The organism is Dermacoccus sp. 147Ba (assembly GCF_004151355.1).
Taxonomy (GTDB): domain Bacteria; phylum Actinomycetota; class Actinomycetes; order Actinomycetales; family Dermatophilaceae; genus Dermacoccus; species Dermacoccus abyssi.
Genome location: NZ_SEHL01000005.1, coordinates 1 through 57,495 on the forward strand (window position 1 = coordinate 1; position 57,495 = coordinate 57,495).

General features: G+C 68.5%; 50 protein-coding genes, 3 tRNA genes, 1 other RNA gene and 1 pseudogene (1 of these 55 only partly in view). 36 read left to right on the forward strand and 19 right to left on the reverse strand.

Annotation, left to right across the window (positions count from 1 at the left end; translation table 11 throughout):
- Positions 1-545 precede the first annotated feature (545 nt).
- The 3 genes from EVU97_RS07565 to EVU97_RS07575 all read right to left on the reverse strand — a co-directional run bounded on the left by EVU97_RS07565 (position 546) and on the right by EVU97_RS07575 (position 1,522).
- A tRNA-Ser gene (locus EVU97_RS07565) sits at positions 546-635 on the reverse strand.
- Between the two features lie 81 nt (positions 636-716).
- On the reverse strand, positions 717-1,232 hold the full coding sequence (locus tag EVU97_RS07570) for a LytR C-terminal domain-containing protein (RefSeq protein ID WP_129664798.1): 516 nt from the start codon (positions 1,230-1,232) through the stop codon (positions 717-719).
- Complete coding sequence (locus EVU97_RS07575; RefSeq protein WP_047312530.1) at positions 1,229-1,522, reverse strand: type II toxin-antitoxin system VapB family antitoxin; 294 nt, start codon at positions 1,520-1,522, stop codon at positions 1,229-1,231. The genes EVU97_RS07570 and EVU97_RS07575 overlap by 4 nt, the downstream gene beginning before the upstream one ends.
- Positions 1,523-1,583: 61 nt before the next feature.
- Between EVU97_RS07575 and EVU97_RS07580 the strand changes: the two genes are divergently transcribed.
- Positions 1,584-3,128, forward strand: coding sequence for a helicase HerA-like domain-containing protein (locus tag EVU97_RS07580; protein ID WP_129664800.1), 1,545 nt, complete (start codon positions 1,584-1,586; stop codon positions 3,126-3,128).
- Between the two features lie 92 nt (positions 3,129-3,220).
- On the opposite strand, the gene EVU97_RS07585 is transcribed toward EVU97_RS07580, so the two are convergent.
- On the reverse strand, positions 3,221-4,027 hold the full coding sequence (locus EVU97_RS07585; protein WP_165357913.1) for a LytR C-terminal domain-containing protein: 807 nt from the start codon (positions 4,025-4,027) through the stop codon (positions 3,221-3,223).
- A 146-nt stretch (positions 4,028-4,173) separates the two neighbouring features.
- Between EVU97_RS07585 and EVU97_RS07590 the strand changes: the two genes are divergently transcribed.
- Positions 4,174-4,263 (forward strand) — tRNA-Ser (locus EVU97_RS07590).
- Between the two features lie 106 nt (positions 4,264-4,369).
- Positions 4,370-5,707, forward strand: a complete 1,338-nt coding sequence (locus EVU97_RS07595) for an MFS transporter (RefSeq protein ID WP_129664804.1) — start codon at positions 4,370-4,372, stop codon at positions 5,705-5,707.
- A 67-nt stretch (positions 5,708-5,774) separates the two neighbouring features.
- Here EVU97_RS07595 and ffs read toward each other — a convergent pair.
- An RNA gene (gene ffs, locus EVU97_RS07600) (signal recognition particle sRNA small type) lies at positions 5,775-5,873 on the reverse strand.
- A 133-nt stretch (positions 5,874-6,006) separates the two neighbouring features.
- On the opposite strand from ffs, the gene EVU97_RS15110 reads away from it, so the two are divergent.
- The 7 genes from EVU97_RS15110 to EVU97_RS07635 all read left to right on the forward strand — a co-directional run bounded on the left by EVU97_RS15110 (position 6,007) and on the right by EVU97_RS07635 (position 14,697).
- A complete protein-coding gene (locus tag EVU97_RS15110) occupies positions 6,007-8,931 on the forward strand; it encodes a DNA polymerase III subunit gamma and tau (RefSeq protein WP_205744873.1) in 2,925 nt (974 codons plus the stop codon).
- Positions 8,932-9,002: 71 nt separating this feature from the next.
- A complete protein-coding gene (locus tag EVU97_RS07610; protein ID WP_129664805.1) occupies positions 9,003-9,611 on the forward strand; it encodes a hypothetical protein in 609 nt (202 codons plus the stop codon).
- A gap of 11 nt (positions 9,612-9,622) precedes the next feature.
- Positions 9,623-10,219, forward strand: coding sequence for a recombination mediator RecR (recR, locus tag EVU97_RS07615; protein WP_047312527.1), 597 nt, complete (start codon positions 9,623-9,625; stop codon positions 10,217-10,219).
- A 153-nt stretch (positions 10,220-10,372) separates the two neighbouring features.
- Positions 10,373-11,113, forward strand: coding sequence for an MBL fold metallo-hydrolase (locus EVU97_RS07620; RefSeq protein WP_129664807.1), 741 nt, complete (start codon positions 10,373-10,375; stop codon positions 11,111-11,113).
- A 74-nt stretch (positions 11,114-11,187) separates the two neighbouring features.
- Complete coding sequence (locus EVU97_RS07625) at positions 11,188-12,453, forward strand: aspartate kinase (protein ID WP_118914340.1); 1,266 nt, start codon at positions 11,188-11,190, stop codon at positions 12,451-12,453.
- Between the two features lie 53 nt (positions 12,454-12,506).
- Positions 12,507-13,550, forward strand: a complete 1,044-nt coding sequence (locus EVU97_RS07630; RefSeq protein ID WP_129664809.1) for an aspartate-semialdehyde dehydrogenase — start codon at positions 12,507-12,509, stop codon at positions 13,548-13,550.
- Between the two features lie 31 nt (positions 13,551-13,581).
- Complete coding sequence (locus tag EVU97_RS07635) at positions 13,582-14,697, forward strand: aspartate-semialdehyde dehydrogenase (protein WP_205744874.1); 1,116 nt, start codon at positions 13,582-13,584, stop codon at positions 14,695-14,697.
- A gap of 27 nt (positions 14,698-14,724) precedes the next feature.
- Here the strand turns inward: EVU97_RS07635 and EVU97_RS07640 are convergent, their stop codons facing one another.
- Positions 14,725-15,129, reverse strand: coding sequence for a hypothetical protein (locus EVU97_RS07640; protein WP_129664813.1), 405 nt, complete (start codon positions 15,127-15,129; stop codon positions 14,725-14,727).
- Positions 15,126-15,509, reverse strand: coding sequence for a hypothetical protein (locus EVU97_RS07645; RefSeq protein ID WP_129664815.1), 384 nt, complete (start codon positions 15,507-15,509; stop codon positions 15,126-15,128). The genes EVU97_RS07640 and EVU97_RS07645 overlap by 4 nt, the downstream gene beginning before the upstream one ends.
- Positions 15,510-15,651: 142 nt before the next feature.
- Between EVU97_RS07645 and EVU97_RS15215 the strand changes: the two are divergent.
- The 3 genes and pseudogenes from EVU97_RS15215 to EVU97_RS07655 form a co-directional block, all read left to right on the forward strand.
- Positions 15,652-16,425 (forward strand): annotated as a pseudogene (locus tag EVU97_RS15215) (transporter substrate-binding domain-containing protein); the annotation flags it as partial.
- Positions 16,426-16,491: 66 nt separating this feature from the next.
- On the forward strand, positions 16,492-17,115 hold the full coding sequence (locus tag EVU97_RS15220; protein ID WP_047312645.1) for an amino acid ABC transporter permease: 624 nt from the start codon (positions 16,492-16,494) through the stop codon (positions 17,113-17,115).
- Complete coding sequence (locus EVU97_RS07655) at positions 17,112-17,924, forward strand: amino acid ABC transporter ATP-binding protein (RefSeq protein WP_047312520.1); 813 nt, start codon at positions 17,112-17,114, stop codon at positions 17,922-17,924. The genes EVU97_RS15220 and EVU97_RS07655 overlap by 4 nt, the downstream gene beginning before the upstream one ends.
- A gap of 73 nt (positions 17,925-17,997) precedes the next feature.
- Here the strand turns inward: EVU97_RS07655 and EVU97_RS07660 are convergent, their stop codons facing one another.
- Positions 17,998-18,636 (reverse strand): DsbA family protein, encoded by a 639-nt coding sequence (locus EVU97_RS07660; protein WP_047312519.1) that lies wholly within the window; start codon positions 18,634-18,636, stop codon positions 17,998-18,000.
- A gap of 124 nt (positions 18,637-18,760) precedes the next feature.
- Positions 18,761-19,942 (reverse strand): acyl-CoA dehydrogenase family protein, encoded by a 1,182-nt coding sequence (locus tag EVU97_RS07665; protein WP_047312518.1) that lies wholly within the window; start codon positions 19,940-19,942, stop codon positions 18,761-18,763.
- 103 nt (positions 19,943-20,045) lie between these two features.
- On the opposite strand from EVU97_RS07665, the gene EVU97_RS07670 reads away from it, so the two are divergent.
- The 5 genes from EVU97_RS07670 (at position 20,046) to EVU97_RS07690 (ending at position 25,765) form a co-directional block, all read left to right on the forward strand.
- Positions 20,046-20,822 (forward strand): PaaX family transcriptional regulator C-terminal domain-containing protein, encoded by a 777-nt coding sequence (locus tag EVU97_RS07670; protein ID WP_205744875.1) that lies wholly within the window; start codon positions 20,046-20,048, stop codon positions 20,820-20,822.
- A gap of 18 nt (positions 20,823-20,840) precedes the next feature.
- Positions 20,841-22,469, forward strand: coding sequence for an acyl-CoA dehydrogenase family protein (locus tag EVU97_RS07675; protein WP_129664821.1), 1,629 nt, complete (start codon positions 20,841-20,843; stop codon positions 22,467-22,469).
- A gap of 16 nt (positions 22,470-22,485) precedes the next feature.
- Positions 22,486-23,295 (forward strand): nitrilase-related carbon-nitrogen hydrolase, encoded by an 810-nt coding sequence (locus EVU97_RS07680; protein ID WP_129664823.1) that lies wholly within the window; start codon positions 22,486-22,488, stop codon positions 23,293-23,295.
- Positions 23,296-23,422: 127 nt separating this feature from the next.
- Entirely contained in the window at positions 23,423-25,111 is a 1,689-nt protein-coding gene (locus EVU97_RS07685; protein WP_129664825.1) for an NAD(P)/FAD-dependent oxidoreductase, read from the forward strand.
- 81 nt (positions 25,112-25,192) lie between these two features.
- Entirely contained in the window at positions 25,193-25,765 is a 573-nt protein-coding gene (locus EVU97_RS07690; RefSeq protein ID WP_047312513.1) for a helix-turn-helix domain-containing protein, read from the forward strand.
- Between the two features lie 102 nt (positions 25,766-25,867).
- Here the strand turns inward: EVU97_RS07690 and EVU97_RS07695 are convergent, their stop codons facing one another.
- The gene (locus tag EVU97_RS07695; RefSeq protein WP_129664827.1) at positions 25,868-26,317 is read right to left on the reverse strand and encodes a hypothetical protein; all 450 of its coding nucleotides are present in this window, start codon (positions 26,315-26,317) and stop codon (positions 25,868-25,870) included.
- 71 nt (positions 26,318-26,388) lie between these two features.
- Positions 26,389-27,879, reverse strand: a complete 1,491-nt coding sequence (locus EVU97_RS07700) for a sodium:solute symporter (protein ID WP_129665145.1) — start codon at positions 27,877-27,879, stop codon at positions 26,389-26,391.
- A 247-nt stretch (positions 27,880-28,126) separates the two neighbouring features.
- Between EVU97_RS07700 and speB the strand changes: the two genes are divergently transcribed.
- On the forward strand, positions 28,127-29,149 hold the full coding sequence (gene speB, locus EVU97_RS07705; RefSeq protein ID WP_129664829.1) for an agmatinase: 1,023 nt from the start codon (positions 28,127-28,129) through the stop codon (positions 29,147-29,149).
- Entirely contained in the window at positions 29,146-30,882 is a 1,737-nt protein-coding gene (locus tag EVU97_RS07710; RefSeq protein ID WP_129664831.1) for a thiamine pyrophosphate-binding protein, read from the forward strand. Before speB ends, EVU97_RS07710 begins: the two co-directional genes overlap by 4 nt.
- Positions 30,883-31,292: 410 nt before the next feature.
- On the opposite strand, the gene EVU97_RS07715 is transcribed toward EVU97_RS07710, so the two are convergent.
- The 3 genes from EVU97_RS07715 to gabT all read right to left on the reverse strand — a co-directional run bounded on the left by EVU97_RS07715 (position 31,293) and on the right by gabT (position 35,584).
- On the reverse strand, positions 31,293-32,702 hold the full coding sequence (locus EVU97_RS07715; protein ID WP_165357914.1) for an NAD-dependent succinate-semialdehyde dehydrogenase: 1,410 nt from the start codon (positions 32,700-32,702) through the stop codon (positions 31,293-31,295).
- Entirely contained in the window at positions 32,702-34,159 is a 1,458-nt protein-coding gene (locus EVU97_RS07720) for an NAD-dependent succinate-semialdehyde dehydrogenase (protein ID WP_129664835.1), read from the reverse strand. The genes EVU97_RS07715 and EVU97_RS07720 overlap by 1 nt, the downstream gene beginning before the upstream one ends.
- A 78-nt stretch (positions 34,160-34,237) precedes the next feature.
- The gene (gene gabT / locus EVU97_RS07725) at positions 34,238-35,584 is read right to left on the reverse strand and encodes a 4-aminobutyrate--2-oxoglutarate transaminase (protein ID WP_129664837.1); all 1,347 of its coding nucleotides are present in this window, start codon (positions 35,582-35,584) and stop codon (positions 34,238-34,240) included.
- A 172-nt stretch (positions 35,585-35,756) separates the two neighbouring features.
- On the opposite strand from gabT, the gene EVU97_RS07730 reads away from it, so the two are divergent.
- Complete coding sequence (locus EVU97_RS07730) at positions 35,757-36,641, forward strand: LysR family transcriptional regulator (RefSeq protein WP_129664839.1); 885 nt, start codon at positions 35,757-35,759, stop codon at positions 36,639-36,641.
- Here the strand turns inward: EVU97_RS07730 and EVU97_RS07735 are convergent.
- Both EVU97_RS07735 and EVU97_RS07740 read right to left on the reverse strand, forming a co-directional pair.
- Positions 36,610-38,229, reverse strand: a complete 1,620-nt coding sequence (locus EVU97_RS07735; protein WP_129664841.1) for an FAD-dependent oxidoreductase — start codon at positions 38,227-38,229, stop codon at positions 36,610-36,612. The genes EVU97_RS07730 and EVU97_RS07735 overlap by 32 nt on opposite strands.
- A gap of 6 nt (positions 38,230-38,235) precedes the next feature.
- Complete coding sequence (locus tag EVU97_RS07740) at positions 38,236-39,153, reverse strand: diiron oxygenase (protein WP_129664843.1); 918 nt, start codon at positions 39,151-39,153, stop codon at positions 38,236-38,238.
- Between the two features lie 147 nt (positions 39,154-39,300).
- Here EVU97_RS07740 and EVU97_RS07745 point away from each other — a divergent pair.
- The 3 genes from EVU97_RS07745 to EVU97_RS07755 all read left to right on the forward strand — a co-directional run bounded on the left by EVU97_RS07745 (position 39,301) and on the right by EVU97_RS07755 (position 41,230).
- Positions 39,301-39,377, forward strand: a tRNA-Pro gene (locus EVU97_RS07745).
- Positions 39,378-39,447: 70 nt separating this feature from the next.
- On the forward strand, positions 39,448-39,756 hold the full coding sequence (locus EVU97_RS07750) for a hypothetical protein (RefSeq protein ID WP_129664845.1): 309 nt from the start codon (positions 39,448-39,450) through the stop codon (positions 39,754-39,756).
- A 4-nt stretch (positions 39,757-39,760) separates the two neighbouring features.
- Entirely contained in the window at positions 39,761-41,230 is a 1,470-nt protein-coding gene (locus EVU97_RS07755; RefSeq protein ID WP_129664847.1) for a class I SAM-dependent DNA methyltransferase, read from the forward strand.
- Here EVU97_RS07755 and EVU97_RS14965 read toward each other — a convergent pair.
- Positions 41,227-41,391: a hypothetical protein gene (locus EVU97_RS14965; RefSeq protein ID WP_165357915.1), complete on the reverse strand. Its 165-nt coding sequence runs from the start codon at positions 41,389-41,391 to the stop codon at positions 41,227-41,229. The two genes, EVU97_RS07755 and EVU97_RS14965, sit on opposite strands and share 4 nt — an antisense overlap.
- Positions 41,392-41,476: 85 nt before the next feature.
- On the opposite strand from EVU97_RS14965, the gene EVU97_RS07760 reads away from it, so the two are divergent.
- From EVU97_RS07760 to EVU97_RS07775, 4 genes are all read left to right on the forward strand, one after another.
- Positions 41,477-41,671: an AlpA family transcriptional regulator gene (locus tag EVU97_RS07760; RefSeq protein WP_129664849.1), complete on the forward strand. Its 195-nt coding sequence runs from the start codon at positions 41,477-41,479 to the stop codon at positions 41,669-41,671.
- 204 nt (positions 41,672-41,875) lie between these two features.
- Positions 41,876-42,949 (forward strand): ABC-three component system protein, encoded by a 1,074-nt coding sequence (locus EVU97_RS07765; RefSeq protein ID WP_129664851.1) that lies wholly within the window; start codon positions 41,876-41,878, stop codon positions 42,947-42,949.
- The gene (locus tag EVU97_RS07770) at positions 42,946-43,416 is read left to right on the forward strand and encodes an ABC-three component system middle component 2 (RefSeq protein ID WP_129664853.1); all 471 of its coding nucleotides are present in this window, start codon (positions 42,946-42,948) and stop codon (positions 43,414-43,416) included. Before EVU97_RS07765 ends, EVU97_RS07770 begins: the two co-directional genes overlap by 4 nt.
- Positions 43,417-43,418: 2 nt before the next feature.
- Positions 43,419-45,290: a hypothetical protein gene (locus EVU97_RS07775; protein ID WP_129664855.1), complete on the forward strand. Its 1,872-nt coding sequence runs from the start codon at positions 43,419-43,421 to the stop codon at positions 45,288-45,290.
- A gap of 64 nt (positions 45,291-45,354) precedes the next feature.
- Here EVU97_RS07775 and EVU97_RS07780 read toward each other — a convergent pair whose 3' ends face one another.
- Positions 45,355-46,467: a site-specific integrase gene (locus EVU97_RS07780; protein WP_129664857.1), complete on the reverse strand. Its 1,113-nt coding sequence runs from the start codon at positions 46,465-46,467 to the stop codon at positions 45,355-45,357.
- Positions 46,468-46,838: 371 nt separating this feature from the next.
- Here EVU97_RS07780 and EVU97_RS07785 point away from each other — a divergent pair, with 371 nt between their 5' ends.
- The 8 genes from EVU97_RS07785 (at position 46,839) to EVU97_RS07820 (ending at position 56,953) form a co-directional block, all read left to right on the forward strand.
- Complete coding sequence (locus tag EVU97_RS07785; RefSeq protein ID WP_165357916.1) at positions 46,839-47,825, forward strand: cytochrome c oxidase assembly protein; 987 nt, start codon at positions 46,839-46,841, stop codon at positions 47,823-47,825.
- 75 nt (positions 47,826-47,900) lie between these two features.
- A complete protein-coding gene (locus tag EVU97_RS07790) occupies positions 47,901-49,094 on the forward strand; it encodes an esterase family protein (RefSeq protein WP_165357917.1) in 1,194 nt (397 codons plus the stop codon).
- Between the two features lie 171 nt (positions 49,095-49,265).
- Complete coding sequence (kdpF, locus tag EVU97_RS07795; RefSeq protein ID WP_197079011.1) at positions 49,266-49,367, forward strand: K(+)-transporting ATPase subunit F; 102 nt, start codon at positions 49,266-49,268, stop codon at positions 49,365-49,367.
- An 11-nt stretch (positions 49,368-49,378) separates the two neighbouring features.
- Entirely contained in the window at positions 49,379-51,016 is a 1,638-nt protein-coding gene (gene kdpA / locus EVU97_RS07800) for a potassium-transporting ATPase subunit KdpA (RefSeq protein WP_129664863.1), read from the forward strand.
- Positions 51,013-53,028, forward strand: a complete 2,016-nt coding sequence (gene kdpB, locus EVU97_RS07805; protein ID WP_129664865.1) for a potassium-transporting ATPase subunit KdpB — start codon at positions 51,013-51,015, stop codon at positions 53,026-53,028. Before kdpA ends, kdpB begins: the two co-directional genes overlap by 4 nt.
- Before the next feature lies 1 nt (position 53,029).
- Complete coding sequence (kdpC, locus tag EVU97_RS07810; RefSeq protein WP_129664867.1) at positions 53,030-53,602, forward strand: potassium-transporting ATPase subunit KdpC; 573 nt, start codon at positions 53,030-53,032, stop codon at positions 53,600-53,602.
- A 37-nt stretch (positions 53,603-53,639) separates the two neighbouring features.
- On the forward strand, positions 53,640-56,279 hold the full coding sequence (locus tag EVU97_RS07815; protein ID WP_129664869.1) for an ATP-binding protein: 2,640 nt from the start codon (positions 53,640-53,642) through the stop codon (positions 56,277-56,279).
- Entirely contained in the window at positions 56,276-56,953 is a 678-nt protein-coding gene (locus EVU97_RS07820) for a response regulator (protein WP_129664871.1), read from the forward strand. Before EVU97_RS07815 ends, EVU97_RS07820 begins: the two co-directional genes overlap by 4 nt.
- An 18-nt stretch (positions 56,954-56,971) precedes the next feature.
- Here EVU97_RS07820 and EVU97_RS07830 read toward each other — a convergent pair whose 3' ends face one another.
- Positions 56,972-57,495: the 3' portion of a metallophosphoesterase gene (locus tag EVU97_RS07830; RefSeq protein WP_240730159.1), read on the reverse strand. It continues 622 nt past the right edge of the window; only the last 524 of its 1,146 coding nucleotides appear in the window; its start codon lies off the right edge, out of view — the gene reads right to left on this strand; the stop codon is at positions 56,972-56,974.

The window sequence follows — 57,495 nt, forward strand, 5'->3', positions numbered from 1 at the left end:
GAAGAGAGTACAGTGACTTCTTACTGAGATCGCCCCGATGCGCTGCGAAACGGGTTCCGTTTCGCGGAGTTGGAAAATCGTCCAACTGTGGTGAGGTGGCCCGTTTTGCCCGTCACGTCGGGGGATTGTCGGCCCCGAGTGCGCGCAAAGCGGCGTGACGGGACCTTGGCCCCCACTTTTCGATCTGGTGGAAATGAGGGGCACTTTGGGGTGTGTGGCCCCTCCCTGTGGGTGGAGGGTGCGTCCCCAGTGGCTGGAGTGGGCGTCATCGGTTCGTCGAGTGGTCCGACCGACAGGCGGTGGGCCTTCTCCCCCATGCTTCATCAGATACGAATGGACCCCCACCCAGGGCGACTTCGTCGCTGGTCCCGGGCGGGGGTCCATTCGTATCTGGCGGTGGCGGTGGGAGCCGTCGTGACGCGCGGGGCTCGCTGTCGCTCGCTCGCGCGTCACTCCTCCCAAATCCCCCGTGCTTCATCAGATACGAATGGACCCCCACCCAGGGCGACTTCGTCGCTGGTCCTGGGCGGGGGTCCATTCGTATCTGGCGGTGGCGGTGGGATTTGAACCCACGGTGGAGTCACCCCCACACACGCTTTCGAGGCGTGCTCCTTAGGCCGCTCGGACACGCCACCGCCAGAAAGATTACAACAGTGGGTCACTGAGTCAAAAACGGGATGACCGGGGCGTGAGGAATGTCGGAAGCCGGCTGGTGATCAGGAGCAGCTGGGTGAGGCGGACGGCTTCTCCGCGGCCTTCTCGAGCGTCGGGAACTGCGGGCCGACGACAACATCGACACCAGCGCCGTCGCGCCCGTCCTGGACGAGCTTCGCGCCCGGGACGCGTGGCTCGACGTACTTCTTGGCGTTCTGGGCTCCGCCCGGACCGAACCGAATCTCGCCCACGTTGGAGATCTTCTTCTTGTACGGGTCGTTGCTCACCGTGCCGACATTGAAATCGTACGTGCGCAAGGCGTCGGCGGCGTCACCGGCAGCGCCCTTCGGCCCGCCCGCGTTGTAGACGTTGACGGGGAACGTGGCCTGAGGCGGCAGCGATGTCGTCGTGCCGCTGGGGCACTCGCCGGCCTTCGGCTTGCTCGGCTGGGACATGAACGTGGCGGCGAAGACGACGGAGCCGATGACCAGGAGGGCGCAGAGCGTCAGGATCGCCAACGAGCGCCGCTCGCGCCGACGGCGGGCACGCTCGAGACCGTTGTCGCGGACGTAGCTCACAGCGAAAGCACCCTGGCGTGGAACGTGGAACGCTGCTGCAACGCGGCGCGCAGGGCGCGGTGCAGGCCGTCCTCGAGGTACAGCTCGCCGCTGTAGGCGACGACGTGCGCGAAGATGTCCCCGTAGAAGGTCGAATCCTGCGAAAGCAGCGCCGAGAGATCGAGCGTGGCGCGGGTGGTCGTCAGATCTGCGAGGCGGACGACACGCGGCGTGATCGGCGACCAGTCCTTGGGCGTCACGAGGCCGTGGTCGGGGTAGGGGCGCGAGTCGCCGACGGCCTTGAAGATCACGGCCTCATTTTATGCGCGTCGTCTACTGCGCGTGCACACACGCGCCGGATATTGTCGCCGCGTGAGCGAAAACAATCAGCTTGAAGCCATCCGCACGGGTTACGCCTTCGAGGGCGGCTCGCTCGACCTCGGCGCTGCCGTCGACGCAGGCACGGCAGCACCAGACGTCCAGGTGCGTCTGCCGCTCGCGATGATGAACCGTCACGGACTCATCGCGGGAGCCACCGGTACCGGTAAGACCAAGACCCTCCAGCTCATGGCCGAGCAGCTCGCCACGAACGGCGTGCCCGTCTTCATGGCCGACATCAAGGGCGACCTCTCGGGTCTGGCCGAGCCAGGCGAGTCGAACGACAAGGTCGCGCAGCGTGCGTCCGACGTGGGTCAGACGTGGGAGGCGAAGGGCTTCGAGGTCGAGTACCTCGCGCTGGGCGGTCAGGGCAAGGGCGTGCCGGTTCGTGCCACGGTCACATCGTTCGGCCCGACGCTGCTGTCGAAGGTGCTGGGCCTCAACTCGACCCAGGAGTCGAGCCTCGGGCTGATCTTCCACTATGCCGACAGCCAGGGTCTCGCACTGCTCGACCTCAAGGATCTGCGCGCCGTCATCACTCACCTCACGTCCGACGAGGGGAAGGCCGACCTCAAGGAACTGGGCGGTCTCTCGTCAGCCACGGCCGGAGTCATCCTGCGCAATCTCATCGCTTTCGCCGACGGCGGCGCCGAGGCGTTCTTCGGTGAGCCGGAGTTCGAGACCTCGGACCTGCTGCGTACTGGCGCCGACGGTCGCGGCATCATCACCTGCCTCGAACTGCCGAGCGTCCAGGAGCAGCCGACGCTGTTCTCCACGTTCCTCATGTGGATGCTCGCCGACCTGTTCCAGGAGCTCCCGGAAGCCGGCGACCTCGACAAGCCGAAGCTCGTCTTCTTCTTCGACGAGGCGCACCTGCTCTTCGACGAGGCGAGCAAGGCGTTCGTCGACCAGATCGAGCAGACCGTTCGTCTCATCCGCTCCAAGGGCGTCGGTGTCTTCTTCGTCACGCAGACCCCGAAGGATGTCCCCGCCGGCGTTCTCGGTCAGCTCGGTAACCGGGTGCAGCACGCGCTGCGCGCGTTCACGCCGGACGATCAGAAGGCGCTCAACGCCACCGTACGTACCTTCCCGAAGAGTGGGTACGACCTCGAGGAGCTCCTCACGACGCTCGGCACCGGCGAGGCCGTCGTCACGGTGCTCTCCGAGAAGGGCGCGCCGACGCCCGTCGCGTGGACCCGCATGCTCGCACCGACGTCGAAGATGGCCCCGGCGAGCGAGGAGACGATGGACCGCGTCATCGGCGCCTCCGCCATCGCCTCGAAGTACTCCGAGGCCGTCGACCGCGAATCCGCGTACGAGCGTCTTCAGAACAAGTTCGCCCAGGCTCCCGCCGAGGGTGACAACGCCGAGGAGAAGCCCAAGGCCGCTCCGAAGGAAGCAGCGAAGCCGAAGGAGGAGCCCGGCATGGTGAGCCAGGTCGTGCGCTCCAGCGCGTTCAAGTCGTTCATGCGCTCCGCGGGCACACAGATCGGCCGCGAGATCACCCGCAGTCTGTTCGGTACGGGCCGCCGTCGCTGACGCGCCTTCCCCACGGACGAAGCGGGCCGCACCTTCGGGGGTGCGGCCCGCTTCGTTCGTTGAACCGTCGAGGTGAGGCGTGAACTGCGACGTCAGCAGCTCGGTGTCGGTGAGGAGCCCGGGGCCTTCGTCGCCTGCGAGAGCGGGGCCACCTTGCCGCCCTTGAGCCACTTCGACCCGAGGTAGAGGCGTACGTCGCGTCCCGTCATGCTGACGTTCGCCTTCTCGTCCTGCAGAAGTCGCGAGCCGGGGATGCTCATCTGGACGCGCTGGGCGTCGGGCAGGCCCTCCTCGTCGTAGACGATGACGGCCGTGTCGTCTGGGTAGTAGGCGCGATCGTTGGCCTTCGCCTCGCTGTGGAAGCCCTGCTTGGCCAGCTGGTTGCTCACCGTCGCAGCGAGTCCGCTCTGGAAGGTCGTGTTGAACACGGCCACCTTGACGTCCTTGATGGGGCGCGGCGGCTGCGGCGTAAGCGTGAAGTCGTTGCCGATGACGACGTCGACCGTCGGGTCGGCCCGTTCGTCCTGGTACAGGTTGGCGTGCGGGATCTGAGTGGCCAGGTTGAGGGCGATCGTGCGCCCGGACTTGCCGTACCGGATCTCCGCGTACTTCGGTGTCGGCCGGTCGTCGGCGAGCGGGTCGTTCGCCACCTCGAGCAGATTGAGTCCTCGCCATCCGAGGCGCCTGGCGACTGTGGCCGCCTCACCCTTGGAGTCACTCGCGTTGTACACGTTGGCGTACATCGTCGGCCAGGCGACGGTGCGAGACGGCTTCGGGTTGCCGGCCGGGCAGGTGGGCGCAGCCTTCTTCTTCGGCTCTTCCTTGCTGCTGCAGGCCCCCAACGTCACCGTGAGCGCCATGGCGAGGCAGGCGGCGCCCGCAGCGCGGTAACGAGGCATCGGCAGGCTCCTGTTCGACCTTGGAGGGGCGGGTGTCATCGCACGCGCGATGCGTCGTCAGTCTACCGGCCCCAGGAGCGCTTCCCCGGGTGCGCCACGGCGGCACGATTGGGAGTTGAACGCAGGTTTGCAGTAAGGTTTCCGGCGGAGGATTCGCATAGTGGCCTAGTGCGCACGATTGGAAATCGTGTTGGGGATGAAACCCCTCATGGGTTCAAATCCCATATCCTCCGCCACACAGCGATTGGCCCCGATACTTCAGAGTCTCGGGGCCTTCGCGTGTCTTGGGGCGACGTGGGAGCCGGGTGTCGCCAGAGGTCGCGGGGCTGGCACCATTGGTCGGTGCCCTCCGCTTCGATGTTCCGCGACTTGCCACGCCCCGCGAAGTGGATGCTCACCAGTCTCGTGTTCGACTTCGTCGGCACCGGCCTCATCATGCCGTTCGCCGTCGTCTACCTCCACGAGGTGCGCGACTTCTCACTCCAGACGGCCGGTGTTCTCCTCGCGCTACCCGCCATCGTGGGGTTGCTCGCTGTCGGACCGGGCGGTGTGCTCATCGACCGCTTCGGTGCGCGCCGCGTCGTCATCGCCGCGGTGTCGCTCGAGATCGTGGCGCAGGTGCTCATGGCCAACGCGCTCACCGTGCCCGTGGCCGCGACGTCGCTCGTCTGCTCCGGTTTGGCTACAGGTGTCATCTTCCCGGCGGTGCAGGCGATGGTCGCCACCGTCATGCCCACCCACCAACGTCAGCACTACTTCGGGCTCAGCTTCACGCTGCTCAACCTCGGCCTCGGCATCGGCGGGATGCTGGGCGGTGCCGTCGTCGACGTGGAGCGTCCCGGGACGTTCGAGCGCATCTACTACATCGACGCGGTCACGTTCCTCATTCCGCTGATGCTCTACCTCGGCCCGCTGCGGCGCTACGGCGGCCCGGTGGCGCACGGCGCTTCGTCGGGCGACGACGGCGCGATGCCGGTCAGCGGCGGGTACCGACTCGTGCTGCGCGACCCGGCGATGCGGCTGCTCGTCGTGCTCGGGTTCGTCACGGCGTTCATCGGTTACGCCCAGTTCGGCGTCGGGTTCCAGGCGTTCTCGCGGACGGTTGCGCACATCTCCACCCAGGTGCTCGGGTGGGCGTACGCCGCCAACACGGCCGTCATCGTCGTGGCGCAGCTGTTCGTGCTGAAGTTCGTCGCCGGACGCCGACGCACGCGCGCGCTGCTCGTCATGTGTGTGCTGTGGGCGATCTCGTGGAGCGTGCTCGGCGTTGCCGGCCTGGCGGGGGAGTCGAACGTCGTGCTCGCCTCGGTGCTCGTGTGCGCGTCGGCCGCGATCTTCGGCGTCGGTGAGACCTTTCTGCAGCCGACGCTTCCCGCGATGGTCAACGACCTCGCCCCCGACCACCTGCGCGGCCGCTACAACTCGGCCTCTGCCGGTGCCTTCCACATCGCGGAGATCGTCGGTCCGCCGTTCGCCGGCCTGCTCATCGGGCACGCACTCGCCGGGTGGTACGCCGTCGCGCTCGTCGCGGGATGCGCCGTGGCTGCGTGGGTGACGATCGTCGTCGAGCGACAGCTGTCGCCGAAGGTCAACGGCGTCGGCGTGAGCGCGCCGGAAGAGATCGACGTCGAGGGCGAGATGGCGCTCGAGGTGCAGCGCGCGAAGCTCTCGACGGAGTGACGCTCGGCGTTGCCGTAGTGCGATGGCCCGGGCGGCGGTGTGCGCTCGCGCGCGGAGTCTGCCGGGGCATGTAAGCGCCCCCCACGTACCTGGAAGAGCTCTCCTACCCTTGCTGCATTCCTGCCCTGGGGGAGTTCGGAGGGGTACCACCACGTGGGGGGCTTGCTCGTACTCTACCGGGCACCCGGCGGCGTCCGCGAATCGCATTCCCCGCCCCGATGATGAGCGGTCGCCGCGGCCCCTGTGCCCGCATGTCCAGGAAACATCGGGTTGTCGGTGGCCACTACTAGGCTGACGCCATGACAACGGCCCTCTACCGCCGCTACCGCCCCGAGACGTTCGCCGACGTCATCGGCCAGGAGCACGTCACCGAACCGCTGATGCAGGCACTGCGCACCGGGCGGGTCAATCACGCCTACCTGTTCTCCGGCCCGCGCGGGTGCGGAAAGACGACGTCCGCGCGCATCCTCGCGCGCTGCCTCAACTGCGAGCAGGGCCCCACGCCCACGCCGTGCGGGGTGTGCGATTCGTGTAAGGCGCTGGCGCGCGGAGGTGCGGGTTCGGTCGACGTCATCGAGATCGACGCCGCGTCGCACGGTGGTGTCGACGACGCCCGTGACCTGCGTGAGCGCGCGTCGTTCGGTCCGGCGAGCAGCCGTTTCAAGATCTACATCATCGACGAGGCGCACATGGTGACGCCGCAGGGCTTCAACGCCCTGCTCAAGATCGTCGAGGAGCCGCCGGAGCACGTGAAGTTCGTCTTCGCGACCACGGAGCCGGAGAAGGTCATCGGCACCATCCGTTCGCGCACGCACCACTACCCGTTCCGGCTCGTGCCGCCGAAGAAGCTCACCGATTACATGGAGCAGCTTCTCGACGCCGAGGGCGTGGCTACGGAGCCGGGCGTGCTGTCGTTCGTCACGCGCGCGGGCGGCGGTTCGGTGCGTGACTCGTTGTCGGTGCTCGACCAGCTCATCGCGGGCTCCGGGCCCGAGGGCCTCACGTACTCGGGTGCTGCGGGCCTGCTGGGTTTCACCGACGACGAGCTGCTCGACGGCATCATCGAAGCCTTCGCTGCGGGCGATTCCGCGGCCGTGTTCCGTCAGATCGACCGCGTCATCGAGTCGGGTGCCGACCCGCGTCGGTTCGTCGAGGATCTTCTCGAGCGCCTGCGTGACCTCATCGTCGTGCGGGCCGTGGCCGAGGGGGCGGGCGCCGTTCTGCGTGCCGTCCCGGAGGACCAACTCGAGCGGATGCGCAGCCAGGCGGCGTCCTTCGGCGACGGCGCGCTCTCGCGGGCGGCCGACGTCATCAACGCGGGGCTGAGCGAGATGACGGGTGCCACCTCGCCGCGTCTGCAGCTCGAACTCATGTGTGCGCGTGTTCTGTTGCCGGGCATCGCGGGGCTCGACGGTTACGCGGCGCGCCTCGACCGCATGGAACGACGCCTCGACATGGGCGAACTGCCGCCGCGCTCGCCGGCCGGCCCGGTGCAGCACGCGCCGGCTGTTTCGCCAGGTGGCCCGGCTCCTGTGCGTCCGCCGAGTGGTGCTGCCGCTGAGGCACCGTCGGCTGTGCCGAGCGAAGAGCCACGCGCTCAAGCCGACCAGGCCGATCGGAGTGCTGCGGCGCGTGACGACGGTCCGCGCGGTTCGGGTGCCGAACGCGGGGGTGAGGCCGAGCGTCAGGGCCAGCGGGCCCAGGCCGCTGCGCGCGACGACGAGGCCGCGGGTGCTCCGTCGGGCACGAGCGGCGGTGTCGACGAGACCGAGCGCGAGCAGGTGCAGCGTCAGTTCGAGCAGTCCCAGCGGGCCGGTGGCCCGGGGTGGCAGGGCGAACAGGCGCAGCAGGCATCGCAGTCCCAGCAGTCGCAGGCGCCGCAGCAGCCGACGTCGGCATCCGGCGGCGGGCGCGGTGGCATGTCCACCGACGACATCCGTCGCGCATGGCCGGACGTACTCGATCGCATCTTCCGCATCAAGCGCGTCACGTGGACACTGCTGAGCCAGAACGCGCAGGTGCTCGAGTTCGACGGCGCTCGCCTCGTGCTCGGAGCGTCGAGCAGTGGCCTTGCGGCCACCATGTCGCGCGGGCAGCACCCCGAGGTCGTGCGTCAGGCCCTCATCGAGGCCATCGGTGTCGACGTCACGGTCGAAGCGCGCGCGATGAACGGCGGTGCGCCACAGGCGCAACCGCAGAGTGAGCAGCCCGCCGAGCCGTGGCAGTCGCCGTCACAGGGCGGGGGCTCGCAGGCACAGCGGGGGGCCGCCCAGTGGAACTCGCCGTCGGCGGGCTCCGACCAGGGCGGCCAGTGGAACTCCCCTTCGCAGGGCGAGCATTGGATTTCGCCGAGCGACGGCGCTCAGGCACGTGGGCAGCAGCCTGCTCCGGCCGAGCCGCCCTCGAGCGCCCCGGCGCAGTCGCAGGGCAAACCCGGCGGTTGGCGCGAACGGACGGGCTACCAGGGTTCGGGCACGACAGGTCACGTTCCTGTCGATCCCGCGCAGGCCGGTGACCCGCCCGCGCACGGCACACCGCGTGAGGCGGCCACGCCGTCACAGGACGCCGGTCTCGCCACGGCGGCCGCGCGCAGCAGCGCGTGGGGCTCCGACTCCGACGGCGACTGGTCGTCGCAGGCCGCGCCCGCACCGGAATGGGCAACCGGTAACGACGGGCCGGCGCAGCCGTCATCGACTGCCTCTGCCACGCCCTCACCGGCGCCCGAGGTCGACGTGGGCCCCGCTGACGCCGACGAGCCGACTCCTGACTGGATGGAGGAGGAGCCCGAAACCGACGTCGAGGCGGTCTACGACCCGCTGCCGCCCAAGTCGGAGCTCGGGGCCGGAGCCGCGCATGAGACTGCCGGCGTCGAACCCTCCGGTGACTCCGCGTCCGACGAGGCGACCCCCGACGGTCAGGCGGCTGCCGCAGCCGACCCTCAGGCCACCGGGCACCTCGCGTCTCCCACGCCCCAGCCCACGCAGGGCGCGGTCGACGACGGACGAACTCTCACGCCGCGTCAGCGCGCTGAGAAGGCAGCCCGGGAGGCAGCGCAGAAGCAGGAGGATGCGCGTCGCGTCAACGGCGGCTCGGCGTACGACGACACGTCGGCGAGCATCGACGACGAAGACATCGAGAACTCCGATGCGGTCGGCCTGCCCGTCATCAAGTCGGTGCTCGGCGGCACGGTCATCAAGGAGGAAGGCCCCGACCAGGGCTCGTGATGATGATGTCCGGGCGGCTCGGCACGCGGTTGATCGGAAGTCGGCGCAATCGTTCGCGCCGAACTGACCCTGTGAGGGGCAGAACCGATGCTCTGCTGCGCGACCGGGATGACGGCAGCGGCCCGCACGCGTGTTTTCTCAAAGCGGCTTTCACGTTCACGCTCGAGTGCGACCTCCCCGCGCCGGAGGCGTGGAGCCGTGTGGCCGACAGCGAACGTCACGGTGTGGCGGTGCCGTTCACGAACGTGAGCGGCCCGAAACCTGAGAACCTGCGCGTCGGTTCGCGGCTCGTGGCACGAACGGCGCTCGGTCCGTGCGGCTTCGACGACGTCATGATCGTGCGCGCCGCCGAACCCGGGCGCCTGCTCGTGTTCGAGAAGGTCGGCCGAGTCATCGGGGGAGTGGTCGACGTCCGTTTCACGCCGCTTCCCGCCCTTACCGATGCCCGCGGCATGACCCGTCCGATTTCCACGGGCGGTGTTCGCCCGGACGCTCCGAGCGCTGACGGCGGGAACGAGCTCACCCGCGTCGAGTGGCGGCAGACGATCGCTGTGCCGTGGCTGCGAGGTCCGCTCACCCCACTCGGCACGTTCGCGGCCACCCTGGCTTCCCCTCTCGCACGGCGGGGTTACGAGCGCGTCGTCGCGCGGGTGCTCACGGGTGTCGGTGGCGGCGCGTAACCTTTCTCCTTGTGTACGAAGGCGTTGTTCAAGACCTCATCGACGAGCTCGGTCGTCTGCCCGGCGTCGGCCCGAAGTCGGCTCAGCGCATCGCGTTCCACCTGCTCGAGGCCGACGAGGACGACGTGCGGCGCCTCGCCGAGGTGCTGCTACGCGTCAAGGAGACGGTGCACTTCTGCGAGATCTGCTTCAACGTGGCCGAGAGCAACCTGTGCCGCGTGTGCGCTGATCCGCAGCGCGACACGACGATGATCTGCGTCGTCGAGGAGAGCAAGGACGTCGTCGCCATCGAGCGCACCCGAGAGTTCCGTGGGCGCTACCACGTGCTCGGCGGCGCACTGAACCCGATCGAAGGCATCGGGCCGGGCGACCTCCACGTCACCGAACTCATGGCGCGACTCGGCGACAGCACGCTCACCGAGATCATCATCGCGACCAACCCGAACCACACCGGCGAAGCGACGGCGAGCTACCTCGCGCGCCAGATCGGGCCCATGGGCATCAAGGTGAGCAGGCTCGCGTCCGGCCTGCCGGTCGGCGGCGACCTCGAGTACGCCGACGAGGTGACGCTCGGCCGCGCTTTCGAGGGCCGACGCGTCTTTGCCTGACGCTCTCCGAACCGTCCGTTCGCGGACTTCCGCCGAGGTCGGCATCCGCCTCTCGAGCGACCGGTCGCTTACGCCCCTTGACGCATCGTGAACTCGTAGGTTGAGGTCAGGCGCGTCCGATCGGAGTGACGCATCGCGCACCCGAGGGTCGTCGTGGAACAAGTTGCCGACGGTATGTGGCTGGGGCGCGGTACCGATGTCAACTGGATGATCGTGCGCGACGGCTCCGATCTCACCCTCGTCGACGCCGGGTACCCCGCAGACATCGCGCGCCTCGAAGCGGACCTCCGCAGCATCGGCCGCGGCCTCGGAGACATCCGGGCCGTCCTCGTCACGCACGCGCACATCGACCACATCGGTGGGCTCCAGGGTTTGCTGAGCCGGCACGACGTTCCCGTCCTCATGGCCGCGCAGGAGCTACCGCTGGCCACCGGCGAGCAGGAGAAACCCGGCTCGGGCTCGGAGCTCGTGCGGATGGCGTGGCGCCCCAACGTCGCCATGTGGCTGGGGCGTGTCATCCGAAGCGGCGCGCTGCACGACGAACCCCTGCGGGGCCCGCAGACGTGGAGTGACGGCGGCCCGCTCGACCTGCCCGGACGGCCGGTACCCGTGGCGTCACCCGGGCACACGCCTGGTCACACGGCGTACTTCTTCCCCGAGCACGGCGTCCTCGCGACGGGTGACGCCCTCGTCACGGCGCACCCGCTCACCGCGGCGCACACCCCGCACCTCCTGCCGTCGGTCTTCAACGCCTCCGACGCCGGAGCTCTGGCCGCGCTGGACGCCCTCGCAGCCGTCGACGCGGACGTCATCGTCCCGGGCCACGGCGACGTGTGGCGCGGCCCGGTCGCCCGTACCGTCGACCTGGCGCGTTCCGTACCAACCAGCATCTGAGCGTCGAAAAAACGCGCGGGGCGCCATCACTACACTCGAAAGCGCCCGAAGCAGTCGACCCCCGGAGCAGCACTGTGAGCCTCGTCGTCCAGAAGTACGGCGGTTCGTCTTTGGCGGACGCCGAGAGCATCAAGCGCGTCGCCCGCCGCATCGTCGACACGAAGAAGGCCGGCAACGACGTCGTCGTGGTCGTCTCGGCCATGGGTGACACGACGGACGAACTGCTCGACCTCGCCGCCGAGGTCAGCCCGGCCCCGCCGAGCCGCGAGATGGACATGCTCCTCACCGCCGGCGAGCGGATGTCGATGGCGCTCGTGTCGATGGCCATTTCCAACCTCGGCCACAGCGCACGCAGCTACACCGGTAGCCAGGCCGGCGTCATCACCGACGCGCAGCACGGCAAGGCCCGCATCATCGACGTCACGCCGGGCCGCATCACCGAGGCCATCGGCGAGGGCCACATCGTCATCGTCGCGGGCTTCCAGGGCGTCAGCCAGGCCACGAACGAGATCACCACCCTCGGCCGTGGCGGCTCCGACACCACCGCCGTCGCGCTCGCCGCCGGCATCAAGGCCGACGTGTGCGAGATCTACACGGACGTCGACGGCATCTTCACCGCCGACCCGCGCATCGTGCCGACGGCCCACAAGATCGACCGCATCACCAACGAGGAGATGCAGGAACTCGCCGCGTCCGGCGCGAAGGTGCTCATGCTCCGCTGCGTCGAGTACGCCCGCCGCTTCGACCTTCCCATCCACGTGCGCAGCTCGTTCAGTCATCACGAGGGCACGTGGGTCGTGAACCAGAAAGAAGGAGACTCCGTGGAAGACCCGATCATCGCCGGTGTGGCTCACGATCGCAGCGAAGGCAAGATCACGATCGTCGGCATCCCGGACAGCCCCGGCCGCGCCGCCGCCGTGTTCAAGGCGATCGCCGGTGTCGGCATCAACGTCGACATGATCGTCCAGAACGTCTCGGCCGGTACGGAGAAGAAGACCGACATCTCCTTCACGGTGCCCAAGGAGGACGCCGGGCGCGGCGTCGAGGTGCTCAAGGCGATGCAGGACGAGCTCGGTTTCGAGCAGCTGCAGTACGACGACCAGGTCGGCAAGCTCTCGCTCGTCGGCTCCGGCATGCGCAGCAACCCGGGCGTCTCGGCCACGCTGTTCCAGTCGCTCGCCGACGCCGGCATCAACATCGAGATGATCTCCACGTCCGAGATCCGCGTCTCCGTCGTCACGAGTGACGACGAACTGGACGAGGCCGTGCGCGTCGTCCACAGCGCCTTCGGCCTCGACGCCGACGGCGAAGCGGTCGTCTACGGCGGCACCGGCCGCTGAGGCGCCCACCCCAAGACTTGTGTGAGGGCGCGTCGCGCCCGGAGGAGAACGAAATGGCGAAGGAACTCAACATCGGCGTCGTCGGTGCCACCGGCCAGGTGGGCGGCGTCGTGCTCGAACTGCTCGAGGAACGAAACTTCCCGATCAAGAGCCTGCGCCTGTTCGCGTCGGCGCGCAGTGCGGGCAAGCACGTCACCTTCCGCGGCGAGGCCGTGACGATCGAGGACGCCGCCACGGCCGACCCGAGCGGCCTCGACATCGCCATCTTCTCCGCAGGTGGCGGTACGTCGAAGGAACTCGCGCCGAAGTTCGCGGCGGCGGGCGTCACCGTCATCGACAACAGCTCGGCGTGGCGCCTCGACCCCGACGTTCCGCTCGTCGTCTCCGAGGTCAACGGCGAGGAGATCGCGAACGCGACGAAGGGCATCATCGCCAACCCGAACTGCACGACGATGGCCGCGATGCCCGTGCTCAAGCCGCTGGCCGACGCCGCCGGCCTCAAGCGCCTCGTCGTCTCGACCTACCAGGCCGTCTCCGGCTCCGGTGTCGCGGGCGTGCGCGAGCTCGCCGAGCAGATCCGCAAGGGCGCGGAGGCCGACCTCGAGAGGCTCGCTCTCGACGGTGAGGCCGTCGACCTCGGCGCGCCGAACAAGTACGTCGCCAACATCGCCTACAACGTTCTTGCGATGGCCGGCTCGGTCGTCGACGACGGCACGAACGAGACGGACGAGGAGCAGAAGCTGCGCAACGAGTCGCGCAAGATCCTCGGGCTGCCCGACCTCGCGGTCGCCGGCACCTGCGTGCGTGTGCCCGTGTTCAGCGGCCACTCGCTGTCGGTCAACGCCGAGTTCGAGCGCGACATCACGCCCGAGCAGGCGCGCGAACTTCTCGCCGACGCCCCCGGCGTCGAGCTCACCGAGGTGCCGATGCCGCTCGTCGCCGCCGGCAAGGACGCGAGCTACGTCGGGCGCATCCGCCAGGACGGTTCGGTTGACGGCAACAAGGGCCTCGTGCTGTTCATCAGCAACGACAACCTGCGCAAGGGTGCCGCGCTCAACACGGTGCAGATCGCAGAACTCATCGCTGCCGGAGAGTAGTTTCCCAGGCTGCGCGCCTATGCTCGAAGGCGTGAACTCGACTCAGTCGCAACGTCCCACCCTGGCCGTCGTCGGCCCCACGGGGCTGGTCGGTCAGGCCGTGCTCGAGATCCTGTCGACCCGCGTCGACGCCTGGGAGGACGTGCGTCTGCTCGGCTCCGACAAGGACGCCGGGCGTCGCCTGCTCGTGGGTGCCGAGGAGGTCGAGGTCGAGGCGCTCGACAGCGAGAGCTTCTACGGCGTCGACGTCGTCATCTTCGCCACGCCGCCCGAGGTCTCGGCCAAGTGGGTGCCGTTCGCGACGGCGGCGGGCTCGCTCGTCGTCGACACGTCCGAGGCCTTCCGTGACGACCCCGAAGTGCCGCTCGTCGTGCCCGAGGTCAACGCGCGCGCCATCGACAACCGGCCGCGCGGCATCGTCGCGATGCCCTGCGGCCCGGCCATCATCATGCTGCCGGTGCTCGCCACGCTGCACGAGCACTGGAATCTCACGCACGTGACGGCGACGTCGCTGCAGGCCGTCACGGGTGCCGGCCGCGCGGGCGCCGAGCGGCTCTTCGCGGAGGTGGGCGCCCTCACCGGCAACCCGCGCGTCGGACAGATGCCCGGTGACGTGCGCCGGTACGTCGCCGACCTACCGGACGACTCGCCGTTCCCTGCGCCCATCGTGAGCAACGTCGTGCCGTGGATCGGGCGACACTCCGGCCGCGGGTGGGCCAGCGAGGAAACCGACATCAAGCACGAGCTGCGTCATGTGCTGCAGCTGCCGAACCTCAAGGTGGCGGTGACGTGCGTGCAGATCCCGATCGTCACGACCCACATGTCGACGCTGCACGTCAGTTTCGACAAGAAGGTGACGCCGAGTGACGCTCGTCGTGCCATTACCGAGGGCGCGAACGGCGCCATCGTCATGCCCGACGAGGAGGGCGTCGACTGGCCCACGCCCGTCGACGCGATCGGTACCGACCCGGTGTGGGTGGGGCGCGTGCGTCAGGTGGAGAACAACCCGCACACGCTCGACTTCATCGTCTGCGGCGACAACATCCGCAAGGGCGCTGCGCTCAACGCGCTGCAGCTGGCCGAAATGCTCATCGGCGTGGGCCCGTACGCCGTGCGTGAGGACGACGGAGCGCCGGCGGCTCACTGAGCGGCGTCGCTCGCAGGCACAACCGTGTCAGGTCAGGTCAGTCTCCGGCGTTCGACCGAGTTGCCGTTCGAGTGAGCGCTGACGCCACAGTTGCCAGAACACGAACGGGGCGAGCGCGAGAACGATCACGGCCAGTGCGTCCCGCAGACCGAAGCTCTCGCCGCCGGCGACGGTGGTCACCAGGCTGAAAAGCATGACGAGAGGGCCGAGCACCAGTGTGATTGCGGTCAGTCGCCGCGAACCGCGCTCCTCGAGGAGCACGGCGCGCTGAAGGTCGCGCTCATGCGGATCGTCGAGCCTGCGACCCGCGTGCGTTGCCCTCATGATGCGCTTGCGTTCTGCGGTGGGCATCGCGTCGCGTTCACCGAGCAACCGCGACGCCTCCATCCGCGTCATCTCGCAAGGTGGGGTGGTGCCGTTCTCGACGGTCATCTGAAGTACTCCTTCGTCAGCCCGAGCTTGCGCTCGAGGGCGTTCCGGCCAGCACCTTCTCGGTGGGTGAAAGCGGCCACGCCCATCATGCTTACGAAGGCGATCCACGCGGGGACGTCGGTCGGGTCCAGAGCGACGCGCCCGACCTGCAGCACCGCGAGGACGAGGAACACCCAGCGAGCCCAGATGCGCCACCAGCGGGCCTTTCCGAGAAGAGCGATCTGAGTGCGCAGATCGTCGGGGTCCGTGAGCACCTCACCGCGATTCAAGGCCCGGTTGATGCGGCCTTTCGTCGCGCTGTCCGCGCACGTGAATTCGTACTGAAGCGTGGCGATCTCGCCCTTGGACAACTGGGGGAGATTCGGTGGGGCGTCTCGCATGCCTCGACCATAGGCCCACGTCCTCGCTCAGAGCAGGCCCCCGTCCAGAGACTGCGGTTCGAGGTGCGCCTCCCATAACGTCACGTTCTCGGATCTCAAATAGGAGATATGGGCGTGCGAGCGTACGCTCGACCAGGTGAGAATGGCCGACCGTGACGGCCTCGGGGCGCTGCGAGCCCGAGGCATCTTCGTCGCGCTTCTGAGTTTCGTCGCAGCGATCCTGTTCGCCGGAGCGGCTGCTCCCGCAGCCCACGCCGCGGAGAACGACCAGCTGCCGAAGACGCTGCGCGTCGGCACCGAGGGTGTCTACCCGCCGTTCAGCTTTCACAAGGGTAGCGAACTGACGGGCTACGACGTCGATTACTTCCGCGAGGTCGGTAAGCGCCTCGGCGTGAAGGTGCAGTTCGTCGAGACGCCCTGGGATTCGATGTTCGCCGGCCTCAACTCGGGCCGCATCGACATCATCGCCAACCAGGTGACGAAGAACGAAGAGCGCATCGCCCAGTACGACCTGTCGTCGCCCTACGTCACGACCACGGGTGTCGTCGTGACCAAGAAGAGCGACAACAGCGTCAAGAAGCTGGCGGACCTCAAGGGCAAGAAGTCGGCCCAGAACATCACCTCGGACTGGGCCAACACGGCGAAGGGCGCCGGCGCGAACATCGTGTCGGTCGAGGGCATGGACAAGGCCGCCGCCCTCGTCGAACAGGGGCGGGCGGACGCCTTCGTCAACGACGAACTGGCCGTGAAGTACTACCTCGCCACGCACCCGAACTCGGATCTGAAGATCGCCCTGACGACCGAGGACAAGAGCGAGTCGGTCTTCACTGCCCGCAAGGACACGAACATCACTCCGGCCGTCAGCAAGGTCATCGACCAGATGGAAGCTGACGGCACGTCGAAGAAGCTCTACGACAAGTACTTCACGACGAAGGCCACCGGTCAGTCGACTTGGGACGTCATCAAGGAGAACTTCGGCTCGATGCTCCTGGCAACGGTCAAGGTGACGATCCCGCTCACCGCCGTCGCGTTCGTCGTCGGCCTCGTGCTCGCGCTTGGCGTCGCCCTCGCACGTCTCAGTTCAAACGCTGCCATCTCCTGGCTGGCCCGCGCGTTCATCTCGATCTTCCGCGGGACGCCGCTGCTCGTGCAGTTGTTCATCATCTTCTTCGGCCTGCCGGAGCTCGGCCTCAAGCTCAACCCGTGGATCTCGGCCGGGATCGCCCTGTCTCTCAACGTGGCTGCCTACGCCGCCGAGATCATCCGCTCGGCGATCCTGTCGGTGCCCAAGGGGCAGTGGGAGGCCGCGGAGACGATCGGCATGAGCCGCTCCACGGCACTCAAGCGCATCGTCCTGCCGCAGGCGTCACGCGTTGCTGTTCCGCCGCTGTCGAACACGCTCATCTCGCTCGTCAAGGACACGTCGCTCGCCGCGACGATCGGCGTGACCGAGGTGTTCCACCAGTCGCAGATTGCGGCCGCTCCGACGGGCAAGTTCCTCGGTCTCTACATCACGGCTGCACTCATCTACTGGGTTCTCTGCTTCGTCCTCAGCATCGTTCAGACCCGACTCGAAGACCGACTCGGAAGGCACGTGGCCCGATGACCGATCACACGACCACCCAAGCGACCGGCCCCCTCGTCGAGATCACCGGTCTGCGCAAGGCCTTTGGCGGCACCACGGTGCTGCGCGACATCGACTTCACGGTGCCCAAAGGCTCGGTGACGGTGCTCCTCGGACCGTCCGGTTCGGGCAAGACGACGGTGCTGCGCTCGCTCAACGTGCTCGACCTGCCGGACGCCGGCGTCGTGCGCATCGGCGACGCGAGCGTCGACTTCTCGGCGGTGACGCGCGGACGTGACGGCCGCGCCCGCGGCGAGTCGGCCAAGAGCGTCGCCGCACTGCGCCGTCAGAGCGGAATGGTCTTCCAGCAGCACAACCTCTTCCCGCACAAGAGCGCGCTCGAGAACGTCATCGAGGGCCCGGTCGTCGTGCAGGGTGAGCCGGTGCGCGAAGCCGAGGAACGCGGTCGGGAACTGCTCGCCAAGGTCGGCCTGGCCGACCAGGCGGACAAGTACCCGTACCAGCTCTCGGGCGGTCAGCAGCAGCGCGTCGGCATCGCCCGAGCGCTCGCCCTGCGACCCGAACTGCTCCTATTCGACGAGCCGACCTCGGCCCTCGACCCCGAGCTCGTCGGGGGAGTGCTCTCCGTCATGCGCGAACTCGCCGACGAAGGGCGCACGATGTTCGTCGTCACGCACGAGATCCGCTTCGCCCGCGACGTGGCCGACCAGGTGCTCTTCATGGATGGCGGCGTCGTCGTCGAGCTCGGAACGCCGGCCGAGGTCATCGACGCCCCGCGGATGGAGCGCACGCAGACGTTCCTCAAGCGCATCCTCGACCCACTCAGCTGACGCTGCGCTGGTACGCGAACGCCCCGACCCTGCTCGAACGAGCGGAGTCGGGGCGTTCGCCGGTGCCAGAGGATCAGAGGCCCTCGGTGCTGGCCGTGTCCGGGCCGCCGCCCGGACGCGTGCGCTTGAGCTCGTAGAACGACGTCACCGGGGCGAGCGTGGAAAGGCCGTCCCAGATGGCGAGGCCCTCCTCCTCGTTCGGCATCGCGTTGAGGACGGGGCCGAAGTAGCCGCGGCGCTCGCCGTCGTCGTCGGTGAAGACGATGACCGGAACGCCGGTGTCGTCGCCGACGGCGTCGAGCGCGGACTGCATCTCGCTCTCGAGGTGGGCGTCCCACGACGTGTCCTCCGCGGCCTTCGCCAGGTCGGCGGGCAGACCGGCGTTGGAAAGGACCTCGGTGACGAGGGCGTCGTCGAACTCACGGCCAGCGGTGTGCACCTCACGGCCGAAGGCCGAGTACAGGTCGATCGTCGAGGCGCCCTGCTCCGCGGCCGCAGCGATGATGCGGTGAACGCGGTGGCTGCCACGGTGACCCTCGGAGTGCGGGTTCTCGTTGGGGCCGTTCTCGTCCAGTTCGTCGTTCTTGATGGCAAGGCTGAACGGGCGCCACGTGATCTCGAGGTCGCGCTGCTTCTCGACCTGGAGGAGCCAACGGCTCGTGATCCAGCAGAAGGGGCACGAAGGGTCGAAGTAGAAGTCGATGCGCTGCATGCTCGTGAGACTAGCAACGCCGGCTGAACGTGCCGACCGCTCTAAGCCTGTGAGCTTTGGCCCGATCTGTGAGCTGCGCAGCTCACACACCGGACCGCAACTCACATGTCGAGGTGAGCCACTGTCAGCGGAAGGCCGGCTCGCCCGTCAGTGCGTTGCCGATGACGAGCTGGTGCACCTCGCTCGTGCCCTCGTACGTCATGACGGACTCGAGGTTGCCGGCGTGACGGATCGGCGAGTACTCGGTGGAGATGCCGTTCGCACCGAGGATCGTGCGGCACTCGCGCGCCACGGCAATGGCCTCGCGGCAGTTGTTGAGCTTGCCGAGGCTGATCTGCTCGGGCGTGACACCGTCGCCGTCCTTGAGGCGGCCGAGGTGCAGTGCGAGAAGCATGCCCTTGCTCACCTCGAGCGTCATGTCGGCGAGCTTGCCCTGCGTCAGCTGGTAGCCGCCGAGCGGCTTGCCGAAGACCTTGCGCGACTCGGCGTAGTCGATGGCGGTCTCGAGGCTGTCGCGGGCCGCGCCGATCGATCCGAAGACGATGCCGAAACGCGCCTCCGACAGGCAGGAGAGCGGGCCCTTGAGACCGCGCACCTCGGGGAAGACCGCGTCGGCGGGCAGGCGGACGTCGACGAGCGACAGCTCGGCGGTCACCGAGGCACGCAGCGACATCTTCTTCGTCACCTCGGTGGCCGTGAAGCCGGGAGTGTTGGTGGGCACGACGAAACCGCGGATCTTGTCGTCCGTCTGCGCCCAGACGACGGCGACGTCGGCGACGCTGCCGTTCGTGATCCACATCTTCGTGCCGTTGAGCACCCAGTCGTCGCCGTCGCGCTTGGCGAAGGTGCGCATGCCGCCGGGGTCGGAACCGAAGTCCGGCTCGGTCAGGCCGAAGCACCCGATGGCCTCGCCCGCGGCCATGCGGGGCAGCCACTCGTTCTTCTGCTCCTCGCTGCCCCAACGCCAGATCGCGAACATCGCGAGGCTGCCCTGCACCGACACGAGCGAGCGGATGCCGGAGTCGGCCGCTTCGAGCTCGTGGCAGGCGATGCCGTACGTCGTCGCCGTCGAACCCGCACAGCCGTAGCCCTCGAGGTGCATGCCGAGCAGACCGAGATCGCCGAGGCCCTTCGCCAGTTCACGCGCAGGCACGGTGGCCTCGTCGTACCAGGTCGGCAGGTGCGGGCGCACCTGGTCGTCGCAGAAGCGACGCACGAGGGCCTGCACCTCACGCTCGTCCTCGGTGAGCAGACCGTCGATGCCGAGGAGGCGGTTGAGCTGGGGGTTGCGCGAGAAGTCACTCATGAATCCATCGTGCCTCACCTCACCTCGACGCCGCGGCGGACTTCTTCGCCCGATTGGTGTTACACCCTTGTCACGGGCGTTGGTGAAACGTAATACTTGGACCGTGAGTGAGACCGCGAGTGCCGAGGCCTGGGTGCGCGACCTGCGTCCTCTCAGCGCGCGCTCCGCTGCCCTCAGCCTGCTGCTCGGCGCGGAGCCGCCCGAGCTTCGCGGCGCCGACCTCGTGCGTCTCGGGGAGACCTTCGGCATCAGTGGCCCGACGATGCGCGTCGCGCTGTCGCGGCTCGTCGCCGCCGGTGAACTCACGACGGCCGACGGCGTCTACGCACTCACCGACCGGCTCGCCGCGCGCCAGAAGGCGACGCTCGCGCAACTCGCCCCGGCGACAGAACCATTCGACGGCGGGTGGGTGACGGCCGTGGTCGTCGGGGCCGGCAGTCGAAGCGCGAGCGATCGGGGAGAGCTGCGTCGGGCCATGAGCGCGGCGCGCTTCGGTGAACTGCGTGAGGGCGTGTGGATGCGCCCGGACAACCTGACCGGGGCCCGCGTCGAGCGCGACGAACTCGTCCACCTCACTGCCATTCCCGATGGCGGTGAAGTGGCCGCGAAGGCCCTCGTCGCCCGCTTGTGGAACCTCGACGAGTGGGCCGCTCGCGCCGAGGCACTCGTCCGCGCCTTCGAGAACCCCGACGTCGACGAGGCCACGCGTCTCGCCGTGGCTGCGGCCACCGTCCGCCATCTGCGCAGTGACCCGATGCTGCCCGAGAGCCTGGCCCCGAAGAACTGGCCGGCGCAGCGTCTGCGTCGCACGTACGACGCCTACCGCGCCGAACTTCGCCGCACCGTCGGCCTCAGCCCCCACCCCTACGCCGCCGCCTGATCCGAACGAGGAGAGACCATGCAGACCCACGAGGTGCTCAACCAGTCCACGCCGCTCGAGGACTACAACCCGGCGGCCTACCCCGTGCTGCGCGAAGCGCTCGAACGGGCGGATGCGGGCGAGTCGCTCGCCGAACTCGTCGAGGTCGGTGTGCTCGCCGGTTCGAGTGAGGCACTGCGCTGGGGCGACCTCGCCGAGCGCAACGTGCCGCGGCTGCACACGCACGACCGGTTCGGCAACCGAATCGACGAGGTCGAGTACGACCCGGCCTACCACTCGCTCATGGAGCACGCGACGCGCTTCGGCCTCCACGGGGCGCCGTGGGCCAGCGACGACCCGAACGCGCACCTCGTGCGCGCGGCGAAGTACTCGGCCTGGATCACCGCCGACGCCGGGCACGGCTGCCCGATCACGATGACGTACGCCGCCGTTCCCGCACTGCGCGCCGACGAGGAACTGGCCGCGCGCTACACGCCGCTGCTCACGGCCCGCGGCTACGACCCGAACCTCGCCTACGCGCCGACGAAGCCCGGAATCATCGCCGGAATGTCGATGACGGAGAAGCAGGGCGGCTCCGACGTGCGCGCCAACACGACGAGCGCCACACCGCAGCCCGACGGCACCTACCGCCTCGTGGGCCACAAGTGGTTCACGTCGGCCCCGATGTCGGACATCTTCCTCACGCTCGCCCAGGCACCCGGCGGCATGACCTGCTTCGTCGTGCCGCGCGTGCTCGAGGACGGATCGCGCAACCCGATACGCATCCAGCGCCTCAAGGACAAGCTCGGCAACCACTCCAACGCGAGCAGCGAGATCGAGTACGAGAACGCCGTCGCCTACCGCCTCGGCGACGAGGGCCGCGGGGTCCGCACCATCATCGAGATGGTCAACGTGACGCGCCTCGACTGCGTGATCGGCAGCGCGACGATCATGACGCAGGGCGTCCAGCGCGCCGCCCACCACGTCACGCACCGTGCGGCGTTCGGCAAGTCGCTCATCGATCAACCGCTCATGCGCAACGTCATCGCCGATCTCGAGATCGAGGCCGAGGCCTCCCTGACGGTGGCGCTGTGGCTCGCAGGCCTCACCGACAAGGCCCACGCCGGTGACGAGCGCGCGGCCATGCTGCGCCGCATCGGTCTCGCCGTGAGCAAGTACTACGTGTGCAAGCGCGGGCCGTCGCACGCCGTCGAGGCGCTCGAGTGCTTCGGTGGCAACGGCTACGCGGAGGATTCGCGGATGCCGCGCCTGTTCCGTGAGTCGCCGCTGCTGTCGATCTGGGAGGGAAGCGGCAACGTCGCCGCGCTCGACACGTTGCGCGCCATTGCCCGTCAGCCCGAGTCGCTCGAGGTTCTCTTCGACGAACTCGACGCCGCTGCCGGAGCCGACGCCCACTTCGACGCCTACGTCGCCGAGCTCAAGAACGAGTTCGCCGACACCGGCGACCTCGAGTACCGGGCACGCACCGTCGTCGAACGCCTCGCCCTCGCGCTGCAGGGCTCGCTGCTCGTGCGTTTCGGTCACCCGGCAGTGGCCGACGGCTTCACCGGCTCGCGCCTCGCCGGCGTACCAGGCAACGCGTTCGGCACCCTCGGACGCGGCGTCGACACCGCGGCGATCATCGAGCGGGCGACGCCGAAGGTCTGACGCTTAGGCTCACACCATGCGAATTGCGGTGATGCAGGCGAACGCGACCGTCGGGGATCAGGCGGCCAATCTGCGGGCGATCGACGAGGCCGCTGCGCGGGCGGCCGGTGAGGGTGCCGACGTCCTCGTCACGCCGGAACTGTTCGTCAGCGGGTACGCGCCGCTGTTGCTGCGCACCGTCGATCCCGACGCCGAGCGCGGCATCCTCGCGGAGCTGGGCCGCATCGCGAAGCATCGCAAAGTGGCCCTCGTCGCGAGCTACCCGCAGGTCGAGGAGCTCGCCGAGGAGAAGCGGCGTCAGTACATCTGCGCCGTGCTCTTCGACGCGAGCGGTGAACTCGCGGTGACGTACCGTAAGGTGCACCTGTTCGGCGACGACGAACCGCGGGCCTTCGCCTGCTCCGAGGCCCCGCCGACGACGGTGGAGCTCGCGGGTCTGCGGGTGTCACTGCTCATCTGCTTCGACGTCGAGTTCCCCGAGGCCGTGCGCGCCGCCGCATTGGCCGGGGCCGACGTCGTTCTCGCGCCGACAGCGCTTGCGGCCGGATTCGATGACGTACCGCAGGTTCTCCTGCGCGCCCGTGCCCTCGAGAACGGCGTCGCGCTGGCGTACGCCAACCACACGGGGGAGGAGGACGGGCTCGTGCTCGGTGGCGGCAGCGTCATCGTCGGGCCCGACGGCGGTCTGCTCGCGGAGGGCGACGACGCACCCCGCATCATCCTCGGCGACGTGACGCGCGACGACATCGACGCCGCTCGCCGTGAGGTGGACTACCTCGGCCGTCGCCGCCCGACGACGTACGCCGCCTGGGAGCGCGACGGCTGAGCTTCTCGGACCTCACATTCGAACAGGTTGAAGACGATGGTTGCTCTCGGAGCAACGTCCGTCGCCTTCTTGTGGCATCGTGGGTTCGCGCGGATCGGCAGTCGACCGCCGAAGGGGTGAAGGTGACATGACAGCAGTGACCGAGTTTCCGAGTGACGGGGCCGCGAAGCAGCCTCCGATCACGATGCTGAACCCTGATTTCCCCTTCAGCTACGACCACTTCCTCGCACACCCTGCCGGCCTCGGCAGCGTGCCCGAGGAGATGTACGGCGCCGAGGTTGCCGTCGTCGGTGGCGGTGTCTCGGGCCTCGTCGCGGCCCTCGAACTCATGAAGATGGGCCTCAAGCCCGTCGTCTACGAAGCCGACCGCATCGGCGGGCGCCTGCGCTCGGAGAGCTTCGCCGCCGCGAAGGACGTCACGGTCGACCTCGGCGGCATGCGCTTCCCCGAGTCGAGCAAAGCGCTCTACCACTACATCGACATGGTCGGCCTCGAGACGGAGGCGTTCCCCAACCCGCTCTCGGAGGTCACGCCGAGCACCGTCGTCGAGCTGGGCGGCGTGAAGCACTACGCCGAGACACCCGCCGACCTGCCCGAGTTCTTCACCCACGTGGCCGACGCCTGGCGCGCCGCGGTCGAGGACGACGCGCAGTTCCTCGAGATGCAGACCGCCATCCGTGAGCGAGACGTGCCCACGATCAAGCGCATCTGGAACGAGTTCGTGCCGCGCATGGACGAGCAGACGTTCTACGGCTTCATCGCGGCGAGTGACGCGTTCAAGAAGGCGGGTTTCGCGGCGCGCGAGGCGTTCGGCCAGGTCGGGTTCGGCACGGGTGGTTGGGACACCGACTTCCCCAACTCCATCCTCGAGATCCTGCGCGTCGTCTACACCGACGCCGACGACCGTCACCGCCGCATCCTCGGTGGCGCCCAGCGTCTGCCGGAGGGGCTGTGGGCGTACGAGCCGGCCGAGATGAAGCACTGGCCGGCCGGCACGTCGCTGCGGTCGCTGCACAACGGAGCTCCCGCGGGGGAGGTGCGCCGCATCCGCCGCGCGGAGAACGGCGACATCGAGATCTCCGAACGCTGGGGCCGCAAGGCGACGTACAAGGCGGCCATCACGAGCTGCCAGTCGTGGCTGCTGTCGACGCGCATCGACACCGAGGAGGCCCTGTTCTCCCCGGAGATGTGGATGGCGCTCGAACGCTCGCACTACATGCAGAGCTCGAAGACGTTCGTCATGGTCGACCGGCCGTTCTGGAAGGACAAGGACCCGAAGACCGGCCAGGACGTCATGTCGATGACGCTCACCGACCGCCTCAACCGCGCCACGTACCTGCTCGACGACGGCCCGGACAAGCCTGGCGTCATCCTGCTGTCGTACACGTGGAACGACGACGCGATGAAGTGGCTGTCGCTCGACGCGACGCAGCGCATGGAGCTCATGCTGCACTCGCTCGCGCAGATCTACCCGGACGTCGACATCGCGAGCCACGTCGTCGGGCAGCCGATCACGGTGTCGTGGGAGTCGGACCCGAACTTCATGGGCGCGTTCAAGGCGAACCTGCCGGGGCACTACCGCTACCAGCAGCGGCTGTTCACGCACTTCGCGAAGAACGACCTGCCCGAGCACCAGCGCGGCATCTTCCTCGCGGGCGACGACATCTCGTGGACGGCCGGCTGGGCCGAGGGCGCCGTGCAGACGGGCCTCAACGCCGTCTGGGGTGTCATGAAGCATCTCGGCGGCGAGTGCAGCCCGGAAAACCCCGGACCGGGCGAACTGCTCGGCGAGTACGGCCCGATCAGCCTGGACTGAAACCGAATTCGGACGGTCTCCCTCGGTGGAACAGCGAACGGGTAGGGTTTCGCGCAACTCAACTCGGGACGAGAGGCGCGCATGAAGTCGCTACCGGTTCAAGGCCTGCGCGAGAGCGTGGCCGTCGGCGCGCGCCTGCGTAACGCCCGCCTGGCCCGCCGCTACACGCTGGAGCAGACGGCTCAGCTCGCCGGCATGACGAAGGGTTTCCTCTCCCGGGTGGAGCGCGACCTGACGTCGCCGTCCGTGGCGTCACTCGTCACGCTGTGTCAGGTGCTGCAGATCGACGTCGGCTCGCTGTTCACGGCGCCGCGCACGTCGCTGGTGCGGCTCGAGGAGGCCTCGCCCGTCGACCTGGGCGGAAACGGCATCGACGAGCGCCTCGTGACGAGCCGCGAGGAACGTGCCGTGCAGGTGCTGCGCGCGGTCATCGCGCCGGGAGGCGCGGGAGAGAACGAGCTCTACGCCATCGACTGCGACGTCGAGGTGTGGCACGTCGTCACTGGCCGACTCGAGGTGCGTATGCACGACGAGACCTTCGAAGTGGGCGAGGGCGACACGCTCACCTTCCCCGGCCGCGAGCCGCACACGTGGCGCAACCTCCACGACGAGGAGACGCTCGTCCTCATGACGCTCGTGCCCGACAGTCGCTGATCGTCCCCACATGCGCGACATGCCGCGCTTGTGGGGAGATCTGCGCACGAGAAAGCCCCATGGGCGCGACATGTCGCACTCATGGGGCCTTCTTGGCGTCGACTACCAGGTCTGGCGCTTGGCCTTGCGCTTGTGCGATGTCAGCAACAGGTAGGCACCGAGGGCCGGGACGCCGACGAAGATGGCCATGCCGATGAACCAGCCGATCGTGTAGGCCGCGCCGCTTCCGTAGGGCGGGTTCTGGGCCGTCGAGCCCAACGCACCCAGTGCGATGATGCCGGCGACGATGGCGAGGATGATGCCGAACGTCGTCGCGACGCCACTGCGCTTCGGCGCCATCCGGCCGTACGGCTGCTGGCCGTACTGCTGGCCGAACTGCTGCGGCTGCTGGTAGCCGCCGTACGGAGGCTGCTGCGGCGCGCCGTAGCCCTGCTGGCCGTACCCGCCAGGCTGCTGGAGGTTCTGCGCACCGTAGGCGCCGGTCTGCCCGCCGTACTGCTGAGGGTTCTGACCCTGCTGCGGGTCGCCGTAAGGGTTCGGATTCTGGGTCATGCATCAAGCAAACGGCGCCCGGCGGTGAGATGCAAGTCACCGTCTGGCGCCGTTCGACGCGTTCGCCTCGATCAGGAGGTGCGAACACCCTCCGTCTCGATACGGCCGCTGACGCGAGCGTCCCACTCCTCGCGCACCTCGGGGCGCACGGGCTTCGTCGCGAGCGAGACCGCGACGAACGTGACGAGGGAGGCGAGCAGGCCGAAGTAGATCGGCTTGTTGTCGAGGATGCCGAGCAGCGGGTCGCCCAGCTGAACAGCGAGAACGGCCATCGTGCCGAGCGTGACCACGGTGCCGACGATCATCGACGCCGCAGCGCCCTGGCCGTTGCCACGCTTCCACACGAAGCCACCGAGGATCGCGATGAGCAGACCGCCCACGAGGATGTCGTACGCGATCGTCAGGGATGCGACGACGATGTCCCCGCCGGCCTTGAGGGAGCTCATCCACGCCGCAATGGCGATGATGACCATGCCCAGGCCGAGCACCCAGGTGCGGTTCTCGCGGATGTTCTTGTCGCTGTGCGGGTCCTCGGCTGACTCACCGGTGGCCTTGGCCTTGCCGGTGATCATCGGCACGACGTCGTTGCGGGCCACGGTCGCGGCGGCGATGAGCGCGCCGGACGCGGTCGACATCATGGCGGCGACGGCGGCGGCGAGCACGAGACCGCCGATGCCGGCGGGCAGGATCTTGTCGGCCACCTCGGCGTAGACGTCGTCCTTCACCTTGATCTTGTCGCCCAGCGAGGCGTGGGCCGCCATGCCGATGACGGCGCCGGCCGCACCGTAGAAGATGCAGTAGATGCCGGCGGCAGCGCCACCCCAGCGAGCGACCTCGGGGGAGCGGGCCGTGAACACGCGCTGCCAGATGTCCTGGCCGATGAGGAGGCCGAGGGTGAAGACGACGAACCAGGTGAGGATCGTCTGCGGGTCGGCGCCGAAGTTCTTGTCGCCGATGAGGTTGAACGCCTGGTCACCCATGCGCTCGCGGATGCCGTCGAAGCCGCCGGCCTTGCTCAGCGTGAACGGCAGCATGAGCGCGAAGATGCCGATCGTCTTGATAATGAACTGCACCTGGTCGGCCAGCGTGATCGACCACATGCCGCCGATGACGGAGTAGACGAGCACGACGCCACCGCCGACGACGATGCACAGCCAGCGGTCCCAGCCCAGGAGAACGTGGAGGACGGTTGCGTAGGCGCCCGTCGACGTCACCGAGAGGAAGATCGTGTAGGCCAGCATGACGATGCTGGACGCGCCGGTGGCCTTGTGGCCGTAGCGCAGGTCGAGCATCTCGCTGACGGAGTAGACGCGCAGCTTCTGGATCGTGCCGGCGAACAGGAGCGAGAGCAGCAGAACACCGACGCCGATGGCGACGACGAGCCACATGCCCGACAGGCCCATCTTGTAACCCAGGCCGACACCGCCGACGGTGGAGGCGCCACCGAGCACGACGGCCGCCATCGTTCCGGTGTAGAGGAAGTAACCGAGGCGACGCCCGGCGACGAGGTAGTCCGAACTGTTCTTGGTGCGCGAGCGACCCCAGAACCCGAACGCCAGCATGGCGACGAGATACAGGACTACGATCGCGAGGTTGAGGTCCACGGAAAGGGCCTCCTTCGCTGGATGGGTGGCACGGCACGGTGTGTCGTCTGCGTCACATGGAGTGGGGGTTCGACCAATGTAAGAGATCGACTCTTAACAAACAACGGATTCCCCTGGGTAAACACGTCCGTTAACCTGATTGTGATCGAACGCACGTGACCTGGGCGTCGCACGACAACCCGGGCCGACCCAAGGAGCTCACGACATGGACCACCCCCGCGTCGAGACGAACGGCCGCATCGGCCCGGTCAACGCCGCCCTCACCCCGCGCTACGCGGGCCTGGGCACCTTCGCGCGCCTGCCGCGCATCGAGGACGTGTCCAAGGCGGACGTCGCCGTCGTCGGCATGCCCTGGGACTCGGGCGTCTCCTACCGCCCCGGTGCGCGCTTCGGTGCGACGCACGTGCGTGAGAGCTCGCGCCTCCTGCGTCCGTTCAACCCCGCGCAGTCGGTCTCGCCGTTCGCGGAGCTGCAGGTCGCCGACGCCGGTGACGTGGCACTCAACCCGTTCAACATCGACGAGGCGCTCAAGACGGCCGAGGAGGCCGCGGCGCAGTTCGTCAGCGACGGCACCTCTCTCATCACTATCGGCGGCGATCACACCCTCGCCCTGCCGCTGCTGCGCGCGCACGCCAAGAAGCACGGCCCCGTCGCGCTGCTGCACTTCGACGCCCACCTCGACACGTGGGACACCTACTTCGGCGCCGAGTACACGCACGGCACGCCGTTCCGTCGCGCGTTCGAGGAAGGCATCATCGACTCCTCGGGCGTCTGCCACGTCGGCACCCGCGGCCCGCTCTACGGCACGCAGGACCTCGAGGACGACGCGCGCTTCGGCTTCGGTGTCGTGACGAGCAACGACGTCATGCGCATGGGTGTCGACGAGGTCGTCGGCTTCCTGCGTGAGCGCGTGGGCGACCGTCCGCTGTACGTCTCGCTCGACATCGATGTTCTCGACCCGGCCCACGCGCCCGGCACCGGAACGCCCGAGCCGGGCGGTCTGACGTCGCGCGAGCTGCTCGAGATTCTGCGCGGCCTGCGCGGCACGAACCTCATCGGCGCCGACGTTGTCGAGGTCGCCCCGCCGTACGACCACGCCGAGCTCACGGGTCTCGCCGCGGCGAACGTCGTGTACGAGTACATGTCGCTGCTCGCCCTCGGCAAGGACGCCCCCGCGGGCGGCCCGGCCTACGGCGAGTCCAACACGACCTACGGGGAGAGCAAGTGAGCGAACAGATCCGTTCGACGGCGGCAGGGGAAGCCGCTCCGAAGATCCGCAACGGTGGCGACCTCGTCGTCGAGACGCTCGAGGCGCTCGGCACGACGACCGTGTTCGGCATCCCGGGCCAGCACGCGCTGGGCCTGTTCGACGCGCTGCGCCGTTCGGGGCTGCACTTCATGAGCAGCCGCGTCGAGAACAACGCTGCTTTCGCGGCCGACGGGTACTCGCGCGTCTCGGGCAAGCCGGCGGCGCTCTTCCTCTCCACCGGCCCCGGCGCGTTGACGGCGCTTCCGGGTCTGCAGGAGGCGTACGCCACCTCGGTTCCGATGGTCGTCGTCGCGTCGCAGGTGCCGGTCTCCGGCCTCGGCGGTGCGCGTCGCGGCATGCTTCACCAGCTCGACGAGCAGCGTCGCGCCGCCATCGACGTCACGAAGTCTCAGCGCACGGTGACGCACCACGCCGCCATCCCGACGGCCATCGAGTCGGCGTGGCTGGAAGCGATGACCTACCCGCGTGGGCCGGTCTGGGTCGAGGTGCCGCAGGACGTCCTCCTCGCTAAGACGGAGATCCCGCCGATACGCACGGCCAACGCCTCCCCGACGCCCGAGGGGCCGCGCCCCGAACTCGTGTGGGCCGCAGTGCAGTTGCTCGCTTCGGCGAAGCGTCCCGCCATCGTCTCCGGTGGTGGTGTGCGCCGCGCCGGTGCGGAGAGGGCGCTGCTCACCCTCGCCGAGAAGCTCGACGCCCCCGTCGTCTGCTCGCCGGGCGGCAACTCGGGCTTCCCCGTCGAGCACCCGCTGTCGATGGGGTCGTGGGTCGAGGACCGTGCGGTCACCGGCCTGCTCGCCGACGCCGACGTCCTGCTCGCCGTCGGCACGTCGCTCGGTGAGGTGACGTCGAACTACTTCACGCTCGAGCCGTCCGGCAAGCTCATCCACGTCGACGCCGAGCCGCGCGTGCTCGAGTCGAACCACCCCGCACTCGGTATCGCGTGTGACGCGAAGGCCGCGCTCGAGGCGTTCGTTTCGGCTTACCCCTCGCAGCCGACGGAAGGTCGCGAGTCGGGCGCCGAGCGGGCCGCGGAGGCGCGCAAGGCCATCGTCGAGCGCCTCGACGGGCAGGACCTCGCGCACGAGCGCGCGTTCATGGACGCCATCCGTGCCGGCATCCCCGACAATGTGCCGACGTTCTGGGACATGACGATCGCCGCCTACTGGGGCTGGAACTGCTGGGACGGCCGCACCGGCGGCTTCCACTCCGGCCAGGGCGCCGGCGGCCTCGGCTTCGCGTTCCCCGCAGCCCTCGGCGGCGCCGTGGCGCTCGCGGAGAAGCGCGGGCTGAAGCTCTCCGACGTCGACGCGGAGTTCTCGGTCGGCGGCAGCGAGCGCGTCGTCGCCGTCGCGGGTGACGGTTCGGCGATGTACTCGATCTCGGAGCTGGCCACCGCTGTGCAGCACGGCATCCCGGTGACGTGGCTCATCGTCGACGACGGCGGCTACGGCATCCTGCGCGAGTACATGGTGGCCACCTTCGGGCAGGCCACCCACACCGGGCTCGCCCGCCCGGACTTCATCACGCTTGCCAAGGCGTTCGGCGTCGAGGCGCAGGAGGTCTCGGTCGGTGACGACGCGGGTTACTCGGAGCTCACCGACGCTCTGCGTGCGACGTTCGACGCGTCGGTCACCGGCCCGCGCGTCATCGTCGTCAAGACGCACCTCGAGATGTTTGCCATGAGCTGACGATCCGTCTCGGGTCGTGCCGCCCGTCGCCTCGCTGATCAGCGGGCGGCGGGCGGTTCGTCGTTGGTGCTGACGTTGGCGCTGGGCAGGCTTTCCTGCGATTGGGTAGGGGCCGCCTCGGCGCAGCCGAGTGTGACGGCCGACGAGCCGGCCGAGATGGCGACGGTCGGCGCCCGCTGACGGGAGTCGCTCGTCGTCGCTGGGCAGACTTCCCTGCGGTTGGGTAGTGGTTGCCTCGGCCCAACCGTTCGCAGGAAACTCTGCCCAACGGTTGCCGGCACCGCGAGGGCGACCATCGCACCGCACCGAAACGAAACGTCCCCACGTGCGCGAGATGTCGCGCCTGTGGGGACGTTTCGTTGTCGACTTTCCCCGATCGCGCGATATCTCGCGCGACGGGGGAGGCGGCGTCACTCGGACGAGGCGGCCGCCTTGTCGCCGGCGATGCGGATCATCCGGTGGTTGCTGAACTCCTCGAACCCGTACGTGCCGAGCTCGCGCCCGAAGCCCGAGCGCTTCACCCCGCCGAACGGCAACTCGGATGACGAGCCGGGCGGCTCGTTGATCGACACCATGCCCGACTCGAGCTGGTCGGCCACGCGCATCGCGGCGTCGACCGACGCCGAGTGCACCGAGGCGCCCAACCCGAACAGAGTGTCGTTCGCAATGCGTACCGCGTCGGCCTCGTCCTTCGCCTTGTAGACGACGGCGACCGGGCCGAAGATCTCCTCCGACCACGCGCGCATCTCGGGCGTGACGTCCGTGAGGACCGTCGGCGTGACGAACGAACCCGCGTGGTCGGGCCGCGTGCCACCGGTGATGACACGAGCGCCCGCCTGCACGGCGTCGTCGATCTGCGACTGGATGTCCTGGGCCGCGTCCTCGTTGACGAGCGGGCCCGCGTCGGTCTTCTCGTCCGCCGGGTCGCCCATGACGAGCGCCTCGACGGCCTCCGAGAAACGCGACACGAACGAGTCGTACGCCTCGTCGCCGATGACGATGAACCGCTTCGCCGCGTTGCACGCCTGCCCCGAGTTCTCGAAGCGCCCGGAAACGCCGTCCGCAACGGCCTTCTCCAGGTCGGCGTCCGGCAGCACGATGAACGGGTCGGAGCCGCCGAGTTCGAGCACGGCCTTCTTGAGGTTGCGCCCGGCGTTCTCGCCGACGGCCGAACCGGCCCGCTCGGAACCGGTGAGCGAAACACCCTGCACACGCGGGTCCTCGATGAGCGAGGCGATTTGCTCGTTCGTCGCGTACAGGTTGGTGTAGACACCCTCCGGCACGCCGGCCTCGCGATAGATTTCCTCGATGACGGCCGCGGAACGCGGGCACTGCGGCGCGTGCTTGAGCAGAATCGTGTTGCCCAACAACAGGTTCGGCGCCGCGAAGCGAGCCACCTGGTAGTACGGGTAGTTCCACGGCATGACGCCGACGATGACGCCGATGGGCTCCTTGCGCATGAACGCGCGCCCGTCCCGCTCGCCCAGGTCGAGCTCGACGTCGGCCAGGGCCTCGGCAGCGTGCTTCGCGTTGAACCGGTGGATGTCACCGGCCAGCCACACCTCACCCGTCGCGTGCGAGGAGGGCTTGCCCATCTCGACGCCGATGATGCGGGCCAGCTCGTCCTGGCGTGCGTCGTAGAGGTCCGCGACGCGGTTCATCACCGCGACCTTCTCCTCGAGCGGGGTGGCACGCCAGGACGCACGCGCCTCGTACGCAGCCTCGAGCGCGGCCTTGACCTGCTCGTCACTCGCCGTCGGGAAGGTCTCCTCGACCTCACCCGTCAGCGGGTTCGTGACCTTGTAGATGGCGTCCGACATCAGATCGTCATTCCCACGTACTTCGTCTCGAGGTACTCGTCGATGCCGTCGAAGCCACCCTCGCGACCGAAGCCGGATGCCTTGACGCCACCGAACGGTGCGGCCGCGTTGGAGATGACGCCCGCGTTGACGCCGACCAAGCCGTACTCGAGCTTCTCGGACACGCGCATGGCGCGAGAGAAGTCGGTGGTGAAGAAGTACGCCGCGAGGCCGTACTCGGTGTCGTTGGCGCGCTTGATGACGTCGTCCTCGTCGGTGAACGTCTGGATCGCGGCCACCGGGCCGAAGATCTCCTCACGCACGATGTCCGACGTCGGCGAGACGTCCGTGAGCACCGTCGGGGCGACGAAGTGACCGCCGGCGGGCACCTCGTCGTCGCCGCACACCTTCGTCGCGCCGTCGCCGACGGCCGACTCGATGAGGCGCTTGACGTTCTTGACGGCCTTCTCGGTGATGAGCGGACCGACGGTGACGCCCTCGTCCATGCCGTTGCCGACCGTCATCGCCTTCATCTTGGCGGAGAACTTGTCGCCGAACTCCTCGGCCACATCGGCGTGCACGTAGATGCGGTTGGCCGCGGTGCAGGCCTCACCGATGTTGCGCATCTTGGCGGCCATGGCGCCTTCGACGGCGGCGTCGAGGTCGGCGTCGTCGAAGACGATGAACGGCGCGTTGCCACCCAGCTCCATCGAAACGCGCAGCAGCTGCTCGGCGCTCTGCTCGACGAGCTTGCGGCCGACACCGGTGGAGCCGGTGAACGTCAGCTTGCGGGCACGCGGGTCACGGATGAGCGGCTCCATGACGCCACCGGAGTCGGTGGTCGTGATGACGTTGACGACGCCCTTCGGCACACCGACCTCCTCGAGCAGCGCAGCGAGCGCGAGCATCGTCAGGGGCGTCTCCGAAGCGGGCTTGATGACCATGGTGCAGCCGGCCGCGAGGGCCGGGCCGATCTTGCGCGTACCCATGGCGAGCGGGAAGTTCCACGGCGTCACCATGATGCACGGGCCGACGGGCTGCTTCATCGTGAGCAGGCGCGAGGCACCGTTCGGCGCGGGCATGTACGTGCCCGAGATGCGCACGGCCTCCTCGGCGAACCAGCGGAAGAACTCGGAGCCGTACGTCACCTCACCCTTGGCCTCGGCGAAGGGCTTGCCCATCTCGAGGGTCATGAGCGCGGCGAAGTCGTCGGCGCGCTCGGTGATGAGCTCGAACGCCTTGCGCAGCAACTCCGAACGGTCGCGGGCCGGGGTGGCGGCCCACTCGGCCTGCGCCTCGGCGGCCGCGGTGAGGGCGGCGTCACCGTCGGCGGGCGACGCGTCGGCCACCTTCGCGAGCACCTCGCCCGTGGCGGGGTTCGTGACCTCGAGGGTCTTGCCACCCTCGGCGTCACGCCACTCGCCACCGATGAACAGGCCGGTGGGAACCGAGCCGATGAGCTTCTTGACATCAACCATGGAACGAATCTCCTTGTCTGGAGCGAAGAACGAGGTCGGACGTGCCCTTCACGCTAGTGGGCAGGTCCGACAAAAGGGTCAGGAGAGAGCGGAGTCGAACGAGGCCGCGATGATGTCGAGGCCCTCGCCGAGCAGCGCGTCGTCGATGACGAGCGGCGGAAGGAAGCGCAGGACGTTGCCGTACGTGCCGGCTGTCAGGGTGACGACGCCCTCGCTGTTCGACAGGCCTGCGACCTTCTTCGTGAGGTCGGCGTCGGGCTCCTTCGTGCCCGGCTTGACGATCTCGACGGCCATCATGGCGCCGCGGCCACGGATGTCGCCGATGACGTCGTGCTTCTTCGCGATCTCGCCGAGGCGCTCGCGGAAGATCTTCTCGATCTCCTTGGCGCGCGCCGGCAGGTTCTCGCTCTGCATGGTCTCGATGGCGCCGAGCGCACCGGCGCAGGCGACGGGGTTACCGCCGTACGTACCACCGAGGCCGCTGGCGTGGACGGCGTCCATGATCTCGGCGCGGCCCGTCACGGCAGCGAGCGGCAGACCGCCCGCGATGCCCTTGGCCGTCGTGATGAGGTCGGGGACGACGCCCTCGGCCTCGCACGCGAACCAGTCGCCGGTGCGGCAGAAGCCGCTCTGCACCTCGTCGGCGATGAAGACGATGCCGTTCTCGCGGCACCATTCGGCGATCTTCGCGAGCCAGCCGGTGGGCGGCACGATGAAGCCACCCTCACCCTGGATGGGCTCGATGATGACGGCTGCGACGTTCTGCTCGCCGACCTGAGCGTGGACGGCGGAGGTGAATGCCTCGAAGGCGTCCTCGACGATCGTCTCGGGGTTGCCGGGCCAACGGAAGGGGTAGGCCATGGGCATGCGGTAGACGTCCGAGGCGAACGGGCCGAAGCCCTGCTTGTACGGCATGTTCTTGGCCGTGAGCGCCATCGTCAGGTTGGTGCGGCCGTGGTAGGCGTGGTCGAACGCGACGACGGCGGTGCGCCCGGTGTGGTGGCGTGCGATCTTGATGGCGTTCTCGACGGCCTCGGCGCCCGAGTTGAACAGCGTCGAACGCTTCTCGTGGTCGCCGGGGGTGAGTTCGTTGAGCTTCTCGCAGACGGCCGTGTACTCCTCGTACGGCGTCACCATGAAGCAGGTGTGCGTGAAGTCGTCGAGCTGGTTCTTGGCCTTCTCGACGACCTTCGGGGCCGAGTTGCCGACGCTCGTGACGGCGATGCCGGAGCCGAAGTCGATGAGCTGGTTGCCGTCGACGTCGACGAGGATGCCGCCGCCCGCGCGCTCGACGTACACCGGCAGGCCGATGCCGACGCCCGCGGAGACTGCAGCCTTCGTGCGCTGGTGCAGCTCCTGGCTCTTCGGGCCGGGGATCGAGGTGACGAGCTTGCGCTCCTGGGGGATCTGCGAGGACGTGGTCATCGTCGGCTTCCTCTCGAAGGTTGGTGCCACCGCCGTCGTGCGCGGTGGTGGACACAAGGGTCTGAGGCCAACTCTCGCCGCTCGCACCTATGCTGTCCAATATCAGTTTTCGATGATTGGCATTCCAATCTGGAATGACCCTGCGAGGGGTTCGTCGGCGTGAGGTGAAGGCATGGAACTGCGCGCGGTGCGTTGCTTCGTCGAGGTGGCCGACGCCGGCACGGTGACGGCCGGCGCGGAGCGTCTGGGGGTCGGTCAGCCTGCCGTGACGCGGCAGATCCAACAGCTCGAACGGCAGCTGAAGATCCGGCTCTTCGACCGCGAGGACGGGCGTCTGCGCCTCACCTCCGCGGGGCGCGACGTGCTGCCCGTGGCGCGCCGACTCCTGCGGCAGGCGGAGGACGTCAGCACTGCCGCCAGGGGAGTGGCGGCCGGTCGGTTGCAGCACGTGCGCCTTGTCGCGCCGGGCACGACACGTGATGACGTCCTGGCGCCGTGGGTGGCGACGTGGGGCGCGGACGCGCCGTTGCCACGCATCGACGAGGCGCAGGTTGACGGCATCTACCAAACACTGCGACGCGGGGCCGATCTCGTCGTCGCACCTGTCGCGCCGCCGCGGGACTTCGCCTCGAGCATCGTCGCCGAGCTGGGGTTGTGGGCGTACGTGGCGCCGACGCATCCGTGGGCTTCTCGCGAAGGCGTCGACCTCACGGAGTTGGCCGAGGCCGACCTGTTGCTCCTCGAGCGCAGCTTCCACGCGCGGCGCATCTTCGACGCCTCGATGAACGCAGCCGGGCTCGGCGTGGAGCCGACGGCGCAGTTCGGTTCACCCGTCGTTGCGCAGGCCGTCGCGGCATCCGCGCGCGGCGTCTGCGTGCTCACCGACGACCCGCGCTTCGGGCTCGTGCCACTGGCCATCCATGACGACGACGGGCGGGCCCTGACGGTGCGTCTGCACGCCGCGTGGCAACGCGGGCATCACGCTGCAGCGACGCTCGAGCGTCTGGCGGGCGACCTCGCGTCGTTCACCCGCGAGCGCTACGGCCGCGGACGCTGAGGCGACGCCCGCGGGCCGCCGTGCGAGCGAGCTCGTCGGTCGTCACGAACTTCACGCGCGGACGGTCGGCGGCCTCACCGCGTGAGCGCTCGGCGCGGTCGATGGCGCGGGCGCCGCGGGCGTCGGTCGTCGAGATGCCCTTGAGGCGCAACGCATCGCGCAGGGTGTCCCGGGTGCGCTTCGGCGAGACGATGACGCCGCCCGCCACGTCGTCGACGAACGTCTGGACGGTTGCGGCGGCGCACAGCCGGTTCGCGCCGATGCCGCCGCGCGCTCCACGTTTCGCCCAGCCTGTGACGTAGATGCCCGCGCCGTCACGCACGGCACCGGTGGTCACCACGCGCCCGCCCTCGTGGCGGTAGGCGCCGGTGGCTGGGTCGTGAGGGAGCCCGAGCGTCGTCGCTCCCACGGCGTCCACGTCGTAGCCGAGCGACGTGATGACGACGTCCGCGTCGAGTTGCGCCGGACCGTCAACGCGCTCCACGCGTACGCCGACGTGCCCCCCGTGGTCGACGAATTGTTCGATGCGGGAGCCGAACACGACGGTGATCCGTGCGCCGGCGTGTGGTTCGAACGAGGGAGTCGGTTCGTCGGCGTCGACCAGGCGCACTGTGAGGCCGGGGATGCGGTCCAGGGCTCGGAACTCGGCTTCGGTGTACGCCGCGTGGGCCGCGTCGCCGCGTCCGAGCAGGACGACGTCGTCGAGCCGGTGGACGCGCAGCCAGTCGAGGGTGCGGTCGGCGACGTCGGTGCGGCCCAGTTCGTCGGGGGAGAGCGTGAGCAGGCGCGCGAGGTCGAGCCCGACGTTGCCGGTGCCGACGACGACCGCGCGGCCGAGGTTCGCCTCCGCCAGCGGTGAAGCGTCGAAGCCCGGCACGCCGCCGCTCCACCGGACGACGTCGAGCGCGCTCGTGACGCGTGGTGCGTCCTCGCCGTCGATGCCGAGTCGGCGCGCGGCGCCCGCCCCCGTGGCGAGGAACACGGCAGCGAACTGCTCGCCGAGTTCCGCGAGCGTCACGTCGCGCCCGAGGCGAACGCCGCCGACGAATTCGACGCGCGGGTGGCGCAGCGCGAGGGCGAAGGCGCGCTCGATCTGCTTCGTGTGGGGGTGGTCCGGCGCGACGCCGCTGCGTACGAGACCGCCGGGCGTGAGGTGCTCGTCGATGAGGGTGATGCGCGCTTCGGTGCGCGCGAGCAGTTCGTTGACCGTGTACATGCCGGCGGGGCCGGTACCGACGACGGCGACGTCGAGGTCGTCGGCGATGTGACGTCGCTGCGGAGCAGCAGCGCCGCTCGGGTCGGGGCGCGCCTCGTCGGAGCCGGAGGAACCGCTTGGACCCGAGTAGTAGCCAGCATTGATGTCGGCGTAGATCGCGTCGTGCGCGCCGAGGCGGTCGACCGGGAAGATCGCACCGACCGGGCAGGCGTCTGCGCAGGCCCCGCAGTCGATGCACGAGGCGGGGTCGATGTGAAGGATCTCGCTCGTGCCGAAACCCGGCTCACCGGGCGCTGGGTGGATGCAACCGACCGGGCAGACGCGCACGCAGGCGGCATCGGTGCAGCAACTGTTCGTGATGGCGAAGGGCACGGCGCCTCAGATGACGTGGATGCGCTGGTAGATGCGCACGGCGCGCGGCGTGAGGAGGCCGCACTCGTCGAGGAAGTCGACGAGGTGGGTGCACGACGAGCGCAGCATCGAGTGGAAGTGCGTGTTGGCCTTGGCTTCGCGGACGGCGCGGGCCGGGTCGAGGCCGGCGTCGGCGTAGGCCTGCGGGCTGATGAGGGAGCGGACGATGAAGTACGCGACGGTGGCGATGAGGTTGCCGGACGCGCGACGTCGGGCGGCGCTCGCGTTGGCCAGGGACGCACGCATCTCCTCGCGTGCGAAGTGCATATGGCGCGATTCCTCGAGCACGTGGATCTCGTTGACCTTGCGCACGAGCGGCAGCACGCGCTCGTCGGCCATGACGCCGCGCTGCAGGACGTCGAGGATCTCCTCGGCGACGAGGATCGAGCCGTACGCCCACTCGCCGCCCGCGACCTGGCTGAGCAGGCGCGAGAGGTGCTGCACGTGGGCGGGTGGGTAGTAGCTGGTGCCGGTGATGCGCTCGGAGGCGCGCGCGAACATGATCGAGTGACGGCACTCGTCGGCGATCTCGGTGAGGGTCCACTGGAACTCGGCGTCGTGGTAGCGGCCGAGGAACTGGTCGCGCAGCATCATTTGCTGGAGCACCATCTCGAACCAGATGCCCATGCTCATGACGGAGGCGGCCTCGTGACGCGTGAGGCGCACCTGTTGTTCGGGCGTGAGCTCGTTCCAGTAGTCGGTGCCGAACAGCGAGCTCCACTCGGGCGAGAAGCCGTGCTTTTCGGCGTCCAGGGGCGCGTCCCAGTCGATGGCGACGAGCGGGTCGAAGCTCTTGATCTCGGCGCTGCGCAGGAGGCGTTCACCCACTTCGGTGGGGCCCGTGTCGACGCGGGACGTGTGCGGCGACTGCAGTTGTGCGGTCATCGTGAATCACCTCGGGTGCGGGAGCCGATCTGGATGTGATGCCGGTTACGTCACCGTAGCCTATGGCGGATTCGCGTGCTCCGATTCGCCCATGTACAGTGTGGTGTCGCTGCCGAACGTGTTCGGTGGCGACAATGACGACAGTCGCGGGGTGTGGCGCAGCTTGGTAGCGCGCGTCGTTCGGGACGACGAGGTCGCAGGTTCAAATCCTGTCACCCCGACCAGATAGAAAACCGGCTCTGACCTGCGGAAACGCAGTCAGGGCCGGTTTTGCTTTGCCCCTCGCGGGCATAAGTGGGGCACAACGGCACCGGCTGCGGACAGGAAAGACGATTCGGCGCCCTCTCCCGAGGCTGGGGTCCGGCCAAGATCGCCGACCTCCACGCCAACTTCGGCAGGACGCCGACTCTGCCTGTCACGCCGGAAACCGTCCTCGCGTTCGCGACCTTGCGCGACGCGTGCAAGTGCAGCGGCCATCCGCTCGCCGACAAGCAACACATGGGCGATGCGTGGGTCGCAGCCACGGCGATTTCATATGATCTGCCACTGCTGGCCGGCGACGGCATCTACACCGACGCACCGAAGGTCCGCCTCCTGGAGTAGAGCAATGACTGACTCGCGCCGCTTGGTCGACAAGCTCTGGTCATACTGCGACGTCCTGCGCGACGACGGCGTCGGCGTCATCGAATACACCGAGCAACTGACGTACCTTCTGTTCCTAAAGATGGCGCACGAGCGGGCCACCCGGAAGCTGCGGCCGGAGCAGATCGTGCCCGAGGAGTACTCGTGGCAGAAGCTGCTCGACGCCCAAGGTGACCAGCTCGAGTTCGAGTACACCCGCATCCTCGTCGGCCTCGCCCGCGAGGACGGTGTCATCGGCACGATCTTCCGCAAGGCGCAGAACCGCATCCAGGACCCAGCGAAGCTGCGCAGGCTCGTCGTCGACCTGATCGACAAGGAGAACTGGTCGCAGTCTGGCACCGACATCAAGGGCGACGCGTACGAGGAACTGCTGTCCAAGGGTGCGTCGGACAAGGGGTCCGGGGCTGGTCAGTACTTCACCCCTCGGGCTCTGATCCAGGCGATCGTCGACGTCATCCGGCCCACCGTCGCCGACACGGTCGTCGACCCGGCGTGCGGCACCGGCGGTTTCCTCCTGGTGGCTCATGACCACGCTGCGCGCGGCGCCGAGTCGATGACACCGAGGCAGCGCGACCACCTGCGCGACGGGTTCGCCTCGGGATACGAACTCGTCGACGGCACAGCACGATTGGCCGCGATGAACCTCCTGCTCCATGGCATGGGCGCTTCGAACGGTGACTCACTGATCGAGGTGCGCGACTCACTCATCGCCGACCCGGGCCGACGCTGGTCGGTCGTGCTCTCCAACCCGCCGTTCGGTCGCAAGTCATCGGTGACGATGGTCGGCGCCGACGGCCGAGAGGTCCGGGAGGATCGCGAGATCGAACGTCAGGACTTCGTCGCGACCACGAGCAACAAGCAGCTCAACTTCGTCCAGCACATCGCGACGATCCTCGACACAAACGGACGCGCGGCGGTGGTGCTGCCTGACAACGTGCTCTTCGAGGGTGGCGCCGGCGAGACGATCCGCCGCAAGCTGCTCGCCGACTTCGACCTGCACACGATGCTGCGGCTACCGACCGGGATCTTCTACGCCCAGGGCGTGAAGGCCAACGTGCTCTTCTTCGACAAGAAGGTCGCCCGCCCCGGGCAACCGTGGACTGAGCGGCTCTGGGTCTACGACCTGCGCACCAACAAGCACTTCACACTGAAGCAGAACCCGCTGCGCCGTGCGGACCTCGAGGAGTTCGTTGAGGCGTACACGGCGGCTGAGCGCGTCGAGTCCGAGCGCTGGAAGCCATTCACGTACGACGAGATCGTCGCCCGCGACAAGGCCAACCTCGACATCACCTGGCTGAAGGACGACTCACTCGAAGACCTCGACAACCTGCCGTCGCCGGACATCATCGCTCGCGAGATTGTCGAAGACCTCATGGCCGCGCTGGCCGAGTTCGAAGCAGTAGCAACGGCTTTGGAGGAACAGCTGCGCGGCTAGTACTCCTGACCGTCAGCAATCCGCCTGATCCAGTCGGGCACCGATTGCCCGCTCTTCGCGCTGGCGGCGATGTAGACGCGCGCTGCGGCGACCTTGTTCGCACGGGATACGGCTGCCCGCCATGGCGTGAGCACCGGGCTCAATTTTGCGCGGCCCGTCATGTGTCCTCCTGGCGGTCCAAGTCCACTCCATGATCTTCGTTCCCGTGTCTGACCGCCAGCGGCGCGATCTGACCTTCGGGAACGTATGACGAACACTCTCAAGCCCCGCCGCCAGTTCGAATCCCTCGCCGACGCTGCCGAGCGGACCGGCCTCAGCATCCGCACCCTCCGCAAGCGAATCGCTGTCGGGGAGTTGCCCGCCTACCGCAGCGGGCCACGTGTTCTGCGGGTTGACCCTGCCGACGTGGATCGCCTCATGGTTCTGGTTCCGACCGCGTAGCTGAGGCGGCCGGACGCCGTGAATCGGCCTAGGACACGTCCTACCGCCCAGATAAACGCGACCACAAAGGATCGCGAGCTTGCGGTCGGGCGCGGCGATCGGCGCGAACATCCCGCGCGGCGGCACGCGTTCCTCTAAAGTGCTGAACCGACAACGGTTGATGACACGAAAGGGTGCTACGGGGTGTCGGCTTCGCCTGCAGGGGTGGTCCTCTCAGATCTACCCGAGCCCGCAGCCTGCCCACCGCTCATTCTCGCTGGACCGCCGGTTCCGCCTGCTCATCGCATCTTCTTCTACTCCAGCGGCGAGTGGGAGGAGTTCATCAAGGAATGGGCCCTCGGCCTAGACGAGACCTACGTCCAGGTCAAGCGGCTCGGCGGCGGTGGCGACGAAGGCATTGATGTCGCCGGGTTCAAGTCCGACCAACAGTTGGAAGGGCCGTGGGACTGCTTCCAAGGCAAGCACTACGCCGGTCCGATTGGGCCCTCAGACGCGTGGCCGGAAATCCTCAAGGTCTTCCTGCATGTGGTCGCCAGCGACTACGTCATGCCCGACACATACAGGTTTCTCGCGCCGAAGGGTTGCAGCACCACGCTGAACCGGTTGCTAAGCAAGCCGTCGAAACTGCGAAAGAGGTTTCTCGAAGCAGTGGCGGACGGCCGGTCCTTGGTGAAGGGCATCGACGCGGAGACGTTGGGCCGAGTGCGTGGCCTGGCGCAGGAGACCGACTTCTCGATGTTTAGGTCGGTGGAACTGCACGAGGCCCTTGACACGCACAAGAAGACCCCGCACTACGTGGCGCGCTTTGGCGGTGCCCACCTGCCGGCGCCCTCGCCGTTCCCTGAGCCGCCAGATGAGTTCGGAGAGCATGAAGTCACCTACATCTCGGAGTTGCGCAAGGTCTATGCCGAGGGCTGCGCGGATGACCTCTCCAACGCGAACAACTTCGGGGGGCACCCGACATTCGGCGAGCATTTCAAACGGCAGAGGTATTCGTTCTACGCCGCCGAGTCCGTTCGGATGGACGCGCGCGACGCGGTGCCCGACGGCACCTTCGAGAGACTTCAGGATGACGTTTATGACGGCGTGATTGAGACTGCCGCGGCGCAGCACGACTCGCGCATGAAGCGTCTGACGGCGGTGCTTGAGCACTCGACGGTGGTCGACTTGAGCTCGCATCCCTTGGTGTCGTGGGCTGCTCCGCAGGCCCGGAGAGGCATCTGCCACCAGTTAGCCAACGACGAACGCCTGACCTGGACCCCAAAGGAGCAGTCGTGAAGCCGCTCAACAGCCCTCTCGATGTCGGCCTGCGGGTGCTGATGTTGCTACAGGAGGCCTTCCCGCAGCACTTGGACCTGAATCAGCTTGTTCTTCTCGACCACTCCTTGCTGCACAGTGCCGATCTTGGGGGTCCGGAAAGCCTTCATCCGGCCGTCCCAATTCGTGCCGGCGAACTCGGCATCAAGCGTGAGGCGATCGAGGCGGGCTTGGAGGTCATGGTTCGGGCCGGGCTCGCGCAGGCTGGCGTGGGTGACGGCGGTATCGAGTTCTGGGCCAGCGAGTCAGCGGACGGATTCACCAACCTGCTGGAGACGGAGTACGCGAGCCAGCTGCACTCCCGCGCCGCTTGGGTCGTCGCCCATTTCGCCACGCTTGACGAGCAGTCGCTCCGATCGGCGCTGTCGTCGGTCGCGAAGCACTGGTCGGAAGAGTTCACGCGGGTTGCCGAGGAAGAGTTGTACTGACAATGCTCCAGCTGAGACTCCTTCACCTGACCTTCATCGGTAAGAACGTAGAGCCCGCGAGCGTCGCGTTCGGCCCGGCAGTGACGCTCGTGCGTGGCCCGTCGGACACCGGCAAGTCGTTCATCGTCGACGCCATCGACTTCATGCTGGGCGCGAACGCGCTAAAGGAGATTCCCGAACGCGAGGACTACTCGACGGTGCTGCTTGGGCTTGAGTTGCCGGACACGACCGTAGTCACCCTGAGCCGGTCGGTCGACGGCGGCAACTTCGGCGTTTATTACTCAGATGTGCGCGAGGGTCCGCTCGGTGTTCCAGACGACACGTTGGCGGCGAAGCACAACCCGGTTGCGCTAGGAAACGTCTCTCGGTACCTGCTGAACGCTATCGGGCTGGACGGGCGCAAGGTTCGCAAGAATGCGCGGAACGAGACGGACAGCCTGAGTTTTCGCAACGTCGCCCACCTGTGCGTAGTTGATGAGACTCAGATGCAAGCCGAAGTGCCGCCAGCGCTGACCGGCAGTTACGTTACGAAGACGAAGGAGATGTCCGTCCTGAAGGTATTCCTTCAGGACGAGGATGACTCAAGTCTGATTCCGGTTGAGTCGAAGTCTGAGTTGGCGAAGCTCAGCAACGCCAAAGTCGACGTTGTTGACCGGCTACTCCGTGAGCTTGAGGCGCAACTATCCGATACGCCTGTGGCCTCTGACCTGCGCGACCAGCTAGCCAGGCTCAACGTCTCGATTGACCAGCAGAGCGGCTCCGTTAGCCAACTGGTTGAGCGCCGTGCCACCGTGACGAAACAGCTTGGTGACCAGCAGAGGCAGTTTGCCGCATACGAGGCAGAGTGGGGCGACGCGAACGCGCTCAAGAACCGATTCGACATCCTGAGTGAGCGGTACGCCTCTGACCTCGCCCGCCTCGCCACGGTGCGAGAGACCGGCATGCTGCTCGGCTACTTCACGGCCGGTACCTGCGTCTTCTGCGGTGCCGAGCCCGCGAACCAACATAAGAACACCGCTTGTGAGGGAGACACGACTAGCTTCGGTGCCGCGGTCGATGAGCAGGCCCGCCGCACTCGTGTACTTGCTGACGACCTTCAAGCCACAATTGCCGATGTTAACGACCGGCGTCAGGAACTCCGACAACTCGCCAGGCGGTCGGACGCGTCGCGCAAGGAACTCGAGGCGAGCCTGGTCGAACTCGAGGAGTCGCTGGCCTCGGACAACAGCGAGCTCAAGGATCTCGTCGGCAAGCGGGCATCCATCGAGCGGTTCTTGAGCCTGTATGACCAGGTGGAGGCGCTTGAGAAGATGAAGCGCATCGTCGTGGACGAGTCCACCGCTGAGACGGCTGCTGTTGCGGCGAGCGTGAGCCTGCGGGCCCAGCGCGAGTTCTCGGCCGAGTTGGCAAAGCGCCTCGCAGCGTGGGGATTCCCCACGCCGAACGATGTGCGCTACGACGCGTCGTCGCAGGATGTCGTGGCAGGAGACCAGCTGAGATCGTCACACGGTAAGGGCGTTCGTGCCATCCTTCACGCTGCGTTCACGCTGAGCCTGGCGAAGTACTGCACCGACCGGGAAATTCCGCACCCAGGTTTCGTGGTGCTTGACACGCCGGTGCTGACCTACCGGCCACCGGACCAAGACCCTTTGGCCGACGGCGAGCCGCCTCGACACGTGGTCGATGGGTTCTATCGCGATATCCAGCGGCAGGCGACAGGTCAGGTCATCGTCATGGAGAACACCGACCCGACCGAGCCGCTGGACGACCAGACGGTAGAGATCGTCTTCACGGCCAAGGAGCACGGCAGGTACGGGTTCTTCCCGGTTGACGGACTCCGAGGTGCGAAGCGGCACAGCGACCCGCGCGCCTGAATCACAAGCCGCGTCATTTCGCCGCGTGTGAGACGAGCCACGTGAGACGGCCTCGCCGACTGGCTCAGTATCCAGCCAGTTCCGACAGCTTCTTCGCGATTTCGGCGTCCCGCCCGCGCGCCACGTGCTGGTACCGGCTGGCTGCATCCGCGCTGAGGTGACCAAGACGGTCTTGGGTCTCCTTGCCCGTCGCGCCCGCCATCGCAGCCAGGACGGCTCCGGTGTGCCGAAGGTCATGGACTCGCATGGTCGACCGGCCCACAGCGTTGCGTGCCTTGATCCAGTGGCGGCGAACGGTGTTCGAGCCCACCTGACGATTGGGGTCCTTGATCGCGTGGAACAGCAGACCGTCCGGCCCTCGCGCAGCAAACTGCTCGATGTGCGCAGCGACGAGCTCAACCATGTGCGGCGGCATCGTCACGCTCCGTCCAAGGCCGTTCTTCGGCGGCCCGACGATCGGCTCCCCGCCGTCCCAGACGACTGCGCGACGCACATGGATTACGCCGCTCGCGAGGTCGATATCTCTGCGCCGCAACTCGGACAGTTCGCCGAACCGAAGTCCACACCACGCGGCGACGAGAACGAACGCGTGATACCGCTGCGGCATCTCAGCCATGAGCGCCTTGATCTCCGCAGGAGTGGCGGGGTCGATCGTGATCTGCCGTTTCGTGACGCCGGCGCTTCGGATGTTGCACGGGTTCCGCGCGAGGATGTCGTCGCGCACCGCTTCGTTGAGGATCGTGCGCAACAGGGAGTACACATGCGCGCGCTGGGTCGGGTGTTTGGGGTCCAGTCCGCTGTGCCAGGTGCGGACGACAGCGGGCGAGATGTCCCGAAGGGACATCTCGCCGAAAGCGGGCAGGAGGAAGCGGTCGAGCTGGCTGCGGTACAGCGCTCGAGTGCGGGTCTTGATGTCGCGCTGCTCGAGCCAGGTCTCGGCGTACGGCGCGAACGCCTCGGTCGTGCGCTTCACCTTCGCCCGTCGAGACTTCGCCGGCGACCACTCGTCGTTCTGGATGAGCCGCCGCTCGGCAGCCAGCCAGCCCTCGGCGTCCGCCTTGGTCTGGAACGTCGACGGCGCACGATGGAAAGCATGATCAGGAAACATGTAGTAGGCCTGGAAGTGGCCGTTCGACCGCTTGCGGATCGTCCCGAAGTCGCCCTTGGCCCGTGCCATCAGCGGCCGCCCGCGGACACATTTGGACATAACCCGGGCATAATTTGTGGTTCGCCGTGTCCTCTTGTGCCCATGACTCTCACGCGTTAGCGTGTACAGCGCCGCAGGTCAGACGCCTACGGTGCAGATCAGAGCTAAGCGCAAATCTGTCGAGTGAACAGTTCAAATCCTGTCACCCCGACCAGCGTCAGCAAGGCCCTCATCGGTTCGCCGATGGGGGCCTTCGCCGTACCCGTCCGAATGCGGGCCCAGCCGTGTGCGTCGTGGCCGCAGTGCGCAGTTGCCCGATCCCGAGGAGACGCGAGCGCGTTCGAAACCGCCGCCGAGGCGAGTTCACCGCCCTCCCAGCCGACGCGCGCACAATGCCCGCTGTGAACGAACTTCATGCCTCGTCATGGCTGACCGACTGGCGACCGGGCTCATGGGGCACCCTCTTCGTCGCAGTCGTGACGATCGGCTACGTCGCCGCCTGGATCCGCGCACGCCGACGCGGACGAGCGAACGTCTCGTGGCTCGCGTGGTTCCTGACGTTCGGTGCCGGCGGCCTCGCCTACACGCTGTGCGGCCCCGTTGAGGTGTGGTCGACGCGACTCATGTGGGTGTTCGCGCTGCAGGTCGCGCTGCTCGTCGCCGTCATCCCGACCGGCTTCGCGCTCGCGCGCCCCGTCGACGTCATCGAGGGCGCGACGGGGTCGACGGCGCTGCGTCGGATGCTCGGCGGCCGCCTCGGACGGGCGCTCATGTACCCGTTCGTCAGCTCGATCCTCGCGATGGTGAGCGTCATCGTCGTCTTCTTCACGCCCTACGGCCAGGCCGCGCTCGACTCCACGCCGATGCGCATCGTGCTCACCGTGCACCTGCTGGTCGTCGGGGTCACCGTCGTGCTGCCCCTGCTCGCCGGTGATCTGCTGCCCTCGTGGGCCGGCCCCGGCGTGCGCGTCCTGCTCGCCTGCGTCGACGGCCTGTTCGACGCGATCCCCGGCATCCTCGTCATGACGCATCACGACCTGCTCATGCCGCACTTCCCCGGCTTCGCCGCGTCCGCCGCCACCTACCGCGGCGACATGTCCGCCTCGCTCGATCAGAAGTTCGCCGGCGGAGCGCTGCTCGCCGTCGCCGAAAGTGTCGGGCTGCCCCTGCTCGCAGCCGTCTTCATCGAGTGGATGCGCGCCGACCGCGCGAGCGCCCGCCGCGCCGACGCCGAACTCGACGCCCAGTACGGCGACGGCCCCGGCACGACGACGCCGTGGTGGATCACCGCGGCGCCCGCCACGTCCGAGGGCGGCGCCGACGCGACCCCCACCTCCGAGGGCGAAACCGACGTCCCACCCGATCGAGCGTCGACGCCCTCGAGGTGACGCACACCACGATTCGGAGCGTTCTCCCAGCGTGGCTCACGGGCAATTCCCCGGATGAGTCCTTACCCTTCCTCCATGGGGTTGAACGGGACGTGGCTACCGATCGTGCTCGGCTGTGCCGCGGCGCTCGTTCTCCTCGTCATCGTCCGGGGACGCTCGTGGGGGCGCAAGCCGTGGATGCAGGCGCTGTCGCGCCTCGGCCTGACGGCACTGTTCACGACGCTCGTGCTCGCGCTCGTCGGTGCCCTGTTCAACAACGAGTACGCGTTCTACACGAGTTGGGGTGACCTGCTCGGCGACTCGCCCGAGGACACACCGCGTCACTACGGCGCGCCGACGCCGGCGCCGGCCCTCGATCAGCAGGCCCCCTCGGCGAGCGCCACCCCGACGGCGCCGACGACGCCGCAGGCCCTGCCCGCGCTGCCGCAGCCGGGTCAGCGCCTGCAGAAGTACGAGATCCCGGGCCCGAAGAACGCGGACGGGCGCCCGACCGCGTCGCGCAAGGTGTACGTCCAGCTGCCCGTGGGGTACGACCCGCACTCCGCGACGCGTCACCCCGTCATCGTCGCGATGCACGGGCTGCCGGGCAGCCCCGAGTCGTACAGCAAGCTCGACCACTTCTACGCGCGCCTCGACAAGGCCGTCAGCGACCGCCGCATCGCCGCGCCCATCGTCGTCGTGCCGCAGCTCAACCGCACCCCCGACGACGACACCGAGTGCATCGACAACCCGCACGGCCTGCAGACCGAGACGTGGCTCGCCTCGACGCTGCCGACGTGGGTGAAACACACCTTCGCCGTCGCGCCCGGGCGCGGGTCGTGGGCGACGTGGGGGTACTCCCGCGGCGGATGGTGCGCCTCGATGTTGACGATGAAGCACCCCGCGACGTTCGGCGCCGCCGTCGCCTACCAGGGCTACTTCCGTCCCCAGTTCGACGGCCACCCGCCGTTTCCCCCCAACTCGCCGCAGGCGCGCAGCTACGACCTCATCGCCCTGGAGAAGGCCAACCCCGTGCCCGTGTCGCTGTGGCTGTTCGCCTCCGACGCCGACAAGGTGAGCTACCCCTCCGTCAAGGAGTTCCTCACCGTGGTGAAGCGGCCCACCGACGTCACGGCGCGCATCGCGCAGGGCGGCGGCCACCGCCTGTCGGTGTGGACGCGCAAGATCCCGCGCTCGTTCGACTGGCTCGCCCAGGTGCAGCCCGGGTTCGCGCCGAGCTCGACGTTCCACCCACAGGGCAAGAGCCGCCTCGTCGACGGCTCGAGCTGAGGACGCCCGCTCACCCGGGCCAGGCGCCCGGAACGCCTCCGGACGGCCGGCGGCGCTGAGCACGCCCTCGCGAGCGCGCCTGCGGAGACAACCTGCGGAAAGAACCCGCGTAAAGAACGCGTCAAGACGCGACAAGGCGACCTCAAGACGAGCGGTGCGCCGCCTGGGCGGTTGCACGCTCGATCCATGATCGAAATCGTCATCGCGGGCATCATCGCCCTCGCACTGCTGGGGTACCTGCTGTACGCCCTCATCCGGCCCGAGAAGTTCTGAGGGCCGCGCACATGAACGTCACTCTTCAGGCGATCTGCATGATCGCCACCATCGCGCTGCTGCTGGCGTTCATCCACGTGCCGCTCGGCACCTGGATGTACCGCTGCTTCACGGACGAGCGTGACTGGGCGCCGGAGCGCCTCATCTACCGCGCCGTCGGCGTCGACCCGCGCGTCGAGCAGGGCTGGCGCACGTACGCGATCGCCAGCGTCATGTTCGGCGTCGCGTCCGTCGTGCTGCTGTTCGCGCTCATCATGGCGCAGGGCGTCCTGCCCTGGGGCCTGGGGCGCAGCCAGGACTGGCACACGGCCTTCAACACGGCCGTGTCGTTCACGACGAACACGAACTGGCAGAGCTACGGCGGTGAGTCGGGCGCCGGGTACACCGTCCAGATGGCCGGCCTGACCGTGCAGAACTTCGTCTCCGCCGCGACGGGCATCGCCGTCGCCGTCGCCCTGTGCCGCGCGATCGCGCGCAGCAACGCCGCGACGATCGGCAACTTCTGGGTCGACCTCGTGCGCAGCTGCACCCGCATCCTGCTGCCCATCGCGTTCGTCGGCGCGCTCGTGCTCGTCGCGGGCGGCGTCATCCAGAACCTCAGCAGCCCGCACGACGTGACGACGCTCGTCGGCGGCAGCCAGACGATCCAGGGCGGCCCCGTCGCCTCCCAGGAGGTCATCAAGCTGCTCGGCACGAACGGCGGCGGATTCTTCAACGCGAACTCGGCGCACCCGCTCGAGAACCCGAACGGGTGGACGAACCTGTTCGAGATCCTCCTCGTGCTCGCGATCCCCTTCTCCCTGCCGTGGATGTACGGCCTCATGGTCGGCGACCGGCGTCAGGGCGCCGTGTTCACGACGGCCATGGGCGCCCTGTTCACCCTGAGCGCCGGCCTCGGCATCTGGGCCGAGACGAGCGGTGCGCTCGGCTCGATGGAAGGCAAGGAGCAACGCTTCGGCATCGTCGGATCGGTACTGTTCGGCACCGCGACGACGGGCACCTCGACCGGCGCCGTCAACATGATGCACGACTCGATGAGCCCCCTCGGCGGCGGCCTCATGATGCTCAACATGATGCTCGGCGAGGTCTCGCCCGGCGGCGTCGGCACCGGCCTGTACAACATCATCATCTTCGCGCTGCTCACCGTCTTCATCGCCGGCCTCATGGTCGGGCGCACGCCCGAACTGCTCGGCAAGGCCATCGGCCGCCGCGAGATCACGTACGCGGCGCTCGCCGTCGTCGTCATGCCCGCGCTCGTGCTGGTGTTCACCGCCGCCGGCGTCGTGTTGCCCGTCGCGAAGGACGCCCTGCTCAACCACGGCCCGCACGGCCTCAGCGAGATGATGTACGCCTACACGTCGGCGTCGAACAACAACGGTTCCGCCTTCGCGGGCCTGTCGGCCGACCAGCCTTACCTCAACCTCACGCTCGCGGCGTGCATGTTCCTCGGACGCTTCCTGCCGATCGTGCTCGTGCTCGCCGTCGCCGGCGCGCTCGTCTCGCAGCAGCGACGCCCCGCCACGGCCGGCACGATGCCGACCCACGGGCCCGTCTTCACCAGTCTGCTCGTCGGCATCATCGTCATCGTCGCCGGGCTGACCTTCTTCCCCTCACTCGCTCTCGGCCCGATCGCGGAGGCCCTCTCGTGAACGCATCACTCGCCCTTACGGCCCTCGAATCGGCGCCGGACGCCTTGCGCAAGCTCGACCCGCGCCACCTCGTGCGCACCCCCGTCATCTTCGTCGTCTGGGTGGGCTCGGTGCTCACGACGGTGCTGTCGATCATCCACCCGTCGGTGTTCTCGATCTCCGTCACGATCTGGTTGTGGCTGACGATCCTGTTCGCCAACCTCGCCGAGGCCATCGCCGAAGGGCGCGGCAAGGCGCAGGCCGACACCCTGCGTCAGACCCGCGTCGACTCCATCGCCCGCCGCCTCATGCCGCACGGCGGCGAGGAGCGCGTGCCCGGCACCGAACTGCGCGTCGGCGACCGCGTCGTCGTCGAGGCCGGCGAGGTCATCCCCGGTGACGGCGACGTCGTCGACGGTGTCGCGACGGTCGACGAGTCGGCCATCACCGGTGAGTCGGCGCCCGTCATCCGCGAATCGGGTGGCGATCGCTGCGCCGTCACCGGCGGTACGACGGTGCTGTCGGACCGCATCGTCGTCGAGATCACGAGCAAGCCCGGTGAGACGTTCATCGACCACATGATCGCGCTCGTCGAGGGCGCCGAACGGCAGAAGACGCCGAACGAGATCGCCCTCGGCATCCTGCTGACGACGCTGACGATCATCTTCGTCCTCGCCGTCATGGCGATCTGGCCGATGGCGAGCTACTCGGGCCACGACATGTCGCTCGTCGTCCTCGTCGCGCTGCTCGTCTGCCTCATCCCGACGACGATCGGTGCGCTGCTGTCCGCCATCGGCATCGCCGGCATGGACCGCCTCGTGCAGCACAACGTGCTCGCGATGTCGGGGCGCGCCGTCGAGGCCGCCGGTGACGTCTCGACGCTGCTGCTCGACAAGACCGGCACGATCACCTACGGCAACCGCCGCGCCGGTGACGTCGTCCCCGTCGAGGGTGTCTCGCGCGAGGACCTCGTGCGCGCCGCGTGCCTGTCGTCGCTCGCCGACGAGACGCCGGAAGGCCGCTCGATCGTCGAATACGCTGCGGCAGAAGGGTTCACGGCGACCGAGATCCCGGACGTCGTCACCGTTCCGTTCACCGCGCAGACCCGCATGTCCGGTATCGACCTGCCCGACGGCAGCGCCATCCGCAAGGGCGCCGGCTCGGTCGTCGCCGAGTGGGTGCACGAGCTGGGCGGCCACATGGCGCACGACATCGACGCTCGCGTCGAAGCGATCAGCCAGGCCGGCGGCACGCCACTCGTCGTCGCCGAGCGTAACGCCGACGGCACCGCCCGGATGCTCGGCGTCATCCACCTCAAGGACGTCGTCAAGCCCGGCATGGCCGAGCGTTTCGCGCAGATGCGCGAGATGGGCATCCGCACCGTCATGATCACGGGCGACAACCCCCTGACGGCCGCCGCGATCGCGAAGGAGGCGGGGGTCGACGACTTCCTCGCCGAGGCGACGCCCGAGGACAAGATGCGCCTCATCAAGGCCGAGCAGGAAGGCGGACGTCTCGTCGCGATGACCGGTGATGGCACGAACGACGCGCCGGCCCTCGCGCAAGCCGACGTCGGCGTCGCGATGAACACAGGCACGTCGGCGGCGAAGGAGGCCGGCAACATGGTCGACCTCGACTCCGACCCGACGAAGCTCATCGACGTCGTCGCCATCGGCAAGCAACTGCTCATCACCCGCGGAGCGCTGACGACGTTCTCGATCGCCAACGACGTCGCGAAGTACTTCGCGATCATCCCCGCGATGTTCGTCGTCATCTTCCCGGGCCTGAGCAAGCTCAACATCATGCACCTGCACAGCCCCGAGTCGGCGATGCTGTCGGCGGTCATCTTCAACGCCCTCGTCATCGTCGCGCTCATCCCGCTCTCGCTCAAGGGCGTGGCGTACCGCCCGCTCGGTGCCGCCGCGATGCTGCGCCGCAACCTGCTCGTCTACGGCGTCGGTGGCGTCATCGCACCCTTCGTGGGCATCAAGCTCATCGACCTCGTCCTGTCCGTCATCCCGGGAGTGAAGTGACATGTTCGTTCTCCGTCAGAGTTGGGCCGCGCTGCGTGCGCTCCTCGTCCTCACCGTCGTCCTCGGCATCGCCTACCCGCTGCTCGTCACGGGCGTGGCGCGGGCGATGCCGGCCCGGGCGGACGGCTCGATCGTCCGCGCCGAGGGTCGCGAGGTGGGTTCCAGTCTCATCGGCCAGCCCACGAGCGACGCGAAGTGGTTCGCGGCGCGCCCGTCCGCCGTCGACGCCCCCGGCGCCGAGAGCGGCGGCTCGAACCTCGGCCAGAACGCCGACGAGCAGAAGAAGGCGATCACCGAGCGCCGTGCGGCGCTGACGAAGGCCAACCCGAACGCGACGGGCCCGATCCCGTACGACGCCCTCACCGCGAGCGGCAGCGGCGTCGACCCGGACATCAGCGTCGCCTATGCCCGCTGGCAGGCACCGCGGATCGCCGCGGCCCGCGGGATGAGCGTCGCCGACGTCGAGAAGGTCATCGACGCCCACATCGAGAAGCCGGCCCTCGGCTACCTCGGCGCCGAACGGGTCAACGTGCTCGACCTCAACGTCGCACTCGCGCAACGCGCTGCTCGCTGAGCGGGCGGAAACCGCGACGGCAGAAGAAGATGGACGCATGACACGAGGCACGTTGCGCATCTACCTCGGTGCGGCCCCCGGCGTCGGCAAGACCATGGCGATGCTCGCCGAGGGCCGACGCCGGGCCGGGCGGGGAACGGACGTCGTCGTCGGTTTCTGCGAGACCCACGGGCGCACGGCGACGGCCGTCGCGCTCGAGGGCCTCGAGGTCATGCCGCGACTGCGGCGCGAGTACCGGGGCGCGACGCTCGAGGAGATGGACCTCGACGCCGTGCTCCGGCGCGCGCCGCAGGTCGCGCTCGTCGACGAACTCGCCCACACCAACGTGCCGGGCGGCCGCCACGAGAAGCGGTGGCAGGACGTCGAGGACCTGCTCGCGGCGGGCATCGACGTCGTCTCCACCGTCAACATCCAGCACCTCGAATCGCTCAACGACGCGGCGTTCGCCATCACCGGCGTGCTGCAGCGCGAGACGGTGCCAGATGTCGTCGTCCGGCGCGCCGAGCAGGTCGAACTCATCGACATGGCGCCCGAGGCACTGCGTCGGCGGATGGCGCACGGCAACGTCTACAAGCCGGAGAAGGTCGACGCGGCGCTCGCCAACTACTTCCGCCAGGGCAACCTGACGGCCCTGCGCGAGCTCGCGCTGCTGTGGCTCGCCGACCGCGTCGAGGAGAGCCTGACGGCCTACCGCAGCGACCATGACATCGTCGGTACGTGGCCGACACGTCACCGTGTCGTCGTCGCACTCTCCGGTGGGCGCGAGGGCGCGACGCTGCTGCGCCGCGCCGCCCGCATTGCCGCGCGCGGCAGCGGCGGCGAGATGCACGCCGTCTTCGTCGTGCGCGACGACGGCCTGCGCACCGCCGAGGCCGACGTCGTCAGCGGCCTGCGGCGCCTCACCGAAGAGCTCGGCGGGACGTTCCACACCGTCAGCGGGCCCGACGCGGCCGAGGCCGTCCTGCACTACGCGCGCGGCGTCAACGCCGACCAGATCGTCGTCGGCCTCAGCCGGCGCTCGCGGGCCCAGGCGATGCTGCGTCCCGGCACGGGCGAGCGCATCATCGCGGGTTCGGGCGAGGACATCGACGTCCACGTCGTCACCCACGAGCTCGCGCACGTGGGCTCGTCACCGACCGAACGCGAGGGGTTGTCGACGCGCCGGGTGCGGCTCGGCTTCCTCACCTCGGTGACCGCCCCGGCGCTGCTGAGCGCCCTGCTCGTGCCGCTGCGCTCCGGTGTCGGGCTGCCGCTCATCGTGCAGCTGTACCTGCTGCTCACCGTGGTCGTCGCGCTCATCGGCGGGATGGCGCCCGCGATCACGGCCGGTGCGCTGTCGTCCCTGCTCATCAACTGGTTCTTCACCCCGCCCATCGGCACGCTGACGATCTCCGACCCACAGAACGTCGTCGCGCTCGTGCTCTTCGTCGTCATCGGCGCCGCCGTCTCGCTCGTCGTCCACGCGAGCGCCCGCCGGGCCGCCGACGTCAGCGCCTCGCACCAGGAGGCGACGGCGCTCGCCGAACTCAGCCACACGATGCTGTCCTCCGCCGACCAGTTCGCGCTGCTGCTCACGCGCTCGCTCGAGATGTTCGACCAGGACGCGGCGGCCGTAGTGCGCACCCGCGGGCCGGGTCGCAGCGTCATCGCCTCGACGGACGGCTACAGCGACGTCGCCGCGCAGGCGCTACCGCGCGAGAAGACGACGGTCGAGCGCATCGACGACGAGCACGACCTCGTCCTCGTGGAACGCCCCGTCCCCGCCGAGCGGCAGCGGCTGCTGGGGGCGTACGCGATGCACGCGGCGGCCGTGCTGCACCGTCGAGCGCTGCTCGACCTCGCCGAGTCGGCCGACACCCTCGCGCGCGACAACAAGGCGCGCACCGCGCTGCTGTCCGCCGTCTCCCACGATTTGCGCACGCCCCTGGCCGGCATCAAGGCCGCCGTCGGCAGCCTGCGCAGCGGCGAGGTGACGTTCTCGCCGGAGGACCAGGCGGAACTGCTCGAAGCCGTCGAGACGTCGGCCGATCGCCTCGATGCGCTCATCGGCAACCTGCTCGACGCCTCACGGCTGCAGACCGGCGCGCTCGTCGCGAACCCGCGCGAGATCGACCTCGCCGAGGTCGTCACACCCGCGGTGCGCGCCCTCGAGACACCCGATCGCGTCACCTGGCACCTCGACGACGCCGCGCGCCACGTCGTCGCCGACCCCGGCCTGCTCGACCGCGTCCTCGCGAACGTCCTCGAGAACGCCCTGCGTCACGGCGGCAGCGACGGCGTCGTCGTGACGACGAGTACGCTCGGCCCGCGCGTCGAACTACGCGTCGCCGACCACGGCCCCGGCATCCCCGACGAGGCGCGCGAAGAGATATTCCGGCCTTTCCAGCGCTACGGCGACGCACCCGCGGGTGACGGCATCGGGCTCGGTCTCGCCGTCGCGCGCGGCCTGACGGAGGCAATGGGCGGCATGCTGGAGGCGGAGACCACTCCCGGTGGAGGTGTCACGATGGTCATCGTCCTGCCGGCCGTGGCGAACGCAGCGGGTGCGACGAGCGAGGCCGAGCCCGGCGCTGAATCGGAACCCGAGTCGGCGCCCGAGGCCCGGCCCCAGGACGCTGAGGCCGACCAGCCGGTCGATACCCGGTTCGCAGACGCAACCACGCGCGGTGACTCATGAATGAACGAGTGCTCGTCGTCGACGACGACCCGACGATCGCGCGGACGCTGCGCATCAACCTCAAGGCGCGCGGCTTGGACGTCGAGACCGTCGGGTGCGGCCTCGATGCGCTCAGCACGTGCGCAGACGCGATGCCCGACCTCGTCGTCCTCGACCTCGGCCTGCCCGACCTCGACGGCGTCGAGGTGCTGCGCCGACTGCGTCAGAGCTCGAGCGTGCCTGTCATCGTGCTGTCGGCTCGTCAGGAAGCCGATGACAAGGTCGAGGCGCTCGACGAGGGTGCCGACGACTACGTGACGAAACCGTTCGGCATCGAGGAGCTCATGGCGCGCGTGCGGGCCGCGCTGCGGCGAGGCGGCGCCGAACCGTCCGGCCCGGCGCCCGTCGTCACCGCGGACTTCTCGCTCGACTTCACGACGTACGAGGCGAGCGGGCCGACGGGGGCCGTCCACCTCACGCCGACGGAATGGCGCCTGCTCGCCGAACTCGCGCGCCACCGCGGGCGCGTCGTGCCGCACGAGCAACTGCTGCGCGCCGTGTGGGGGCCGCAGTACGGGCGCGAGTCGAACTACCTGCGCGTCTACTGCGGGCAGCTGCGTCGCAAGCTCGAACCCGAACCGTCCCGCCCGCGCTGGATCATCACCGAACCCGGCATCGGCTACGTGCTGCGCTGACGCGCCGCGCAGGGCTCGTCAGTGCGCCTTCGCCGTCAGCGTGATGAGTGTCGCCTCGGGACGGCAGGCGAAGCGCACGGGCGTGTACTTGTTGTGTCCGAGCCCGGCGGAGACGTGCAGCCACGCCGCGTCGTCGGGCGTGGCGGACGACGGCAGCGCGGTGCGGCGCCGTTCGCGCGCCGTAGCCTCCGAGCGCGAGACCGAGTCGTTGTGCACGCGGTGGGCGTCGAGGACGTCGAAGCGCTCGCCGATCTCGGCGGCGGAGCCGAGGGGCGAGCCGCCCGGTGCGAGCGCACCCGGCCCGATCGGCACGGCCAGCGTCGAGTCGACGCCGGACGCGCCGGGCCACCAGCGCGAGACGCCCTTGACGCGCGAGGTGTCGAGGTCGCAGTTCGTCACGAGCGCGCCGTGGAACGGCACGCACAGCTGCCCGCCGTGCGTGTGACCGGCGATGACGGCGTCCGCGCCGTCGGCCGTCATCGCGTCGAGCACGCGCGTGTACGGCGCGTGGACGACGCCGATCGTCGCGGCCACCTCACCTC

What these genes read in the sequence shown, in the direction of transcription:
- EVU97_RS07585 (WP_165357913.1), bottom strand. Translation starts at nt 4,027, where the DNA reads ATGCCTCGTTACCGCGCTGCGGGCGCCGCCTGCCTCGCCATGGCGCTC.
- EVU97_RS15110 (WP_205744873.1), top strand. Translation starts at nt 6,007, where the DNA reads ATGACAACGGCCCTCTACCGCCGCTACCGCCCCGAGACGTTCGCCGAC.
- EVU97_RS07630 (WP_129664809.1), top strand. Translation starts at nt 12,507, where the DNA reads ATGGCGAAGGAACTCAACATCGGCGTCGTCGGTGCCACCGGCCAGGTG.
- EVU97_RS07640 (WP_129664813.1), bottom strand. Translation starts at nt 15,129, where the DNA reads ATGACCGTCGAGAACGGCACCACCCCACCTTGCGAGATGACGCGGATG.
- EVU97_RS07645 (WP_129664815.1), bottom strand. Translation starts at nt 15,509, where the DNA reads ATGCGAGACGCCCCACCGAATCTCCCCCAGTTGTCCAAGGGCGAGATC.
- EVU97_RS15220 (WP_047312645.1), top strand. Translation starts at nt 16,492, where the DNA reads ATGCTCCTGGCAACGGTCAAGGTGACGATCCCGCTCACCGCCGTCGCG.
- EVU97_RS07655 (WP_047312520.1), top strand. Translation starts at nt 17,112, where the DNA reads ATGACCGATCACACGACCACCCAAGCGACCGGCCCCCTCGTCGAGATC.
- EVU97_RS07660 (WP_047312519.1), bottom strand. Translation starts at nt 18,636, where the DNA reads ATGCAGCGCATCGACTTCTACTTCGACCCTTCGTGCCCCTTCTGCTGG.
- EVU97_RS07665 (WP_047312518.1), bottom strand. Translation starts at nt 19,942, where the DNA reads ATGAGTGACTTCTCGCGCAACCCCCAGCTCAACCGCCTCCTCGGCATC.
- EVU97_RS07675 (WP_129664821.1), top strand. Translation starts at nt 20,841, where the DNA reads ATGCAGACCCACGAGGTGCTCAACCAGTCCACGCCGCTCGAGGACTAC.
- EVU97_RS07680 (WP_129664823.1), top strand. Translation starts at nt 22,486, where the DNA reads ATGCGAATTGCGGTGATGCAGGCGAACGCGACCGTCGGGGATCAGGCG.
- EVU97_RS07685 (WP_129664825.1), top strand. Translation starts at nt 23,423, where the DNA reads ATGACAGCAGTGACCGAGTTTCCGAGTGACGGGGCCGCGAAGCAGCCT.
- EVU97_RS07690 (WP_047312513.1), top strand. Translation starts at nt 25,193, where the DNA reads ATGAAGTCGCTACCGGTTCAAGGCCTGCGCGAGAGCGTGGCCGTCGGC.
- EVU97_RS07695 (WP_129664827.1), bottom strand. Translation starts at nt 26,317, where the DNA reads ATGACCCAGAATCCGAACCCTTACGGCGACCCGCAGCAGGGTCAGAAC.
- EVU97_RS07700 (WP_129665145.1), bottom strand. Translation starts at nt 27,879, where the DNA reads ATGCTGGCGTTCGGGTTCTGGGGTCGCTCGCGCACCAAGAACAGTTCG.
- speB (WP_129664829.1), top strand. Translation starts at nt 28,127, where the DNA reads ATGGACCACCCCCGCGTCGAGACGAACGGCCGCATCGGCCCGGTCAAC.
- EVU97_RS07715 (WP_165357914.1), bottom strand. Translation starts at nt 32,702, where the DNA reads ATGTCGGACGCCATCTACAAGGTCACGAACCCGCTGACGGGTGAGGTC.
- EVU97_RS07720 (WP_129664835.1), bottom strand. Translation starts at nt 34,159, where the DNA reads ATGGTTGATGTCAAGAAGCTCATCGGCTCGGTTCCCACCGGCCTGTTC.
- gabT (WP_129664837.1), bottom strand. Translation starts at nt 35,584, where the DNA reads ATGACCACGTCCTCGCAGATCCCCCAGGAGCGCAAGCTCGTCACCTCG.
- EVU97_RS07730 (WP_129664839.1), top strand. Translation starts at nt 35,757, where the DNA reads ATGGAACTGCGCGCGGTGCGTTGCTTCGTCGAGGTGGCCGACGCCGGC.
- EVU97_RS07740 (WP_129664843.1), bottom strand. Translation starts at nt 39,153, where the DNA reads ATGACCGCACAACTGCAGTCGCCGCACACGTCCCGCGTCGACACGGGC.
- EVU97_RS07755 (WP_129664847.1), top strand. Translation starts at nt 39,761, where the DNA reads ATGACTGACTCGCGCCGCTTGGTCGACAAGCTCTGGTCATACTGCGAC.
- EVU97_RS14965 (WP_165357915.1), bottom strand. Translation starts at nt 41,391, where the DNA reads ATGACGGGCCGCGCAAAATTGAGCCCGGTGCTCACGCCATGGCGGGCA.
- EVU97_RS07760 (WP_129664849.1), top strand. Translation starts at nt 41,477, where the DNA reads ATGACGAACACTCTCAAGCCCCGCCGCCAGTTCGAATCCCTCGCCGAC.
- EVU97_RS07775 (WP_129664855.1), top strand. Translation starts at nt 43,419, where the DNA reads ATGCTCCAGCTGAGACTCCTTCACCTGACCTTCATCGGTAAGAACGTA.
- EVU97_RS07780 (WP_129664857.1), bottom strand. Translation starts at nt 46,467, where the DNA reads ATGGCACGGGCCAAGGGCGACTTCGGGACGATCCGCAAGCGGTCGAAC.
- EVU97_RS07790 (WP_165357917.1), top strand. Translation starts at nt 47,901, where the DNA reads ATGGGGTTGAACGGGACGTGGCTACCGATCGTGCTCGGCTGTGCCGCG.
- kdpA (WP_129664863.1), top strand. Translation starts at nt 49,379, where the DNA reads ATGAACGTCACTCTTCAGGCGATCTGCATGATCGCCACCATCGCGCTG.
- kdpC (WP_129664867.1), top strand. Translation starts at nt 53,030, where the DNA reads ATGTTCGTTCTCCGTCAGAGTTGGGCCGCGCTGCGTGCGCTCCTCGTC.
- EVU97_RS07815 (WP_129664869.1), top strand. Translation starts at nt 53,640, where the DNA reads ATGACACGAGGCACGTTGCGCATCTACCTCGGTGCGGCCCCCGGCGTC.
- EVU97_RS07820 (WP_129664871.1), top strand. Translation starts at nt 56,276, where the DNA reads ATGAATGAACGAGTGCTCGTCGTCGACGACGACCCGACGATCGCGCGG.